The sequence below is a fragment of the Aminobacter sp. BE322 genome, assembly GCF_050433525.1.
GTDB lineage: Bacteria > Pseudomonadota > Alphaproteobacteria > Rhizobiales > Rhizobiaceae > Aminobacter.
Map to the genome: position 1 here is coordinate 167,980 of NZ_JBNPXB010000006.1, position 40,867 is coordinate 208,846.

36 protein-coding genes, 1 tRNA gene, 1 pseudogene and 1 riboswitch (1 of these 39 cut by a window edge) are annotated in these 40,867 nt (G+C 65.5%); of the genes and pseudogenes, 23 read left to right on the forward strand and 15 right to left on the reverse strand.

Features of this window, described 5'->3' with window-relative positions; all coding sequences use genetic code 11:
- The 5 genes from J2X50_RS11945 to gcvP all read left to right on the forward strand — a co-directional run.
- Positions 1-800: the 3' portion of a cytochrome b/b6 domain-containing protein gene (locus J2X50_RS11945; RefSeq protein ID WP_429095047.1), read on the forward strand. It extends 67 nt beyond the left edge of the window; only the last 800 of its 867 coding nucleotides appear in the window; its start codon lies beyond the left edge, outside the window; the stop codon is at positions 798-800.
- A 1-nt stretch (position 801) separates the two neighbouring features.
- A complete protein-coding gene (locus J2X50_RS11950) occupies positions 802-1,593 on the forward strand; it encodes a molybdopterin-binding protein (protein ID WP_429095049.1) in 792 nt (263 codons plus the stop codon).
- 129 nt (positions 1,594-1,722) lie between these two features.
- A riboswitch (glycine riboswitch) is annotated at positions 1,723-1,809 on the forward strand.
- Between the two features lie 149 nt (positions 1,810-1,958).
- Positions 1,959-3,059: a glycine cleavage system aminomethyltransferase GcvT gene (gene gcvT / locus J2X50_RS11955; protein WP_429095052.1), complete on the forward strand. Its 1,101-nt coding sequence runs from the start codon at positions 1,959-1,961 to the stop codon at positions 3,057-3,059.
- 5 nt (positions 3,060-3,064) lie between these two features.
- Positions 3,065-3,433, forward strand: coding sequence for a glycine cleavage system protein GcvH (gene gcvH, locus J2X50_RS11960; protein WP_429095053.1), 369 nt, complete (start codon positions 3,065-3,067; stop codon positions 3,431-3,433).
- A gap of 13 nt (positions 3,434-3,446) precedes the next feature.
- A complete protein-coding gene (gene gcvP / locus J2X50_RS11965) occupies positions 3,447-6,257 on the forward strand; it encodes an aminomethyl-transferring glycine dehydrogenase (protein ID WP_429095055.1) in 2,811 nt (936 codons plus the stop codon).
- A gap of 101 nt (positions 6,258-6,358) precedes the next feature.
- Here gcvP and J2X50_RS11970 read toward each other — a convergent pair whose 3' ends face one another.
- Positions 6,359-7,534, reverse strand: coding sequence for a diguanylate cyclase (locus J2X50_RS11970; protein ID WP_429095057.1), 1,176 nt, complete (start codon positions 7,532-7,534; stop codon positions 6,359-6,361).
- 257 nt (positions 7,535-7,791) lie between these two features.
- Between J2X50_RS11970 and parE the strand changes: the two genes are divergently transcribed.
- Positions 7,792-9,852, forward strand: coding sequence for a DNA topoisomerase IV subunit B (gene parE, locus J2X50_RS11975; RefSeq protein ID WP_429095131.1), 2,061 nt, complete (start codon positions 7,792-7,794; stop codon positions 9,850-9,852).
- A gap of 15 nt (positions 9,853-9,867) precedes the next feature.
- Here the strand turns inward: parE and J2X50_RS11980 are convergent, their stop codons facing one another.
- From J2X50_RS11980 to J2X50_RS11990, 3 genes are read right to left on the reverse strand one after another with little or no spacing between them, the layout of a single operon-like run.
- Entirely contained in the window at positions 9,868-10,350 is a 483-nt protein-coding gene (locus tag J2X50_RS11980; protein WP_429095060.1) for a hypothetical protein, read from the reverse strand.
- Positions 10,325-10,660 carry a nucleotidyltransferase domain-containing protein gene (locus J2X50_RS11985; RefSeq protein WP_340037391.1) on the reverse strand — a complete coding sequence of 112 codons (336 nt, stop codon included), beginning with the start codon at positions 10,658-10,660 and terminating at the stop codon, positions 10,325-10,327. The genes J2X50_RS11980 and J2X50_RS11985 overlap by 26 nt, the downstream gene beginning before the upstream one ends.
- 50 nt (positions 10,661-10,710) lie before the next feature.
- Entirely contained in the window at positions 10,711-11,832 is a 1,122-nt protein-coding gene (locus J2X50_RS11990; RefSeq protein ID WP_429095063.1) for a DUF2336 domain-containing protein, read from the reverse strand.
- Positions 11,833-11,978: 146 nt separating this feature from the next.
- Here J2X50_RS11990 and J2X50_RS11995 point away from each other — a divergent pair, with 146 nt between their 5' ends.
- Entirely contained in the window at positions 11,979-12,431 is a 453-nt protein-coding gene (locus tag J2X50_RS11995; RefSeq protein WP_429095064.1) for a MaoC family dehydratase, read from the forward strand.
- Positions 12,431-13,312 (forward strand): HpcH/HpaI aldolase/citrate lyase family protein, encoded by an 882-nt coding sequence (locus tag J2X50_RS12000; protein WP_429095066.1) that lies wholly within the window; start codon positions 12,431-12,433, stop codon positions 13,310-13,312. Before J2X50_RS11995 ends, J2X50_RS12000 begins: the two co-directional genes overlap by 1 nt.
- A 3-nt stretch (positions 13,313-13,315) precedes the next feature.
- On the opposite strand, the gene J2X50_RS12005 is transcribed toward J2X50_RS12000, so the two are convergent.
- Both J2X50_RS12005 and J2X50_RS12010 read right to left on the reverse strand, forming a co-directional pair.
- Positions 13,316-13,921: a flavin reductase family protein gene (locus J2X50_RS12005; protein WP_429095069.1), complete on the reverse strand. Its 606-nt coding sequence runs from the start codon at positions 13,919-13,921 to the stop codon at positions 13,316-13,318.
- A gap of 3 nt (positions 13,922-13,924) precedes the next feature.
- Positions 13,925-14,509 (reverse strand): nitroreductase family protein, encoded by a 585-nt coding sequence (locus J2X50_RS12010; protein WP_429095071.1) that lies wholly within the window; start codon positions 14,507-14,509, stop codon positions 13,925-13,927.
- Positions 14,510-14,644: 135 nt separating this feature from the next.
- On the opposite strand from J2X50_RS12010, the gene J2X50_RS12015 reads away from it, so the two are divergent.
- Positions 14,645-15,613, forward strand: coding sequence for a hypothetical protein (locus tag J2X50_RS12015; protein WP_429095134.1), 969 nt, complete (start codon positions 14,645-14,647; stop codon positions 15,611-15,613).
- Positions 15,614-16,097: 484 nt separating this feature from the next.
- The gene (locus J2X50_RS12020) at positions 16,098-19,787 is read left to right on the forward strand and encodes a putative Ig domain-containing protein (protein WP_429095073.1); all 3,690 of its coding nucleotides are present in this window, start codon (positions 16,098-16,100) and stop codon (positions 19,785-19,787) included.
- A gap of 176 nt (positions 19,788-19,963) precedes the next feature.
- On the opposite strand, the gene thrS is transcribed toward J2X50_RS12020, so the two are convergent.
- The 3 genes from thrS to J2X50_RS12035 form a co-directional block, all read right to left on the reverse strand.
- On the reverse strand, positions 19,964-21,940 hold the full coding sequence (gene thrS, locus J2X50_RS12025) for a threonine--tRNA ligase (RefSeq protein ID WP_429095075.1): 1,977 nt from the start codon (positions 21,938-21,940) through the stop codon (positions 19,964-19,966).
- 124 nt (positions 21,941-22,064) lie between these two features.
- Positions 22,065-22,424, reverse strand: coding sequence for a membrane protein insertion efficiency factor YidD (gene yidD, locus J2X50_RS12030; RefSeq protein WP_347966712.1), 360 nt, complete (start codon positions 22,422-22,424; stop codon positions 22,065-22,067).
- 98 nt (positions 22,425-22,522) lie between these two features.
- Positions 22,523-22,687 (reverse strand): hypothetical protein, encoded by a 165-nt coding sequence (locus tag J2X50_RS12035; protein WP_429095078.1) that lies wholly within the window; start codon positions 22,685-22,687, stop codon positions 22,523-22,525.
- Between the two features lie 93 nt (positions 22,688-22,780).
- Between J2X50_RS12035 and J2X50_RS12040 the strand changes: the two are divergent.
- Positions 22,781-23,695 (forward strand): annotated as a pseudogene (locus J2X50_RS12040) (LysR substrate-binding domain-containing protein).
- On the opposite strand, the gene J2X50_RS12045 reads toward J2X50_RS12040, so the two are convergent.
- Positions 23,692-24,138: an iron-sulfur cluster assembly scaffold protein gene (locus J2X50_RS12045; RefSeq protein WP_429095080.1), complete on the reverse strand. Its 447-nt coding sequence runs from the start codon at positions 24,136-24,138 to the stop codon at positions 23,692-23,694. The pseudogene J2X50_RS12040 and the gene J2X50_RS12045 sit on opposite strands and share 4 nt — an antisense overlap.
- 236 nt (positions 24,139-24,374) lie before the next feature.
- Here J2X50_RS12045 and folE point away from each other — a divergent pair, with 236 nt between their 5' ends.
- From folE to J2X50_RS12060, 3 genes are all read left to right on the forward strand, one after another.
- Entirely contained in the window at positions 24,375-25,016 is a 642-nt protein-coding gene (folE, locus tag J2X50_RS12050; RefSeq protein WP_429095081.1) for a GTP cyclohydrolase I FolE, read from the forward strand.
- 36 nt (positions 25,017-25,052) lie between these two features.
- On the forward strand, positions 25,053-25,511 hold the full coding sequence (gene hisI / locus J2X50_RS12055) for a phosphoribosyl-AMP cyclohydrolase (protein ID WP_429095084.1): 459 nt from the start codon (positions 25,053-25,055) through the stop codon (positions 25,509-25,511).
- 84 nt (positions 25,512-25,595) lie between these two features.
- Entirely contained in the window at positions 25,596-26,546 is a 951-nt protein-coding gene (locus J2X50_RS12060) for a patatin-like phospholipase family protein (protein ID WP_429095085.1), read from the forward strand.
- Here J2X50_RS12060 and recJ read toward each other — a convergent pair.
- The 5 genes from recJ to J2X50_RS12085 form a co-directional block, all read right to left on the reverse strand.
- Positions 26,543-28,333, reverse strand: coding sequence for a single-stranded-DNA-specific exonuclease RecJ (gene recJ, locus J2X50_RS12065; protein WP_429095087.1), 1,791 nt, complete (start codon positions 28,331-28,333; stop codon positions 26,543-26,545). The two genes, J2X50_RS12060 and recJ, sit on opposite strands and share 4 nt — an antisense overlap.
- A gap of 56 nt (positions 28,334-28,389) precedes the next feature.
- A complete protein-coding gene (gene glpX / locus J2X50_RS12070; protein WP_429095089.1) occupies positions 28,390-29,364 on the reverse strand; it encodes a class II fructose-bisphosphatase in 975 nt (324 codons plus the stop codon).
- Between the two features lie 189 nt (positions 29,365-29,553).
- Positions 29,554-30,867 (reverse strand): homoserine dehydrogenase, encoded by a 1,314-nt coding sequence (locus tag J2X50_RS12075; protein WP_340037408.1) that lies wholly within the window; start codon positions 30,865-30,867, stop codon positions 29,554-29,556.
- A gap of 50 nt (positions 30,868-30,917) precedes the next feature.
- A complete protein-coding gene (locus tag J2X50_RS12080) occupies positions 30,918-32,135 on the reverse strand; it encodes an LL-diaminopimelate aminotransferase (protein ID WP_429095092.1) in 1,218 nt (405 codons plus the stop codon).
- Positions 32,136-32,182: 47 nt separating this feature from the next.
- Entirely contained in the window at positions 32,183-32,572 is a 390-nt protein-coding gene (locus J2X50_RS12085; RefSeq protein ID WP_429095095.1) for a hypothetical protein, read from the reverse strand.
- Between the two features lie 99 nt (positions 32,573-32,671).
- On the opposite strand from J2X50_RS12085, the gene J2X50_RS12090 reads away from it, so the two are divergent.
- The 9 genes from J2X50_RS12090 (at position 32,672) to J2X50_RS12130 (ending at position 40,819) form a co-directional block, all read left to right on the forward strand.
- The gene (locus J2X50_RS12090) at positions 32,672-34,501 is read left to right on the forward strand and encodes a PHA/PHB synthase family protein (protein WP_429095098.1); all 1,830 of its coding nucleotides are present in this window, start codon (positions 32,672-32,674) and stop codon (positions 34,499-34,501) included.
- A gap of 402 nt (positions 34,502-34,903) precedes the next feature.
- Positions 34,904-35,917: a YcbK family protein gene (locus J2X50_RS12095; protein ID WP_429095101.1), complete on the forward strand. Its 1,014-nt coding sequence runs from the start codon at positions 34,904-34,906 to the stop codon at positions 35,915-35,917.
- A 78-nt stretch (positions 35,918-35,995) separates the two neighbouring features.
- A tRNA-Glu gene (locus J2X50_RS12100) sits at positions 35,996-36,070 on the forward strand.
- A gap of 261 nt (positions 36,071-36,331) precedes the next feature.
- Positions 36,332-36,553 carry an alkylphosphonate utilization protein gene (locus J2X50_RS12105; RefSeq protein ID WP_347966671.1) on the forward strand — a complete coding sequence of 74 codons (222 nt, stop codon included), beginning with the start codon at positions 36,332-36,334 and terminating at the stop codon, positions 36,551-36,553.
- Between the two features lie 63 nt (positions 36,554-36,616).
- Entirely contained in the window at positions 36,617-37,339 is a 723-nt protein-coding gene (locus J2X50_RS12110) for an SH3 domain-containing protein (protein ID WP_429095104.1), read from the forward strand.
- A gap of 143 nt (positions 37,340-37,482) precedes the next feature.
- On the forward strand, positions 37,483-38,310 hold the full coding sequence (gene map / locus J2X50_RS12115; protein WP_429095107.1) for a type I methionyl aminopeptidase: 828 nt from the start codon (positions 37,483-37,485) through the stop codon (positions 38,308-38,310).
- 37 nt (positions 38,311-38,347) lie between these two features.
- Positions 38,348-38,959 (forward strand): JAB domain-containing protein, encoded by a 612-nt coding sequence (locus tag J2X50_RS12120; protein ID WP_429095110.1) that lies wholly within the window; start codon positions 38,348-38,350, stop codon positions 38,957-38,959.
- 190 nt (positions 38,960-39,149) lie between these two features.
- On the forward strand, positions 39,150-40,391 hold the full coding sequence (locus J2X50_RS12125) for a tyrosine-type recombinase/integrase (protein WP_429095113.1): 1,242 nt from the start codon (positions 39,150-39,152) through the stop codon (positions 40,389-40,391).
- A gap of 101 nt (positions 40,392-40,492) precedes the next feature.
- A complete protein-coding gene (locus J2X50_RS12130) occupies positions 40,493-40,819 on the forward strand; it encodes a hypothetical protein (protein ID WP_429095115.1) in 327 nt (108 codons plus the stop codon).
- Positions 40,820-40,867: the final 48 nt, after the last annotated feature.

Below are 40,867 nucleotides of genomic sequence, written 5' to 3' on the forward strand. Positions count from 1 at the left end.
CGCGCTGGACGCGCGCCACCCACTGGGTCTGGGCCCTCAGTCTGTTCTTCCTGCTGCTCAGCGGCCTGCAGATATTCAACGCCCATCCGGCGCTCTACATCGGCCGGCAATCGGGCTTCCAGTTCGACAACAGCGTGCTGACCATCGGCTCCGACTATTATCAAGCCCAGCCAATCGGTTACGCGGAAATATTCGGACACAGATTCACCACCACGGGGGTGTTTGGGCTGTCCGGGCGCGAGGACAATCTGCGCGCCCGCGCCTTCCCGTCCTGGGCGACGATCCCGTCGGGCCAGGATCTAGCCACTGGCCGCGTCGTCCACTTCTTCTTCGCCTGGCTGCTGACGGCGACGCTTGCCGCCTGGCTCGCCGCCAGCCTGTGGAACGGCCACCTGCGCCGCGACCTCACCCCCACGAGCGACGATCTCAGGAGGCTGCCGCGGGACATTGCCGACCATGCCAGGCTGAAGTTCCACCATGGACGCGACTACAACACGCTGCAGAAGCTCGCCTATGGCGGCGTGCTGTTCGTCCTCCTGCCGCTGATGATCGTCACCGGGCTCGCCATGTCTCCGAGCATGAACGCCGCGGTGCCGTTCCTGACCGACATGCTGGGCGGCAGGCAGACCGCACGTACGATCCACTTTGCCACCATGCTGCTGCTGGTCGCCTTCTTCGTAGTCCACATGCTGATGATCCTGGCAGCCGGACCGATCAACGAGCTGCGTTCGATCGTCACCGGCTGGTACCGCGCCGACCCACCGAAACCCGAGGCCGACACCTCCGACAGGAGCGCCTGACATGCAAAATTTCCAGCTCGCCCGCCGACGCTTCCTGACCGCGGCATCGCTCGGCCTGTCCGGCCTTGCCCTTTCCGGCTGCGACGCCTTCGACTTCCTTCAGGATCGCGACGATCGCGTGCGCAACTTCCTCGAAGGCGCCAACGACCTCACCTACCGCGCGCAACGGCTGCTCGCGGGCCGCGACAGCCTGGCCCAGGAATATTCCGAGACCGACATCCGCCAGCCGCAGCGCCCGAACGGCGTCACCGCGCCCGACGACGAGACCTACAAGGCGCTGCTCGCCAACGACTTCGCCGACTGGCGGCTGGAAGTGACCGGCCTGGTCGAAAAGCCGCTGTCGCTGACCAGGTCACAACTGATGAACATGCCGGCGCGTACCCAGATCACCCGGCACGACTGCGTCGAGGGCTGGAGCTGCATCGCCAAATGGACCGGCGTGCCGCTTTCACTCGTGCTCGACGCGGCAGTCGTGAAGCCCGCCGCGCGCTACGTCGTCTTCCACTGCCTCGACACCATCGAGAACAGCCTCTCCGGCGAGGTCAAATATTACGGCTCGATCGACCTGATCGACGCCCGCCACCCGCAGACGATCCTGGCCTACGCGGTCAACGGCAAGCCGCTGCCCGTCGAGAACGGCGCACCGCTCAGGGCCAGGGTAGAACGCCAGCTCGGCTACAAGATGCCGAAATATCTCAAGGGCATCGAGCTGGTCGACAGCTTCGGCGCCATGGGCCTCGGCAAGGGCGGCTACTGGGAGGATCGCGGCTACGACTGGTATGGCGGCATCTGATTCGTCAGCGTGGACTACCCGAACGGGTGGACCATGCACCATTCGGTCAGGTGAATAAGCGCTGCGCGGACAGGTGACAAAGTGTCGGCGTTGGGATATTGACGACTCGTCTGGGGCCTTTGCGGGCTCCACCTGTTTGCGGGAGAGAGCAGCGAAAGCTGACGCCGAAGGGGAAATCGCCCGAAATCTCTCAGGCAAAAGAACCGTAAACGGGAAGGACACTCTGGAAAGTCGGGACCCTGGTCCCGCGCCGAAGGTGTAAGCGCTGCCGACAGAGTTCCGGGGCGCAAGTCTCTCAGGCTTCAGACAGAGGGGCACGGAATGGCTGCCACAAGCGGCTGGTAACGTGCGACTCTGGAGGAGCCATGACTGGTGACACGACACTTCATCTGCCACTCGAAGACCTGCATGCAGCAGCTGGCGCGCGTTTCGGCGCATTCGCCGGCTGGCACATGCCGCTGACCTATCCCGCCGGGGTGATGAAGGAGCATCTTCACACCCGCGAGCATGTCGGCCTGTTCGACATCTCCCACATGAAGCTGTTCCTGGTCACCGGACCGGGTGCCGCTGACCTTCTCAACCGCGCCTGCCCGCTCGACGCCCGCGCCCTGGAGTTCCGTCAGTCGAAGTACACCTTCTTCCTGACGGGGATGGCCGGCATCATCGACGACCTGATCATCACCCGGCTCGGCGACGAGCGCTTCATGGTGGTGGCGAACGCCGGCAATGCCGCGACCGACGAGGCGCATCTGCGGGCGCTGGCCGAGGACTACGACGCGAAGGTCGAGCCGCTCGACCGCGTGTTCCTGGCGATCCAGGGGCCGGAAGCGGCAGCCGTCCTGGCCAAGGCCGGCATCGCCACCGACGACCTGTTCTTCATGCAGGGCTTCGAGCCGCGCGCCGACTGGTTCATGAGCCGCTCGGGCTATACCGGCGAGGACGGTTTCGAGATCGGCCTGCCGGTGGCCGATGCCCGTGAACTCGTCGGCAAGCTGCTTGCCGACGAGCGTGCCATGTGGATCGGGCTCGCCGCGCGCGACAGCCTGCGCCTCGAGGCCGGGCTCTGCCTGCATGGCAACGACATCACCCCCGACAACGACCCGGCCAGCGCCGGCCTGATGTGGGCGATCCCCAAGGAATTGCGCGCCGAAGGCAAGTTCATCGGCCGCGCAGCACTGGCAAGGATCCTCGCCGAGGGCCCGGCGCAGAAGCGCGTCGGCCTGAAGCCGGAGGGCCGCCAGCCGGTGCGCTCCGGCGCCGAACTGTTCGACGCCGACGGCAAGCCCGCTGGTCGCGTCGCCTCGGGCGGCTTCGGCCCGTCGGCCGGCTTCCCGGTCGCCATGGGCTACGTCTCGGCCTCGCTGGCCAAGGCCGGCACCCGCCTCTTCGCCGACGTGCGCGGTACCAAGGTGCCCGTCGACGTCCACGCCCTTCCCTTCACGCAGCATCGCTACCGCAAAGGATAATTTCGATGACCAAGACCTATTTCACCGAAGACCACGAGTGGATCCGCGTCGAAGGCGATATCGCCACCGTCGGCATCACCGACTACGCCCAGGAACAGCTCGGAGACCTGGTGTTCGTCGAACTGCCGGAAGCCGGCCGCAAGCTCGCCAAGGGCGACGTGGCGGTGGTCGTCGAATCCGTCAAGGCCGCGTCGGACGTCTACGCTCCGGTCGACGGCGAGATCACCGAGGCCAACGGCGCGCTGTCGGGCGACCCGGCGCTCGTCAACAACTCGGCCACCGGCGAAGGCTGGCTCTGGAAGATGAAGCTGGCGAACGCTTCCCAGCTCGATGGCCTCATGGACGAGGCCGGCTACAAAGCCCATATCGGTTGACAGGATCACTGAGATGACCACTGCACCCTATCCCTTTTCGGCCCGCCACATCGGGCCCGGCGCGGCTGATGCCCGCGCCATGCTCGCCGCCATCGGCGTGCCGTCTGTGGAAACGCTGATCTCGCAGGCCGTGCCGAAGTCGATCCGGCTCGATCGGGCGCTCAACCTGCCGGCGCCGGCATCCGAGCATGAAGCGCTCGCCGAACTCGGCGAAAAGATGGGCCGCAACAAGGTGCTGAAGAGCTTCATCGGCGCCGGCTATCACGGCGTCAACGTGCCGCCGGTCATCCAGCGCAACCTGTTCGAGAACCCGGCCTGGTACACCGCCTACACGCCCTACCAGGCCGAAATCAGCCAGGGCCGCCTCGAACTGCTGTTCCACTTCCAGACGCTGGTCGCGGAACTCACCGGCCTGCCGGTGGCTTCCGCCTCGCTGCTCGACGAGGCAACCGCCGTGGCCGAGGCCGTCGGCATTGCGCTCCGCCACCACCGCGACAAGCGCAGCCGCGTCGCGCTCGCAGGCAAACCGCATCCGCAGACGCTCGACGTCGTGCGCACCCGCGCCGAGCCGCTGGGCACCGAGATCGACGGCGAGACCATCGACGACAACACTGCAGCGCTCATCGTTTCCTGGCCCGACACCAACGGCGTCTATGGCGACCACAAGGCGGCGATCGAAAAGGCCAAGGCCGTCGGCGCCATCGTCATCTTCGTCTCCGACCCGCTCGGCCTGACCGTAACCGACGCGCCCGCCAGCCTCGGCGCCGACATTGCCGTAGGCTCGATGCAGCGCTTCGGCGTGCCGATGGGCTTCGGCGGCCCACACGCCGCCTATTGCGCCGTCTCCGACAAGCTGACCCGCCTGATGCCGGGCCGCCTCGTCGGCCAGTCGGTCGACAGCAAGGGCCGTCCCGGCTACCGCTTGGCGCTGCAGACGCGCGAGCAGCACATCCGCCGCGACAAGGCGACGTCGAACATCTGCACGGCGCAGGCGCTGCTCGCCAACATGGCGGCGTCCTTCGCCATCTGGCACGGCCCGGCCGGCCTGCAGGCGATCGCCGAGCGCGTCCATGGTCTTGCCGCCCGCCTGGCCGAAGGCCTCAAGGCTGCCGGCGTGACCGTCTCCGGCACCCAGCGTTTCGATACCGTCACGGTGGAAGCCAAGGGCAAGGCCGAGGCACTTGCATCAGAGGCCGAGAAGATCGGCCGCCTGCTGCGGATCATCGACGCCGACCATGTGTCGGTCGCCTTCGACGAGACCTCGACCGAAGCCGACCTCGAGGCCGTTGCCACCTTGTTCGGCGCCAAGGCCCCGAAGGAGGCCAGGCGCGCCCTGCCCGGCAAGCCGCGCGGCAAGGATTTCCTGACCCAGCCGGTGTTCCATGAGAACCGCTCGGAAACGGAAATGATGCGCTTCCTGCGCCGGCTCGCCGACAAGGATCTCGCCCTCGACCGCGCCATGATCCCGCTCGGCTCCTGCACCATGAAGCTCAATGCCGCAGCCGAGATGATGCCGGTCAGCTGGCCGTCGGTCGCGAACCTGCATCCCTTCGCGCCGACCAGCCATTCGCTCGGCTATCGCGCGATGACCGACGACCTCGAGGCATGGCTGTGCGAGATCACCGGCTTTGACGCCGTCAGCCTGCAGCCGAACGCCGGCAGCCAGGGCGAATATGCCGGCCTCTTGGCCATCCGCCGCTACCACCGCTCGCGTGGCGAGACGCAGCGCAACATCTGCCTGATCCCGTCCTCTGCGCATGGCACCAATCCGGCAAGTGCGGCCATGGCCGGCATGGACGTGGTGGTCGTTCACTGCCTCGACGACGGCGACATCGACATCACCGATCTCAAGGTCAAGGCCGAGCAGCACGCCGACAAGCTAGCGGCGCTGATGTTCACCTACCCCTCGACGCACGGCGTGTTCGAGGAAGGCGCGCGCGACATCTGCGAAATCGTGCATGCGCATGGCGGTCAGGTCTATTTCGACGGCGCCAACCTGAACGCCATGGTCGGGCTCGCCCGGCCGGCCGACATCGGCGCCGACGTCTGCCACATGAACCTGCACAAGACCTTCTGCATCCCGCATGGCGGCGGCGGACCCGGCGTCGGGCCGATCGGCGTCAAGGCGCATCTCGCGCCCTTCGTGCCGGGCCATGTGGAAGCCGGCAGCGACCATGCGGTCTCGGCCGCTCCCTTCGGCAGCGCCTCGATCCTGCCGATCACCTGGATGTACATCCGGATGATGGGCGCGTCGGGCCTCAAGCAGGCCACCGAGCAGGCGATCCTCAACGCCAACTACATCGCCACCAGGCTCGAGGCGCACTATCCGGTGCTGTTCAAGGGCAGGAACGGCCGCGTGGCGCATGAGTGCATCCTCGACACCCGCGTGCTCAAGGAACGCGCCGGCATCACCGTCGAGGACGTCGCCAAGCGCCTGATCGACTACGGCTTCCATGCGCCGACCATGTCGTGGCCGGTCGCCGGCACGCTGATGGTCGAGCCGACCGAATCCGAGCCGAAGCGCGAGATCGACCGCTTCTGCGAGGCGATGGCGGCGATCGCGGCAGAGGCTGCCAAGGTCGAGAAGGGCGAATGGCCGAAGGACGACAATCCGCTGGTCAACGCCCCGCACACCGCAACCGAGACGCTTGCGGGCGAGTGGAAGCACCCCTACTCGCGCCTCGAGGCGGCCTATCCGGGCTGCGATCCCGACACCACGGCCAAGTACTGGTCGCCGGTGTCGCGCATCGACAACGTCGCCGGCGACCGCAACCTGGTCTGCTCGTGCCCGCCGCTGACGGAGTATCTCGGCGCCGCCGAGTAAACCTGACGGCAACCACCTTCATCGGCGGCGCACCCCACGGGCGCCGCCGATTTGCTTCAGGCTCGTTGGCAGCGAACGGGAGCCGCCAGCTTCCCCACAGTCTACGCAAAGAGCAGCTCGGGCTCGCGGAACCTCGCGTCGCCCACTGCTTCTGCGGTGGCAACCCGGTTCCGCCCTGCCCGCTTGGCGGCATAAAGTGCCGCGTCGGCGCCGATCAGCATCTGCTCGAGCGTCGCCGCGTGCTCGTCGCCGAAGCAGATGCCGACGCTGACCGTGCTGCGCAGCGGTCCGAGCTTGGTCACGACGATCTCGGCGCCAAAAGCGGCACCGATCGTGCACAGGATTTCATGCGCCTCGATGGGGGGTATGCCGGACATGACGACTGCAAACTCCTCGCCGCCCAACCGAAAGCCCTCGACGCCATCCCGGGCGTGTTTCCTGACCACGTCGGCGAAACGCTGCAGGACGGTGTCGCCGACAGCGTGACCGAACAGGTCGTTCGTCCGCTTGAAATGATCGAGGTCGAACATGGCGAGCGCCATCCCGGAACCGAAGTGCGTGTTGCCATGGAACATCGTCAGCGCCCGGCGGTTCAGCAGCCCGGTCAGCGGATCGGTCAAAGTCTGCGCCGTCAGCTGCCGCTGAGTGCGCAGATGATGCAGCGAGATGGTCAGCGCGCCGAGCGCGGTCATACAGGCGACCACGACTGCGGTGTTCAAGTCTTCGGCCCAATTCCTGGGAACGGTGCCCAGCGACCACTGCCCGTTGGCCACCAGAACCAAGGCGCAGAGCGCAAAGGAGATTGCCGCGCTGCCGGAAAGCATGGTGACAGCAGCCAGAATGCGCCGGTCATACTCGCCGGCCGCCCAGAACATGGAAGCGATCACCACCAGCAGCGCCGTGACGGTGGAATAGGCGAGCACGAAGCCCAGCCCATCGTAGCTTCCGGCCGTCACCGCCAAGATCAGCACGGTCACCACCAGCACGGGCGCTGCGGCCACCCTGTGCCAGCTACGATCGAGATACTGCGCCGTCGACCACAGGATGACGAAGAAGCCGGCCACCAGCAGTATCAGGGTCAATTGCCCGAGCCATGGCGTGGCGTTGCGGCCATATTGCCAAAATGCGATGACATGGAGGACGAGAAGTAGTATCCCCGCCGCCATCGTGACGATGAAACGGGCCTGGCGCGCGGTCAGCCAGATGGCAAGCAGCGTTCCGCTCAGACATGCGCCGGACAGGGCGGTCGCGAGCAAAAGGGAACCGAAGTCGAGCACGGGCGCCCCGCTTTCCTGCTTGTCCGATTGTTCGGGCAGCAGTTATCGGGCGTTTTGCCCTTGGGGCAACTGCATAAGGCTGCATCCATCATCGTCGCACAAGCGCGAGTTCGGATAGCGTTTACAAATCGTTGCGCTCGACGTGCCGGACGCGGCATATCGGGCGCGGTGCACGAACAGAACCGGAACTGTTGCCGGGCGGGCAAAACTGGCAAACTCGAACAAGTGATTCGCAGCGCGGAAAAACCGTATTGAGCATGGACGACAACAGCGACCTTTTCGGCAATCTCGACAAGCAGCCCGCCCGACCCGCCACCCGTCCTGCCGACCCGCTGGTCCAGGCCGCGGCCGTGGCCAAGCGTCCGGCGCCGGCAAAGGACGCCAGCGACAGCTACAGCGCTGCCGACATCGAGGTTCTGGAGGGGCTCGAGCCCGTCCGGCGCCGTCCGGGCATGTATATCGGCGGCACTGACGAGAAGGCGCTGCACCATCTCTTCGCCGAAGTCATCGACAACTCGATGGACGAGGCGGTCGCCGGCCATGCGACCTTCATCGACGTCGAACTCGACGCCGAAGGGTTCCTGACCGTCACCGACAACGGCCGCGGCATCCCCGTCGATCCGCACCCCAAGTTCAAGAACAAGTCGGCGCTCGAAGTCATCATGACGACGCTGCATGCCGGCGGCAAGTTCGACTCCAAGGTCTACGAGACCTCGGGCGGCCTGCATGGCGTCGGCGTGTCGGTGGTCAACGCGCTGTCCGATCAGCTCGAGGTCGAGGTGGCGCGCGGACGCCAGCTCTATCGCCAGCGCTTTTCACGCGGCATCCCCCAGGGCGGGCTCGAAAGCCTCGGCGACGTTCACAACCGGCGCGGCACCAAGGTCCGCTTCCATCCCGATCCCGACATCTTCGGCAAGGGCGCGCATTTCCTGCCGGCCCGCATCTACAGGATGGCGCGTTCCAAGGCCTATCTGTTCGGCGGCGTCGAAATCCGCTGGAGCTGCGATGCCTCGCTCATCAAGGAGAACGACGAAACGCCGGCCAAGGCCGTCTTCCACTTCCCCGGCGGGCTCGGCGACTATCTCAAGGCCTCGCTCGGCGACGAGATGCAGGTCACGCGCGAGATCTTCGCCGGCAAGAGTGAGAAGCAGGGCGGCCACGGTTCGCTCGAATGGGCCGTCACCTGGTTTGGCGGCGACGGCTTCATCAATTCCTACTGCAACACCATTCCGACCGGCGACGGCGGCACCCATGAGATGGGCTTCCGCAACGTGCTGACGCGCGGCTTGCGCGCCCATGCCGATCTCGTCGGCAACAAGCGCGCCTCGATCGTCACCTCAGAGGACGTGATGATCTCGGCCGCGGGCATGCTGTCGGTGTTCATCCGCGAGCCCGAATTCGTCGGCCAGACCAAGGACAAGCTGGCGACCGTCGAGGCCATGCGCATCGTCGAGACGGCGCTCCGCGATCCGTTCGACCATTGGCTGGCCGACAACCCGCAGGAAGCCTCCAAGCTCCTCGACTGGGTGATCGCGCGCGCCGACGAGCGCGTGCGGCGGCGCCAGGAAAAGGAAGTGTCGCGCAAGAGCGCCGTGCGCAAGCTGCGCCTGCCCGGCAAGCTCGCCGACTGCACCCAGAACGCCGCCGCGGGCGCCGAACTCTTCATCGTCGAGGGCGACTCGGCAGGTGGTTCGGCCAAGCAGGCGCGCGACCGCTCGATGCAGGCGATCCTGCCGCTGCGCGGCAAGATCCTCAACGTCGCCAGCGCCGGCAACGACAAGCTGGCGTCGAACCAGCTGATCGGCGACCTCATCCAGGCTCTCGGTTGCGGCACGCGGTCGAAGTACCGCGAAGAGGACCTTCGCTACGACCGCGTCATCATCATGACCGATGCCGACGTCGACGGCGCCCACATCGCCTCGCTGCTCATCACCTTCTTCTACCAGGAGATGCCGCAACTCGTCCGTGGCGGCCACCTCTACATGGCGGTTCCGCCGCTCTACTCCATCCGCCAGGGCGGCAAGGTCGCCTATGCCCGCAACGACGCCCACAAGGACGAGTTGCTGCGCACCGAGTTCAGCGGCCGCGGCAAGATCGAGATCGGGCGCTTCAAGGGCCTGGGCGAGATGATGGCCTCGCAGCTCAAGGAAACGACGATGGACCCGAAGAAGCGCACGCTGCTGCGCGTCGAGGTCATCGACGACGAGGAAGAGACCAAGGTTGCCGTCGACTCGCTGATGGGAACCAAACCGGAAGCCCGTTTCCGCTTCATCCAGGAACGTGCCGAGTTCGCCCAGTCGGAGGCGCTGGACATCTAGCGCCGGGCTTGCGCCTCAGGTTCGCCCCGCATTCCATTTCCGCATCGGCGGAACTGACTTTGCGGGTGAACCGTCGCTGTTCAATTCGACACCGAAGTGCGCGACTACGCGTTCCTGCAGCTGCGCCAAAGCGTCCAACGCTTGGTTCAGTCTTTCGACGCTCGGCGTCTTGGGTATCTGGCCGGATGGTGACGTGTAGCAAAATGTCGTGGCGTAGGCTTCCAGCCAGACCAGGCCGTTCAAGGCTTCTTTCTCCGGATGGTCGTCGGGGAACCTGCGGACCACCTTGTCCAGTTGATGTGCGTCATGCCTCTCGATGTGCAGGCCTTCGGAGGTCGCCAGCGACCTGACGATTTGCTCCAGGCACTGCTCGGCAAGATAGGCCGCATTTCGCGAGCCGCTCTGCACAAGGGTACGCGCGTCTGCCAGGCAGCCACTCGCCAGCCTCAGACCATTTGCGATGGTCTTGGCTTCAATCATCCAGGCGGCGACCATCACGCGCCAGCGCGTAGCCAAGTGTGTTGGGAGAGCCCCAGCTCGCCTCCAGATCGTCGGCGAGGGTGAATACAACGGTCGCCGGAATGCCGAACTCCCGCTGAATAGACCACCCTACCAAGGGGTCGAGCAGATTCTCATCGGCATCGTTGGGAAGTGCTACCAGTATGTCCCAATCGCTATCCTCGCGATTGTCCCCCCGTGCCCGGCTGCCGAACAGCCAAATGGACTCCGGCGAAAACCGCCCTCTGATGGCATCGACCAGGGGCTTTATTCCTTCCGGCGTATTCGTGGTTCGGGCCGCGTGGCGCATAAACAGAAGATAGAGCGGTTCCTATGCACGCACAATCCGGAAGGCCTTGGCTAGGCTGCGGCGATCGCCAGGGCGTGGCCGCGGGCGTTCTCGCGCAGGGCGTCGAGGTGGATGGACTTCACCAGCCCGGCCAGCTCGCCCTCGGCGGACTGGCCGCCAAGTTCCCTGAGCATCAGCCAGCTCACCTCCTGGGCACCGGCGACCCGGCGCCCGTTCGCCACTTCGCGCCAGACCTTCAGCGCCCGCAGGATGATGGCGTGGGTTGCATCGCCCAAACCCGCCGCCCGCAACAGCGCAGCCACTGCCAGGTCCTGGCCAGTCGCAAGCAGCGCCCTCACCCGATCCTGGTCGCGGCCGGTCAGCACCACGAGCGCCGCTCCGAAGAAATCCACCTTGCCGTGGGCAAGGACACGAATGAGGAAGCTCGTCGTCAGGTCGCCGCGCAGCCGCAGATGTTCGACCAGCGCGGCATGCTCTTCGGCACGCGTGGTCTCGACGATGCCAAGGGAAGCCCTGACGCAGGCCTCGCGCGTGACCCGTTCCGCGCGGGCTGCGCCGATCGACGCCATGACGAGCGGCGAGGCCTTCAGCGCCTCGCCCAGCCTGACCAGGAGCAGGTGGCGGCAATCGGAAGGCAGGCGCGGGTCGGCGACGAGCGCCTCGCGCAGCCGCGCGTCATGACCGTGACGCTCGGCAATCCGCCGGAAGCTCAGGGCCGCGATGTCGGCCCCATAATTGCCGACGAGGGTGGCGCAGGCTTCCGCCTCGCCAACTTCGGCCAGGGCCGCGGCGAGCGCCATGGACACCACCGGCCGGTCGGCGACGATCTTCTGAACGGCAACCGGGCCGGACGCCACGCGGTCGATCAGATCCGCATCGCTGAGCAAGGGCGAGCGCGCCAGCACGAGCGCCGCAACTTCCGGCTGGTCCGAGGCCAATGCGGCGATCACCTGGACCGGCGCATTCATGCTCATCGACATCGCCTCCGCCATGGCCTGTCGGACTTTTGGCGAAGGGTCGTCGAGCAGGAGGGTCAGGGCTGCCTCGGCGGCACAGCGGTCCTCGAAGGGCAGTTCGCGGGTGATGTAGGCCGTCGCGAGCGCTGCGGCCGCGGACGCGCGCTCACCCACTCTCGCAGTCTCGATCCACCTCAGGAAATGCGAGACAACCATCCGCCTTCGTCCCCGGAAAATTGCGCCAAACCCCATGAATTACTTTAGAAGGAAATGGTTTACGAACGGTTCACCATATCCGTTAACCCGCTTGCCCCCGTCGCGGCCAGCGCCTATCAACCTCGGACCACAGGAGGGAAATGCGGATGGCCGGGCTTCATCTCGAGGAATTCGTGGTCGGTCAGGTGATCCGCCATCAGCTCACCAAGTCGGTTACCGAGAGCGACAACATGCTGTTCTCGACAATGACGCTCAATCCCCAGCCATTGCACATCGATTTCGACTTCGCCGCCAAGAGCGAATGGGGCAAGCCGCTGGTCAATTCGCTGTTCACGCTCGGCCTGATGATCGGCATTTCGGTGCACGACACCACACTCGGCACCACCATCGGCAATCTCGGCATGACCGAGACGATCTTCCCGCACCCGGTCTTCCACGGCGACACGATCCGCGTCGAAACCGAGGTGCTGTCGGTGCGCGAATCGAAGTCGAAACCCGATCGCGGCATCGTCGAATTCGAGCATCGCGCCTATAATCAGGACGGTGCGCTGGTCGCCAAATGCCGGCGCCAGGCGATGATGTTGAAGAAGGCCGGCTGATGCGGTCGCTGCTGTTCGTCCCGGGAGATTCGGAAAAGAAGCTCGAACGCGGCTTCGCCTCCGGCGCCGACGTGGTCATCGTCGACCTGGAGGACTCGGTCGCCCAACAGAACAAGGCGCATGCCCGCGCGGTTGCCGCCGACTTCATCGCCGCCAGGCGCGACGCCACCAGTGCCTCGATCTACGTCCGCGTCAACGATCTCGCGACCGGGATGACCGACGACGACCTCAGGGCCATCATCCCTGTATCGCCCCACGGCATCATGCTGCCCAAGTCGAATTCCGGCGCCGACGTGCAGCACCTGTCGACCAAGCTCAGGGTTCACGAGGCCGAAAACGGCCTGCCCGACGGTGCGATCCGCATCATCCCGATCGTCACCGAAACCGCCGCAGGGGTGCTTTCGACTGGGACCTATGCGGGTGCGAGCGCCCGCCTTGCCGGCCTGACCTGGGGCGCCGAGGACCTGTCGGCGGCGATCGGCGCGCGCGCGGCGCGCGACGACGCCGGCCGCTACACGGATGTCTTCCGGCTCGCGCGCACGATGACCATCCTTGGGGCCGCGGCGGCCGACACGGCGGCCATCGACACCGTCTTCGTCAACTTCCGGGATCTCGACGGCCTCAGGGTCGAATGCATCGAAGCCGAACGCGACGGCTTCACCGCCAAGATGGCGATCCACCCGTACCAGGTTGCCGTCATCAACGAGGCCTTCACGCCGACGGCCGATGCGGCCGCCCATGCGGCGGCGGTGGTCGCCGCCTTCGAGGCAGCGGGCAACCCCGGTGTGGTCGGCATCGACGGCAAGATGTACGACCGCCCGCATCTCAGGCTGGCGCAGCGGCTGCTCGAACGGGCGAAGGTGGCCGGGGTGAAGCCGTAGGCGCTACTCTTCCCAGCGCGGGCGGCGCATGGAGAAGACCGCGTCCACCGTCGAATAGTCCATGTAGCCGAGCCGCGCGACGTTGCCGGCCTTGACCGTGTCGAACAGCCCTTCCTTGAGGAAGGCCTCGTCGATATGGATGCCGACCACCTCGCCGATGACCACGAAGGCGCCGATCTCCTGGCCGTCCAGCGCCCTCGGCCGGAACATCTCCGTTACCTTGCATTCCAGCGCCGCCGGCGCTTCGGCGACGCGCGGCGCAGCGACGAGTCGCGACGGCGCGGGCGTCAGGCCGGCATAGGCGAACTCGCTCGTGCCGCGCGGCGCGTTGACCGAACTGCGGTTCATCTTCTCGGCCAGGTCGCGCCCGACGATGTTGGCGACGAATTCCCGCGTCTCGCCGGCAAAGGTCGCGCTGTCCTTCTCGCCTTCCGACGAGAACCACACCAACGGCGGCTTTCCCGACAATGCGTTGAAGAACGAATAGGGCGCCAGGTTGAGCGCCCCGTTCCTGCCCACCGTCGAGATCCAGCCGATCGGCCGCGGCGACACCAGCGCCTTGAACGGATCATGCGGCAGCCCATGGCCCTTCGACGGTTCGTAATACACCCGCTAGCCCTCCCACGGGCCGGAATAGTCGGAATAGAGCCTGCTCACTTCGGGGCGCGGACGCTCCGGCGCCGAGCCATCATACGAGCCGATGTGGATGAAACCCACCACGCGTTCGTGCGGCGCGAGCCCGAGCAGCGCGCGTCCTTCTTCGTTATCGGAGTACCAGTTGGTGATCATGTTGGTGCCGTAGCCCAGCGCGTTGGCGGCGGTGATCAAGTTCATCGCAGCCATGCCGCCCGACAGGAACATTTCCCACTGCGGGATCTTCGGGTTCTCCTTCGGGCTCGAGACCACGCCGATGACCAGCGGCGCACGCGAAAAGCGAGCGAGTTCCTGGTTGCGGCGGCCTTCCGGCAGCGGCCCTTCGCGTTTCTCGGCAAGGGTTGCGAGCTTCTTGCCGATCTCGATGCGGACATCGCCGCGATAGAGGATGAACCGCCAGGGCTCGAGGCGCCCGTGGTCGGGCACGCGGGTCGCCGCGCGCAGCATCGTCTCGATCTCGGCGTCGGAGGGCGCCGGCTCGCGCAACTCGGGGATCGGCGCGGAGTTGCGGGTCAGCAAAAAGTCGAGGATCGGCGATGTCACGGCGCGGGTACTCCTGAAGATTTCGGGCTGAAGCGCCGTCCGGAATGGCGGCCGCTCTGGCGGCGGCGCGTCGTCGAAGATTCCATGCGCCGGATCAGCCTTGAAATTGCCACCGCCTTGGGCTTCAAACAAGGGATGTTCCGGGGACGCTTCCGATTTTTCGCGCCGATTCTGGGTGCCGCACTGTTCAGCGTGCAGGCGCCGGCCGGATTTGCGCAGGAAGGCACAGGAATCCTCGACAAGCTGAGCATGCCCGGGATTTCGAACTTCGCGCAGCCGCGCGGCGACGAGCCGCCGGCGACTGCTGCTCTCGGCGAGATCACACTCGCCGCCCAGCTGACCGGCGAAGGCGCCGACATCAGCCGTGGCCTGGTCTGGCGCGTGTTCCGGCCCGAGGCCGGCCCCGACGGCAAGCTGCCGCTGGTGGCCTCAGCCCAAGGCGGCACAAGCAGCTTCCAGCTGCCGCCCGGCAGCTATCTCGTCCACGCGTCCTACGGCCGCGCCGGGGCAACGAAGCGCATCACGGTGGGCAAGGAAGGCAAGCGCGAGAGCCTCGTTCTCGATGCCGGCGGCTTGAAGCTCGACGCCGTTCTGTCCGGCGGCGTGCGCATTCCGCCGGCCAAGCTGAAATTCTCGATCTACGAGGGCGAAGAGGGTGCGGACGGCGAACGTTCGCTCATCATTCCCGACGTTGCGCCGAATACGGTCGTCCGGCTCAATTCGGGTACCTACCACGTCGTCTCCACCTACGGAAACGTCAACGCCGTCATCCGCTCGGACATCAAGGTCGAAGCCGGGAAGCTGACGGAGGCGACGGTCGAGCATCGCGCCGCCGAAGTGACGCTCAAGCTGGTGCGCGACGCCGGCGGCGAAGCCATCGCCGACACCTCGTGGTCGATCCTGAACGAATCGGGCGATCCGTTGCGCGAGACCGTGGGCGCCTTTGCTTCCTTGGTGCTTTCCGAGGGCAGCTACACCATCATCGCCAAGAACCGCGACCGCATCTACCAGCGCGACTTCACCGTCGTCGCCGGCCGCAACCAGGACGTCGAGGTCGTCGCCTCCGAAGCCGCGGCGATCGACCCCAACGAGGGCGCCGACTGAGCATCGGCCGCCCGCTCGGATATCTGCGGTGACCGCCTGCGCGACATGGCACCGGGGCTCGCGGATTCGCGATTCTTGCGTGAACGCAGAAGGCGCAAGTGTCTGATTTTCGACAACGAGTCCACGGCAAGACCGCAGACATACCACGCAAGAACCATCTCGCCTCACGGGCAAATCTCTATTCTGCTCGTCAAGCAATTTCTTCGCCGCTTACTTAGCGGTCAAAATTCACGCCTGACCACATAAAGCTTTGGCAATTATATTTTATTTTGTTGACTCCTGACATACTCTGTATTTCCATCTCACAATCACAAATACTTTTTGCTTTTGAAAATTTCAAATTCGGGCGGGGGATTACCGAATGTCCAGAGGGAATGGAGCGCTGCGCCCGCTCCTTGCATTGCTTGCGTGCATCCTTACCTGGGCAGCAATGGCAACGTCCGCAGCTGCGGCGACCTTCCCCTGCTCCATCGGTCCGAGCGATATGGCCGGGCTTACCTTCGTGAACCCGGCCGGCAACTCCTCCGATCCCAGCTCATTTGCCCTTGGCGGGGTTCTGACGACGGCGAACATCTCGGCAACGACCGGCGACTGCAACAACCTGCCCAATGGGAGCATACGGCCGGTAGCCGGCAATCCGGCTTCCGCGGCCCTGGACTTCATCGTCGCGAATGCAACCACGCAAGGGGGCTGGCTGGTCCGCACTGCCAGCGATGAGGTGCGATACCTCCCGCCATCATCCGCCTTCTCCGGGACCGACACCTTCCAAATCGACAATAACAATCTCGGGCGTGTCATCAACGTCACGGTAAGCGTGCTGTCGCTGGTGGATACGACCCCGCCGCCGGCGCCGGTGATCGCGAGCCCCGCGAACGGCGATGTGCTCGGCAATTCGGCCCCGACGATCAGCGGCACCGCCGAAGCCAGTGCGACGGTGACCGTCTACCTCGACGGAAGCTCCGTCGCGACGCTCAGCGCCAGCAGCTTCGGATTCTGGTCGTTCACGTCGCCCCTCTCCGAGGGCGCGCACAGCGTCTATGCCACCGCGACGGACGCCTCGAACAACACGTCGCCCAATTCGACCACCGTCAACTTCACGGTCGATACGACGCCACCGCCGGCGCCGATCGTCACGGCGCCGGCCAACGGCAGCACGACGAGCAATACGACACCCACGATCAGCGGCAGCGCCGAAGCCAATGCCACGGTTGATATCGTCATCGACGGCGCGTCCGCTGGCGCGACGAGCTCGGACGGATCAGGCAACTGGAGCTTCACGCCCAGTTCCGCACTCGCCGATGGTATGCACAGCGTTCGAGCAACCGCGACCGATGCGGCGGGCAACACCTCCGTCAGTTCCAACACCAATAGCTTCACGATCCTGTCTTTGCCGACCGTGACTGACAGCAGCGCGACGGTCGCACATAGTTCATCGAACAACGCGATGTCGCTGGCGCTCGGCGGCGGCGCTGCGACCAGCGTCATCGTGGTGACATCGCCCGCGCACGGTACCGCGACTGCCGCGGGCACGAGTATCCACTATACACCCACCGCGGGTTATGCGGGTCCCGACAGCCTTACCTATCGCGCCTCCAACGGCGCGGGCGATTCGGCGGTGGCCACGGTGACGATCACCGTCAGCCCGCCAACGATCTCGCTATCGCCGACGACGCTGACCGCGCCGTTGCTCGGCAGCCCGTATAGCGCAGCGATTGCCGCAAGTGGCGGTAGCTTACCCTATAGCTATTCGATCACAGGGGAGGTGCCCGAAGGCCTCACGCTGGCGAGCAACGGGACGCTTTCGGGAACGCCGACCGCGCCGGGCACCTTCAACTTCACCATTACCGGGACCGACAGTTCGACGGGCACCGACGCACCTTTCTCCGCAAGCCGCGCCTACAGCTTCACCATCGCTGCGCCAACCTTGACGCTCAGCCCTGCGGCGGGCGCACTGCCGGGTGCGACAGCCGGTAGCGCCTATTCGCAGACGATCAGCTTAGGCGGCGGCGTTGCGCCCTTTGGCTATGCGGTCACCGCGGGTGCATTGCCCACCGGGCTGACGCTCAACGGATCGACCGGCATCCTGTCGGGCACGCCGACCGCAGCGGGCACCTTCAATTTCACCGTGACCGCAACCGACGGCCTCAGCTTTACAGTCGCGAACGCCTATTCGCTTACGGTCGCGACACCCACGCTGGCGATCAACGGGGCGCTGCCCGACGGCGCAATCGCGGTGGCCTACAGCCAGACGCTGACCGCGAGCGGGGGCGTTGCGCCCTATAGCTTCACACTCTATTCGGGATCGCTCCCCGCTGGGCTCAGCCTGCCCCCGGGCGGCGTCCTTTCGGGAACGCCGACACAAAGCGGCAGCTTCAACCTGACGATCCGCGCGACCGACAGCAGCGGCGGTAGCGGGCCTGCCTTTGTCGACCGCAGCTTCACGCTGGTGATCGGCGCACCGACGATTTCGCCGGAGCCGACGACGCTTCCCGCGATGAGCTACGGCGTGCCGGTATCGGCCTCGGTGACCGCCAGCGGCGGCACCGCTCCCTACAGCTACAGGGTCAGCGCCGGCGCATTGCCCGCCGGGCTTACGCTTGCTGGCGACGGCACGCTGTCGGGCACACCGACGGTAGCGGGCAATTTCTCCTTCACGGTAGAAGCGACCGACAGTTCGACGGGCACCGGCGCCCCTTTCTCCGGGAGCCGCACATACAGTGTCACGGTCGGAGCGCCCAGAGTGACCTTCGTGATCGAAAGCTCTGGCGACGGCGCATTCGCCTTCACCTCTGTGGAGCCGTCGCTCAATTTCGTCGTCAACGCGACCGGCGGCGGCGGCACATCGGGGCAGCTCGCGGTCCCGCCCGGAAGCCATTCGATATCATTCACCGCGCCGGCAGGATCCGAAATCGCATCGGCCGCCTGCAACAGTCCCGGCTCCTCGCTCGACAGCGCCAGCCGGTCGGGCACGGTCGTGGTCCAGGCCGGAGACGAGATCGTCTGCACCATCGTCGCCGGCGACATACGCCCCACGACGGAGCTCATCGGAGCCTTCTTGGAAGCGCGCGCCAACCTGATCGTCGCAAACCAACCGGATTCTGCCCGGCGGCTCGAGCGGCTGACGGGTAGCTATTCGAGCTCCGCCGGCATCGCCGGCTTCGGCTTGACCGTTCCCGGGCAACTGCCGATCGCCATGCGCTTCACCGGCGATCAAGCGTCCTTCGCCTACAGCCTGGGCCGGGCGCAGGCCGAACCCGCGGCCGGGTCAGAAAATACTGCGCCGGATGATACCTCAGGCGGCGTCCCGCCTATCCCATATGCGGATCAAGCCACCAGCGGCAGCGACAACCGACCGCCATTCGGCGCGCCGGGCGTCGACGCCGTGGACGAAGTCGCCGCCGAGCCCCTCGCGACACCGTTCGACCTATGGATCGAGGGGAAGCTCGCCCGCTTCAATGCCCCGGGCGGCGATGGCCGTTTCGGCATAGTACACGGCGGCGCGGACTATCTCGTCGGACCGGGTGTTCTCGTCGGACTCGGCGTCCAGCTCGACTGGACAGAGATGGAGGGCAATGGGGACGCGACGATCGAGGGAACCGGCTACCTGGCCGGCCCATACCTCACGGCGAGGCTGACTGACGGACTATTCTTGGACGCACGGGCGGCATGGGGGCAATCCTCCAACACCGCCTCGCCGCTGGGTACCTATTCCGATCAGCTCGACGGAACACGCTGGCTGGTCTCGGCGGCATTGATCGGTCAGTACGACATCGACCGCTGGCGCATCGCGCCTACGGCTCGCCTCACCTACTTCGAGGAGAAGACCGACGCCTACACCGACGGCCTCGGCCTGCCGATACCGGAGGTCGAGATCGCGACAGGCACGTTCGAGTTCGGGCCGAGGATCAGCTACCAGACGGAACTCGACAACGGCACGGCCTTCCAGCCGTTCGTCTCGCTCGAAGGTGTGTGGACGTTCGAGCAGAAGAACACCGGCACCTCGGCCACGTCGTCGCCCGGACTTGCTGACACCGGCCTGCGCGGCCGGAGCGAGGTCGGCTTCTCCCTGTCAGGTGGCGCCGGCTCCGTTTCGGCCTCGGCTTTCTACGATGGGCTCGGCGACAACGACTTCGAGTCGTGGGGCGGAAAATTGCGGTTCAACAAGACGTTCTGACCGTAGCCGTCGCCTGGACGCACAACGTCTGCAGGTGGCTCGCTCCGCAACCGGCACTCATGGAAACGTGTCGGCGGCAGGCAGACTGAAGCACGCAATCGGCCTTCTGCGCCTTCTTCTTGAACCCAAGCAAAAAGGGGCGGCATCACTGCCGCCCCTTTTTCACCCTTGTGCGCTCAGCCCTGCGCGGCGCGGCGCCGGTCCGGCGTCCTCGCCTCGTCGCGCAGCGATGCGATCGCCTCGTCTAGGCCCATCGACACCTGGTCGCGCGATCCGAGACGGCGGACGTTGACGGTCGCCTCCTCCGCCTCGCGCTTGCCGCAGACGAGGATCACCGGAACCTTGGCCAGCGAATGCTCGCGGACCTTGTAGTTGATCTTCTCGTTGCGCAGGTCGGCCTCGGCCGAAAGGCCGGCGGCCTTCAGCTTGGCCACAACCTCGCGGGCGTAGTCGTCGGCGTCCGACGTGATCGTCGCCACCACCACCTGCTGCGGCGCGAACCACAGCGGGAAATGGCCCGAATAGTTCTCGATCAGGATGCCGAGGAAACGCTCCATCGAGCCGCAGATGGCGCGGTGGATCATCACCGGCTGCTTCTTCTCGGAATCCGAGCCGATGTAGAAGGCGCCGAAGCGCTCCGGCAGGTTGAAGTCGACCTGGGTCGTGCCGCACTGCCATTCGCGGCCGATGGCATCCTTCAGGACATACTCGAACTTGGGACCGTAGAAGGCGCCCTCGCCCGGATTGATCGACGTCTTGATCTTGCCGCCCGACTGCGCCTCGATGGTCTTGAGCACGTTGCTCATGATCTCCTCGGCGTGATCCCAGGCCTCATCCGAACCCACTCGCTTGTCCGGCCGCGTCGACAGCTTCACCGAAATCTCGTCGAAGCCGAAGTCGGCATAGGTCGTCAGGATCAGGTCGTTGATGCGCAGGCACTCCGCGGCGAGTTGCTCCTCGGTGCAGAAGATGTGCGCGTCGTCCTGGGTGAAGCCGCGCACGCGCATCAGCCCGTGCAGCGCGCCCGACGGCTCGTAGCGGTGCACGTTGCCGAATTCGGCAAGCTTCACCGGGAGATCGCGGTACGACTTCAGGCCGTGCTTGAAGATCTGCACGTGGCCCGGGCAGTTCATCGGCTTGAGCGCGAAGACGCGGTCGTCGTCGGTGCCGTCGCCGGCGACCGTGACCTTGAACATGGCGTCGCGATACCAGCCCCAGTGGCCCGAGGTCTCCCACAGGCTCTTGTCGAGCACCTGCGGAGCGTTGACCTCCTGGTAGCCCTGCGTGTCGAGCCTGCGGCGCATGTAGCCGACGAGGTTCTGGAACATCTTCCAGCCCTTGGCGTGCCAGAACACGACACCCGGGCCCTCTTCCTGGAAGTGGAACAGGTCCATCTCGCGGCCGAGCTTGCGGTGGTCGCGCTTCTCGGCCTCCTCCAGCATGTGGAGATAGCCGTCGAGCTGCGCCTGGTCGGCCCAGGCCGTGCCATAGATGCGCGTCAGCATCGGGTTGTTGGCATCGCCGCGCCAATAGGCGCCGGCAACCTTCATCAGCTTGAAGGCGCCGCCGATCTGGCCGGTAGAGGCCATGTGCGGACCGCGGCAAAGGTCGAACCATTCGCCCTGGGCGTAGATCTTGAGGTCCTGGTCCTCGGGGATCGCGTCGATAAGCTCGAGCTTGTAGGCCTCGCCCTTGTCGCGGAACACCTGCTTGGCCTTGTCGCGCGACCAGACCTCCTTGGTGAAGGGCCTGTTGCGCGCGATGATCTCCCGCATCTTCTTTTCGATAGCGGGGAAATCCTCGGGCGTGAACGGCTCGTTGCGGGCGAAGTCGTAGTAGAAGCCGTTGTCGATGACGGGGCCGATGGTGACCTGGGTTCCCGGCCACAGCTCCTGCACGGCTTCCGCCAGCACGTGCGCCGCATCGTGGCGGATGAGCTCGAGCGCGCGCTGGTCGTCGCGGGTGACGATCTCGACCTTGCCGGACTTGCCGAGCGGGTCGGAGAGATCGCGCAGGGTGCCGTCGATGGCATAGGCCACGGCCTTCTTGGCGAGCGACTTCGAGATCGACTCGGCCAGGCCGGCACCGGTCATCGCCGCGTCGTATTCGCGGACGGAACCATCGGGAAATGTCAGGGAAACGGAATTCAGCAAAATATCTCTCCTATCCAGTCCCGCAAACGAGCGCGGGTGGTGAAAATGCCGGAGGCGTCCGGCGACGCGATCTTTTAGGGGGAGATTTTTGCGCCGTAAAGCGCTTCGGTGCGGCGAAATCAGCCTATCGCGGCGATTTGCCGATGTGCCAGTAGCGCCATGGCGCGAACCAGCGATAGCGGCCGGCCAGCTGTTCAGGGACGCGATCGATGCCGTGGGTGCCCCACGGGCCGCAGCGCAGTACGCGGAACAGGCCCATCCAGCCGCCCGCCCACAGGCCGTGACGTGCGATGGCCTCATGGGCATATTCCGAGCAGGTGGGCATGTGCCGGCAGGAATTGCCGATGAAGCCGGACAGCGTCAGCTGGTAGAGGCGGACCAGCGACGTGCCGAGCACGCGCCCCGGCGTCCTGCGCCAGGGCCCGGGCCAGTTGCGGCCCCGCGCGGCCAGTCTTGCACGGCTATGGTCGTGGCCGTGGCTCATCGCCCGCGCCGCTCCGGATCGTTCATCCATCATAGATGTCAATTCCGACATGCAGACGCAATGTTCGACGCATATGACCGCGCCGCTGCGGCGCCGTGTCACGCAAGCCAGCTAAGTTTCGCCGGTCGGTGGGGGCACCGATGCTGCGGGGCCTCGAGTTGTCGCCGATCGGCGCTGCAGCGCCCTCTGGCGCTGGCGGAATGGTCGGCCTGGAACGTCGCGATACGGAACAGGTCCGCATAGGCATCGAAGAGCGTCGGCATGGTCCTGCCTCCTTTCCGGCAGGATTTGACCGCCTCTAGCCGTTCGCTTCAAACGAGTATAACGTCCGGGTTGGATAACTTGAGATTATGCAAATGAAGCGCGGACGCCTTCCCCTGACGGCGCTGAGAAGCTTCGAGGCGGCCGGCCGGCACCTCAGTTTCAGCCGCGCCGCCGAAGAGCTCTTCGTCACCCAGGCCGCCGTCAGCCGGCAGATCCGCGAGCTCGAGGCATTCCTCAACCAGCCGTTGTTCATCCGTCACCATCGCCGTGTCGAACTGACGGATGCGGGTCACAAGCTGCTGCGCCAGCTGGTCAAGAGCTTCGACGACATCGACCAGAGGCTCGGCGAGTTGATCACGCGGCCGGAACAGGCCGTGGTCACCGTCAGCGCCGAACCGTCGCTCGGCGCAAGTTGGCTTGTGCCGCGCCTGAACCGGTTTCGCGACCTGCGACCGGGCATCGACGTCTCGCTCGACGTCGACCCGCGCCTCGTCGAATTCCGCAGCGGCCAGGCGGAACTCGCATTGCGCTTCAGCGCGCGGGATACGTCGTAGCCGCGCAGCGACGCCGAACATCTCGGCCCGGTCATCGATTCCCCGGTCCTGTCGCCTTCCTTGCTCAAATCCGGCCCGCCGCTCGACAGCCCGGCCGACCTTGGCCGCTACACGCTGCTGCACGAAGAGAACCGGCAAGGCTGGGCGCGCTGGTTCGAGGCGGCGGGTGTCGGGCGGGACGTGGTGCCCGATCGCGGCCCCATGCTCGCCGACGCCGCGCTGGCCAAGCAGGCCGCGGTGCTGGGACACGGCGTGGCGCTGGGCGATCTGCTGCTGGTGCGGGACGAACTGGCTTCGGGCGCGCTGGTCAAGCCGTTCGAGACGAATGTCGTCTGCGGTGCCTACTGGCTCGTCGCCAAGGATCTCGGCAAGCTGTCCGAACCGGCGCAGGCCTTCGCCGACTGGATCCGGTCGGAGTTCCTAGAAAGCCGACGCTACCTGGAGACTTACTAGGCGGCCGCCTCGGCCTGCTTGCGCTCGATCTGGCCGATGGCGTCGACGACCGCCTCGAATGTCAGCATGGTCGAGGTATGCCGCGCCTTGTAGTCGCGAACCGGCTCGAGATACTTCAGGTCGGCGAAGCGGCCTTCCGGCGGCGCGCCGTTCTCCTTGAGCATGCGCAGCATGGCATCGCGTACCTCGCGCAGCTCGCCGGCGGTGGCGCCGACCACATGCTCGGCCATGATCGACGAGGACGCCTGCCCGAGCGCGCAGGCCTTCACCACATGGGCGAAGTCGGTGACGACGCCGTCCCGCATCGACAGATCGATGGTCACGGTCGAGCCGCAGAGCTTGGAATGGGCCGTGGCCGTCGCGTCGGGATGCTCCAGCCGGCCGAGCCGGCCGATATTGCCGGCGAAGCCAAGGATTTTCGTGTTGTAGATATCGTCGATCAACTTTTTTCACTCTGAATGCGTGTTACGACCATCTCTTGTCGCTGTCGCATCTTTCAATCGTGGTGTCCGCCCATATATAATGGCGGTGCTCGCCTCCCGGCAAGGCGGCCGAAGAGGCATCGGGAGACAGGGCGAAATGCGCAGCTTTGGGTACGGCACCATCCCGGTTGTTCCTGAAGTGGCTGTGTCCGTTCAACTCGTCCCTGCTCCGACAGGGACTACTGGAGACGCCTGAGATGGATGCCGTGATCAAGAAGCTGATGCCGCAATCAGCTTACATGGAAAAGCCTGCGACCGACCGGCCGACCGAAGCGGAGGTCGAGGCGGCGGTCAAGGTGCTGTTGCGCTGGACGGGCGACAACCCCGCGCGCGAGGGCCTGATCGACACGCCCAAGCGTGTCACCAAGGCCTTCCGCGAGATGTTCAACGGCTACGACATGTGCCCGGCGGACGAGCTCGGGCGCACCTTCGAGGAAGTGGCCGGCTACGACGACCTCGTCATCGTCCGCGACATCAAGTTCCATTCGCATTGCGAGCACCACATGGTGCCGATCATCGGCAAGGCGCATGTCGGCTACCTGCCGGACGGCAAGGTGGTCGGCCTGTCCAAGATCGCCCGCGTCGTCGACATCTTCGCCCACCGCCTGCAGACGCAGGAAGCGATGACTGCGCAGATTGCCGGTGTCATCCAGGACGTGCTAAATCCGCGCGGCGTTGCCGTGATGATCGAGGCCGAGCATATGTGCATGGCCATGCGCGGCATCCGCAAGCAGGGTTCGACCACCCTGACCTCCACCTTCACCGGCGTTTTCCGGGACAGCCCCGAAGAACAGGTCCGGTTCGTGACAATGGTGCGAGCCGGCGGCAACGGCATCTGACCCGTTCGCCGGTTCCCGAACTTTCAGGATCCGGCGATGGCCGCTTTGACATTCCCGCAGGCTTCCAGCGACAAGCGCGCGCTCGAGGAGGGTGAAGCCTTCACCCCCCGCTTCGACGCCAACGGCCTCGTCACCGCGGTGGTGACCGACGCCGGCGACGGCATGCTGCTCATGGTCGCCCACATGAACGCCGAGGCGCTGGCCCTCACCGTGGAAACCGGCATCGCCCACTACTGGTCGCGTTCGCGCAACGCGCTCTGGAAGAAGGGCGAGACCTCCGGCAACTTCCAGCACGTGGTGGAGATGCGCACCGACTGCGACCAGGATGCGATCTGGCTGCGCGTAAATGTGACCGGCCACGATGCAACTTGTCACACCGGCCGGCGTTCCTGCTTCTATCGGACGGTGGGGCAACAGAACGGCGTCGCAACCCTCAGTGGAGACGGCAGCGCCCCCCTGTTCAACGCGGAAGACATCTATCGCAAGAAATCGTGAACCGGCCGCCGATCCGGCGGCACAAAGATTCACGATTTTAATACGGGCCGGGTGTAATCTGCTCATGGGACAAGGGAGATTGCGATGCTCGAATGGGCATCATTCTACGCGCGCCACAACGTCCGGGAAGCCAATGGCTTTTCATCCGGGACCGGCAGCAACGATCCAGTAAAACCGAAGGACACCGGCGTGGCCCTCGCGCTTGGCGGCGGCGCCGCCCGCGGCTGGGCGCATATCGGCGTGCTCAGGGCGCTCGACGAGGCCGGCGTCCGCATCGACATGATCGCCGGCACCTCGATCGGCGCGCTGGTCGGCGGCTGCTATCTCGCCGGCAAGCTCGACCAGCTCGAGGAATTCGCCCGCAGCCTGACCAAGCGCCGCATCTTCGGCCTGTTCGACCTGCAGCTCGTCGGCAACGGCCTGTTCGGCGGCATGAAGCTCGATGCCCGCATGCAGCAGCACATGAACGGCCTGACCTTCCAGGACCTGCCCAAGCCGTTCGTCTGCGTCGCCGCGGAAATCCGCACCGGCCACGAGATCTGGCTGTCGAGCGGCTCGCTCATCAAGGCGATCCGGGCCTCCTATGCGCTTCCCGGCGTGTTCGAGCCGGTCACCTGCAACGGCCGCACCCTGGTCGACGGCGCGCTGGTCAATCCGGTCCCCGTCTCGGTCTGCCGCGCGCATGAGCAGCCGCTCGTGGTGGCCGTCAACCTGCACTACGACCTCTTCGGCCGCGCTGCCGTGGTCAAGCACAGCGCCGGCGAAATGGCTGAGGGCCCGTCGAGCGACTATGCCAGCGAACGCGAGGCAAGGCTCGGCATCACCGGCGTGATGGTCGAAGCCTTCAACATCATCCAGGACCGCATTTCGCGCGCCCGCCTCGCCGGCGACCCGCCGGACCTGTCGCTGCAGCCGAAGCTCGGTCACATCGGCCTGTCCGATTTCCACCGCGCCGACGAGGCCATCCGCATCGGCTACGAAGCGACGAAGGCCCAGATGGCCGAGATCGTCAGGCTGCAGGCGGTGCTGACTTAAGGACCGGCCTGCGCCGCGTCCATGATCCGCAACTGCACGGTGCGATTGCCATTCCAATGATTGACTGCCAGCGAGCCGGCGACATGGATCGTCCTGCCGGCGTTCCTGGCCAGAAAATCGCCTAGCGGCGTTTCGGCGGAGCGGAACGCCATGCCCTGGATGCGCCCGCCGCTCTCCGACCTCAGATCGGCCCTGAGATGCCCCGTGCCGATGACACGGACATCGGCAAGCTTGTGACGCGGCAGCACGAAAACGGGCGCCACGTGCCCTGCCCCGAACGGCCCGGCCTTCTCCAGGGCGTCGATCAGCGCCAGCGTCGCCCCCTCCGCCGCAAGCGCGCCGTCGATCAAAAGGCTCTCCTCGTCCTGCAGGCGGAATACGTCGGCCGCGGCACGCATTTCAAAGAAGGCGCGCAACTCGCCGAGCTTCTCCTTCTGGACCGTGATGCCGGCCGCCATGGCATGGCCACCGCCCTTGACCAGCAGGCCGGCCTCGACCGCCTCGCGCACCAGCTTGCCGAGGTCGAAACCGGAGACTGAACGGCCGGAGCCGGTGCCGACGCCGGAACCGTTGAAGGCGACGGCGAACACCGGACGCCGGGCGTGGTCCTTCAGCCTCGAAGCCAGAAGCCCGACGATGCCGGGATGCCAGCTGGTATTGGCGGTGACCAGGACGGCCGGCCCCGGCCCGGCGCCGATCTCGGCGTCGGCCTCGGCGCGCGCCTGGGCCAGCATCTCGGTTTCCATCGCCTGCCGCTCCTGGTTCAGGCGGTCGAGCGTCTCCGCGATCGAGCCGGCCTCGACCGGATCGTCGGTCGCCAAAAGCCTGCTGCCGAGCGCGGCATCGCCGATGCGCCCGCCGGCATTGATGCGCGGGCCGAGCAGGAAGGACAGGTGGAAGGCGTTGAGCGGCTCGCCGATGCGGGCGACGCGGGCAAGTGCGGTCAGCCCGGGATTGTTCTGCTGCCGCATCGCCTGCAGCCCCTTGACCACGAAGGCGCGGTTGACGCCGACGAGCGGCACCACGTCGGCGACCGTCGCGAGTGCCGTGAGGTCGAGCAGCTTGAGCAGATCCGGACGCGGGGCATCGGGCAGTTTCTCGCGCAACACCTTGGCGGTGTGCACCAGCGCGAGAAAAGTCACGCCGGCGGCGCAGAGGTGGCCTTGCCCGGAAAGATCGTCGTCGCGGTTCGGATTGACCACGGCTACCGCATTCGGCAATGGCCCGCCGACCTGGTGGTGGTCGAGCACGACGACGTCGGCGCCGGCCTCGTTGGCCGCATCGATTGAGGCCGCGCTGTTGGTGCCGCAGTCGACGGTGACGATCAGGCTCGCACCGCGCCCCACCAGCTCGCGCATGGCATCGGGGTTCGGCCCGTAGCCCTCGAAAATCCGGTCGGGGATGTAGATCTCGGACTGGATGCCGAAATGGCCGAGGAAGCGCTTCATCAGCGCCGACGAGCAGGCGCCGTCGACGTCGTAGTCGCCGAAGATGGCAACCCTCTCGCCGCGGATGACGGCCTTAGCGATCCGCTCCGCCGCCTTGTCCATGTCGGTCAGCGACGCCGGATCGGGCAACAGATCGCGAATCGTCGGATCGAGGAAGCGCTCGGCATCCTCGGGCAGCACGCCCCGGCCGGCCAGCACCCGCGCCACGATGTCGGGAACGCCGTGCCCTTGCGCGATCGCGAGCGCCATCATGTCCTGGCGTTCGGTCAGCCGGTGCTGCCATGAGACACCGGTGGCCGAACGCCTCACGCCAAGGAAATTACGCTTTTCAGTCGCCATTCAGTGCTGGTCCACCCGCCTCGGGCCGACCATAGGCGACCGCAGCGGGCGCGTAATCAGAATTTTTCGATATCCTGGTGACGCGCCTTGATCTCGCGCACCGTCTTGGACGACGAGCGCAGCACGATGGTGTGCGTGGTGATCGCATCGCGGCCGAACTTGACGCCGGCAAGCAGGTTGCCGTCGGTCACGCCGGTTGCGGCGAACAGCACGTCGCCGCGCGCCATTTCCTCGATACGGTAGACCTTCTTGGGATCGGCAATGCCCATCTTGGCGGCGCGTTCGACCTTCTCGGGCGTGTCGAGGATGAGGCGGCCCTGCATCTGGCCGCCGGTGCAGCGCAGTGCCGCTGCAGCCAGCACGCCCTCGGGCGCGCCGCCGGTGCCGAGATAGATGTCGATGCCCGTCTCTTCCGGATCGGTGGTGTGGATCACGCCGGCGACGTCGCCGTCGCCGATCAGGCGGATGGCAGCACCCGTCGTACGCACCGCGTCGATGAGCTTGGCATGGCGCGGGCGGTCGAGGATGCAGGCGGTGATTTCGGACACCGGCACGCCCTTGGCCTTGGCCAGGCTGGCGATGTTTTCCGCCGGCGAGGCGTCGATGTCGATCACGCCGTCCGGATAGCCCGGGCCGACCGCGATCTTGTCCATGTAGACGTCGGGCGCAAACAGCAGGCTGCCCTTTTCGGCGATGGCGATGACGGCCAGCGCGTTGGGCAGGTTCTTGGCGCAGATGGTGGTGCCTTCCAGCGGGTCGAGCGCGATGTCGACCTCGGGGCCGCCGGCGCCGACTTCCTCGCCGATATAGAGCATCGGCGCCTCGTCGCGCTCGCCCTCGCCGATCACCACGGTGCCGTTGATGGCGAGACGGTTGAGCTCCTGGCGCATGGCGTCGACGGCAACCTGGTCGGCCGCCTTCTCGTCGCCGCGTCCGCGCAGCCTTGCTGCAGCCACAGCAGCGCGCTCGGTCACGCGCACGAGTTCCATGGTGAGGATCCGGTCGAGACCGGCAACAACGCTTTTCGCCATATCAGGGTCCTGCAGTCGATGAATTCGGAGTGCCCGAACCGGGCCGGCCCTTATTGTCAAACACTTGTGACAACGGCAAGACCTCTCGCCCCCTTAATCGAAAGCGAAACAATATCAATCGATTGAATGGGAATGCTGGCACACGGCCAGGCCGGCGAGCCGCGTCGCCGGCACTTCTCCCGTGCGAGCCTAGCCAGCGCGCTCGATGCGGATGACCTGCGGCTTGTCGGTCAGGTGGCCATCCTTGGTGACGCCGTCGACAGCCTTGCGTACGGCAGCTTCCGTCGTCTCGTGGGTGACCAGGATCACCGTCTTCTGGCCGGCTCCGTCCTTGCCGTCGGCGTGCTGGACGATCGATTCCAGCGAGATGTCGCTATCGGCCATGCGCTTGGCGATGGCCGCGAACACGCCAATGCGGTCGTGGACGGTCAGGCGGATGAAATAGCCGCCGGCATGGCTGCGCATCTGCGCCTTCTTGTAGGGCTTCAGTTCCTTGGCCGGACGGCCGAAGACCGGTCCATGCTGGAAACCGGGACGGCTTTTGGCGATGTCGGCGATGTCGCCGACGACGGCCGAGGCCGTGGCGTTGCCGCCGGCGCCGGGGCCGGAAAGCAGCAGTTCGCCCAGAATGTCGGTCTCGATGGCGACCGCGTTGGTGACGCCATGCACCTGCGCGATCACCGACGCCGTCGGCACCATGGTCGGGTGGACGCGCTGCTCGATACCCGTTTCGGTGCGCTGGGCGACGCCGAGCAGCTTGATGCGGTAACCGAGCTCGCCCGCCGCACGGATGTCGGCCTGGGTGATGTTCGAGATGCCCTCGAGATAGATGTCGTCGGCGGCGATCCTGGTGCCGAAGGCGAGACTGGTGAGGATCGCCAGCTTGTGGGCGGTGTCGTTGCCCTCGATGTCGAAGGTCGGATCGGCCTCGGCATAACCCAGGCGCTGCGCGTCCTTGAGGCAGGCCTCGAAGGTCAGTCCCTCGGCTTCCATGCGCGTCAGGATATAGTTGCAGGTGCCGTTGAGGATGCCGAACACGCGGGAAACCGTGTTGCCGGCCATGGCCTCGCGCATGGTCTTGATGACCGGGATGCCGCCGGCGACCGCCGCTTCGTAGTTGAGCAGAACGCCCTTCTTCTCGGCGATGTCGGCAAGTGCCACGCCGTGCTTGGCGAGCAGCGCCTTGTTGGCAGTCACCACGTGGCGGCCGGCGTCGAGCGCGGCGCGCACGCAGGAGCGGGCCGCGCCCTCGTCGCCGCCGATCAGTTCGACGAAGACGTCGATGTCGGCCTTCTCGGCCAGTTCGATCGGATCGTCGAACCACTGCGCGCCGCCGAGGTCGACACCGCGGTCGCGCGAGCGGTCGCGGGCCGAAACGGCGGTGACGACGATGTCGCGGCCGCACTGGCGGGTGAGTTCCGCCGCCTTGTCGCGCAGCACGCGCGCCACCGAAGCACCGACCGTGCCGAGACCGGCAATTCCAATACGCAATGCTTCAGCCATGGTCGGCGGCGCCTCTTCACTCGGTAGTTCTGGATTGGCCTGCGGCGCGCTCAGCGATGGGCTGCGAGCGGCACCACATTGTTGGGATGCTTGGCGGTCGTCGACAGGAAGCGCTTGATGTTGCGGGCCGCCTGCCGGATGCGGTGCTCGTTCTCGACCAGCGCAAGACGCACGAAGTCGTCGCCGTGCTCGCCGAAGCCGACGCCGGGGGCGACCGCCACGTCGGCGTGCTCGATCAGGAGCTTCGAGAATTCGAGCGAACCGAGATGCCTGAACTGCTCGGGGATCGGTGCCCAGGCGAACATCGTCGCAGCCGGCGCAGGTATCTCCCAGCCAGCGCGCGCGAAGGAATCGACCATCACGTCGCGGCGCTTGTGATAGACCTCGCGCACCTCGGCGATGTCGGAACCGTCGCCGTTGAGCGCTGCGGTCGCCGCCACCTGGATTGGCGTGAAGGCGCCATAGTCGAGATAGGACTTCACCCGCGTCAACGCGGCAATCAGGCGCTCGTTGCCGACGGCAAAGCCCATGCGCCAGCCCGGCATCGAGAAGGTCTTCGACATCGAGGTGAACTCGACGGTGACGTCGATGGCGCCAGGCACCTCGAGCACCGAAGGCGGCGGATTGCCGTCGAAATAGATTTCCGAATAGGCGAGGTCCGACAGGATGATGATGTCGTTCTTCTTGGCGAAGGCGACGACGTCCTTGTAGAAGTCGAGGCTCGCCACATGCGCCGTCGGATTGGACGGATAGTTGAGGATCAGCGCCAGCGGCTTGGGGATCGAGTGGCGCACGCCGCGCTCGAGCGCCGGGATGAAGCCGTCATCGGGCTTCGCCTGAAGCGAGCGGATGACACCGCCCGACATGATGAAGCCGAAGGCGTGGATCGGATAGGTCGGATCGGGGCAAAGCACCACGTCGCCGGGCGCGGTGATCGCCTGCGCCATGTTGGCGAAGCCTTCCTTGGAGCCGAGCGTGGCGACGACCTGGGTGTCGGGGTTCAGCTTCACGCCGAAGCGGCGGGCATAGTAGCTCGCCTGGGCGCGGCGCAGGCCGGGAATGCCGCGCGACGACGAATAGCGGTGGGTGCGCGGATCGCGGACCACCTCGCACAGCTTGTCAACGATTGCCTGCGGCGTCGGCAGGTCGGGATTGCCCATACCGAGGTCGATGATGTCGGCGCCGCGCGAACGGGCGCTGGCCTTCAGACGATTGACCTGCTCGAAGACATAGGGCGGAAGGCGGCGGACCTTGTGAAATTCTTCCATGTCAGTTCCAGGCAAACGGGGGCTGCGCGATGCGTGCGCGTATATACTCAATTGCAGGCGGGGTCGATAGGGTCGCACTTGCCTTCGATGGCCTTGAGCGTGTCGGCGCCGTGCTTCCGCGCAAGCGTGGTCATCGCAGCGGAATCGGACGATGCGCCGCCCGCGCCGCCGCCCTGGCGCCGCTGCGCCGCCTGCAGACTGGCCATCTTGGCGGCCTTCTGGTCGTCGGTGAACTGGGGTGCGGCCACCTGGGGGGCAATGTTGAGGTTGGGATAGGTGCCGGTGTCCTGCGCCCCGCGTCCGCCGGCCTGGGCGGTCGCATCATTGGCGGTGCTCGTGCTGGCGCAGCCGCTGGCCATGAGCGGCGTCGCGACGAGCGCCGCGGCGAGCGTCACGCGGGCGCCTAAAAAAACATGCCGACCAACACGATATGTCATAATGTTTCCCTGACAGGCGCGATAGAGCGCGTTGGACCCGGTAAGACGTCGCATGATAGTATGTCAATAAAAGGCCCTTTGGGAGGACCTGCGAGGACCATGGCGAAGGCAGACGATTCGGACAAGCCGAGCGGCGATTCCCCCTCCTCCATCGAGCAATATCTGGTCAAGGACCCCGAGCGTTTCGCTCTCAACATCGCCCGCATGATCGAGCAGGCTGGCAAGGCGGCCTCGGCCTGGGTCGAACCGCGCGAGAAGGGCGAGTTGCGCGACACGGTGGCCGAGCCGATGACCGACATGGTCAAGACCTTCTCCAGGCTCACCGAATACTGGCTGTCGGACCCCGCGCGCGCGCTGGAGGCGCAGACGCGCCTGTTTGCCGGCTATCTCGAGGTGTGGGGCAACTCGGTCCAGCGCATGTCCGGCGAACAGGTCGAGGACGCGATCAAGCCCGAGCGGGCCGACAAGCGCTTCCTCGATCCGGAATGGGGCCGCAACGCCTTCTTCGATTTTCTCAAGCAGGCCTATCTGGTGACCACGCGCTGGGCCGGCGACCTCGTCGAGCATGCCGACGGGCTGGACGAGCACACGCGCCACAAGGCCGGCTTCTACGTCAAGCAGGTCACCAACGCGATTTCGCCCTCCAATTTCATCCTGACCAATCCGGAACTGTTCCGCGAGACAGTCGCCAGCAACGGCGAGAACCTCGTGCGCGGCATGAAGATGTTCGCCGAGGACATCGCGGCCGGCAAGGGCGACCTGAAGCTCAGGCAGGCCGACTATTCCGGCTTCGAGATCGGCAGGAACGTCGCCATGACGCCCGGCAAGGTGGTCGGGCGCAGCGACGTCGCCGAGATCATCCAGTACGCGCCAACCACGGACAAGGTCCTGAAGCGGCCGCTGCTGATCTGCCCGCCATGGATCAACAAGTTCTACATCCTCGACCTCAACCCGCAGAAGTCCTTCATCCGCTGGGCCGTGGAACAAGGCCATACGGTCTTCGTCATCTCCTGGATCAACCCCGACCAGCGCCACGGGCTGAAGGACTGGGAGGCCTATATCCGCGAGGGCCTGCAATACGGCCTCGACATGGTCGAGCAGGCGACCGGCGAACGTGAAGTCAATGCGATCGGCTACTGCGTCGGCGGCACGCTGCTGGCCGCGGCGCTGGCGCTGCTCGCGCAGGAAGGCGACCACCGCATCCGCTCGGCCACCTTCTTCACCACCCAGGTCGACTTCACCTATGCCGGCGACCTCAAGGTGTTCGTCGACGAGGACCAGATCGCCGCCCTTGAGCGCGCCATGAAGGGCAAGGGTTATCTCGACGGCACCAAGATGGCGACGGCCTTCAACATGCTGAGGTCGGGCGACCTCATCTGGCCCTATGTCGTCAACAACTACATGCGCGGCAAGGAGCCGCTGCCGTTCGACCTGCTGTACTGGAACGCGGATTCGACGCGGATGGCCGCGGCCAACCACTCCTTCTATCTGCGCAACTGCTACCTCGACAACAACCTGTCGCAAGGCAGGATGGAACTGGCCGGGCGCACGGTCTCGCTCGCCGACATCACCATCCCCGTCTACAATCTCGCCGCGCGCGAGGACCACATCGCCCCTGCCCGCTCGGTCTTCCTCGGCTGCAAGTATTTCGGCGGCGACGTCGACTATGTGGTCGGCGGCTCCGGCCACATCGCCGGCGTCATCAATCCGCCCGCCGCCAACAAATATCAGTTCTGGAGCAGCGGCAAGCCGACCGGCGACTTCGACGACTGGCTGGGCCACGCGACCGAGACGGCGGGATCGTGGTGGCCGCACTGGCAGCGCTGGATCGAGGCCAAGGACGACAAGCGCGTTCCGGCGCGCAAGCCCGGCGCAAGCGGACGGGTGCTAGAAGATGCCCCCGGCACCTATGTCAAGGTTCGAGTGTAACTCCTTGAAATCTGCGGTGAGTTGACGCCGATCCACAAGGTGGGCGAAATCATGGCAATCATGATCTCGCCGCATTTGGCGCCTAGCCCGAAACTGGGGGACCACAGCCAGATGATCGGGTAGCGTTTCTCGTCCAGAAGCGCGGTTGCGTAGACGTTGGATTTTCATCGCCAAGCGTATTCTTTGGCTGCATTGCATTGAGAGGGGACCGGCTTGACGTCAGGACGACTGCGACCAGCGGACTGGAGGTACGGCGTTGCGCTGACCGTCCTGGTTTCGCTTGCCGCCGCCTCGTGCACTTCCACGGGCGAGCCGAATCTCGAACTGGCGAATGCTTCGTCCGCGACTACCGGAACGGCTGATGCAGCCGGCACGACCGAAGCTGCAGGATCGCCAGCTGCCGTGACCACGCAGGCGGACACCAATCTCGCGATGAGTACCGAAGGCGGCACGGCGCTGCCCGACCAGGTCGGCTACGTTCCCGTCAACAAGCCGGGCACCGAATCGGCGGCGGCAAGCGCCCTGGAAAAGGCCGAGCAGCCGCAGCAAGCCGCCGCCGCGACCGAAGTGGAGCAGCCCAAGACGACGGAAGCGGCGCAGGTGGCGGAAGCCACTGCTGAAAAGCCCTCGGCCCAGCAGGACAACGGCCTGGCGGCTGTAGGCACCACGCCCGAGCCACAGCAACCAAAGAAAAAGGGCTTCCTCGCGTCGCTGTTCAGCTCTTCGCCCGCAAAGTCTGCCCCGGCGAAGGAAGAAGAGACAAAGCCGCTCATAGCGACCACTCCCGCCGCGGCACCGGCCGCCGCGCCGAAGGCGCCCGAGGAAAAGGCCAAGCCGATCATCACCCTCGCCTCCACGAAGGCCAATTCGAAGCAGGTGGCGATGGCCTCGCTCGGCGGCTCGTCGGGCGGCGATTCGGACTGGGCGCTGCCGGGCGTCCGCACCACCGACCTGTTCGAAATCAAGCGCAAGTCGGGTATCAACGACGACAGCGACGTGGACCTGAACGAAGGCGACGACGGGTCGTATCAGGTGGCCTCCGCGGCTGGCCTGGCGCGCCTGGCGCCGAACGGGCTGCTCAAGCAGAACGACAATGTCGATGTCAGCTGCCTCAAGCCATCGCTGGTGCGCGTGCTCAAGGCCGTCGAGCAGCGGTTCGGCACCAAGATGATCGTCACCTCCGGCTTCCGCGATCCGGATCGCAACCGCCGGGTGGGCGGCGCCAAGAAATCTCTGCACATGGCCTGCGCGGCCGCCGACATCCAGGTGCCCGGCGTGGGCAAATGGGAACTCGCCACCTTCCTCCGCTCGATGCCCAACCGCGGTGGCGTCGGCACCTATTGCAGCACCAATTCGGTCCACGTCGACGTCGGCCCGGAGCGCGACTGGAACTGGCGCTGCGGCCGCAGGGGATAAGACGAAAAATTTCGCGGCGCAGCAAAAAGACGGGTTGCCTGCCGCGAACATCCCAACTATACACCGCCTCACCTGAGCGCGCCCATCGTCTAGCGGTTAGGACACCGCCCTTTCACGGCGGTAACAGGGGTTCGATTCCCCTTGGGCGTACCAGGTTTTCCAGGCAAAAATCATTCTACTTGGCTGCGCATGCGTTCGGCAAAGCATTGCGCGTTTGTCGTGCAGCGACGCCTCGGCACCCTCGCAAGCCGGTTCGGCTCAGCACCCCCAGCGCACGTCGCTCAAGCACCGAACAGACCGCGATCTTCAGTCCTTGCACCGCAAATGCGGGCCTGTTTCCACCGGCCCCACTTTACGCCGCGCTTGCGAGGACATAGTCCAAGCCTCTCCACTCCAGCCACGGAAGGACACATCATGGCCGAAGACATCGTCAAGGACAGCAACGGTACCCAACTCAATGACGGGGATTCAGTCACGCTGATCAAGGACCTGAAGGTCAAGGGCACCTCCGAGACCATCAAGCGCGGCACCCTGGTCAAGAACATCCGCCTGACCGGCAATGCCGGCGAGATCGAGTGCAACACCAAGCAGGTCAAGGGTCTCGTCCTGAAGACCGAGTTCCTCAAGAAGGCCTAGCGCCCTGCCCATGCGGTCATCTGCGTCAACGCGGCTTTAAGCTCTGAAGTCCAGACTCGCCGCATGTCTGGATTCGCCCTTCCAAAACTGAGATGGCTCCTGCTCGGCGCGATGGCGGCGGGCGGCTGGGCGATGACGCAGGAAGTACCCAGCAAGTCGGGGTTCGGCGAGCGCCCCGCCAGGACGACGAGCCGAACCCGGACCGAATCTGCGCCGCGCAAGGAAGTGCTGCGCCCGCAGGCAAGCGTCGGCGCGCAGACCAACCCCGGCGTCGCGCGGCCGAAGGCGGATGTCGAGCCGCCTGACGTCAAGAACCAGCCAAAGGCCGCACAACAGAAGCTTGCAGCAGCTCCGCGGCCAGGCTCCGACCGGATTGCCTTGAAGCCTGCGCCAGCCCCCAGGGCGTCTGAGCCTGATACACCGATCCGTCCCCCGGCCGAGATCAAGACCGCTTCCATCCAGAAGGCGCCGCCGACGCCCGCCCCGCGTCCGCAGATGCCGGCGCCGCGTCCATCGGTGGAGAGCAAGCCCGGCAAGAGCGTCGAGCCCGGTATGCTGTTCACCAGCACGCGCATTTATCTCCGCCAGCGGCCGGAGATCGCCGCGCCCGTCCTCTACCCGATCAAGCAGGGCGAAGGCGTCAGGATCTTCGCCCGCGACGGCAACTGGGCGCTGGTGATGGCCGCGGGCCGTCGCGGCTGGGTTCACATCGAAAGCCTGAGATCGGCCGATCCCAACGCCCCGCGCCCGGAGCAACCGCTCTTCCAGCCCGCCAAGGGCGGCTGACCGCCGCCTTTTTGGGCGGCCGGGCGGCGCAAAAGCGCGCGCCATCGCCTTTGCGGGTTGAAACCGGACGCGTCCGGTGCCAAATCTGCGGCGATGCCTCGCATGCCCTTTGCGAGCACTCCGAACTCGTCCGGCAGAAGTCCATGGTCAGCTATCTCGACGCCGAAACGGCGCCCCTCAGGAATACGGGCCAGATCCGGCTCTACGGAGCCGATGCCTTCGAAGGCATGCGCAAGGCCTGCCAACTCACGGCACGATGCCTCGACGAACTGGCCGACCGCGTCGCACCGGGCGTGACGACCGAAGCGATCGACCGCTTCGTCTTCGAGTTCGGTATGGACCACGGCGCGGTGCCCGCCACGCTCAACTATCGCGGCTATACGAAATCCTGCTGCACCTCGATCAACCATGTCGTCTGCCACGGCATCCCCGACAACAAGCCGCTGCGCGAAGGCGACGTCGTCAATATCGACGTCACCTACATCCTCGACGGCTGGCACGGCGATTCGAGCCGCATGTACCCGGTGGGAACGATCAAGCGCGCCGCCGAACGCCTGCTCGAAGTGACGCACGAGTGCCTGATGCGTGGCATCGCGGCCGTGCGGCCGGGGGCGCGGACGGGTGCGATCGGAGCTGCCATCCAGACCTTTGCCGAGGCCGAGCGCTGCTCGGTGGTGCGCGATTTCTGCGGCCACGGTGTCGGCGCGCTGTTCCACGACGCGCCGAACATCCTGCACTACGGCAACGTCAACGAAGGCGTGGAGATGCGCGAGGGCATGATCTTCACGATCGAGCCCATGATCAACCTCGGCCGCCCGCATGTGAAGGTGCTTTCCGACGGCTGGACCGCAGTCACCCGCGACCGTTCGCTTTCGGCGCAGTACGAGCATACCGTAGGCGTCACGGCCGACGGCTGCGAGATCTTCACGCTGTCGCCCAAGGGGCTCGACCGCCCGGGCCTGCCCGCATAAGATCGCCCGGCCGGCTACGGACCGGCGGGGGCGGCGGATGGACGGCAACGAGCACGACGAGCGCGGGTTCTTCGGCGAGCAGTCCGTGCCGCCGGTCAAAAGCGGTCCTGCCCCCGAAAAGCCTCACTATCTCGGCCACCGCGAACGGCTGCGCGAGCGTTTCGTGGCATCCGGAGACACGCTCGCCGACTACGAGCTGCTCGAGCTGCTGCTGTTCAGGCTGATCCCGCGCGCCGACACCAAGCCGGTGGCAAAGGCCCTGCTTGCGCGCTTCGGCACGCTGGCGGAGGTGCTCGGCGCCCCGGCGAGCCTGCTCCAGGAGGTCAAGGGAGTTGGCGCGTCCGTGGCGCTCGACCTCAAGGTCATCGCGACGGCGGCGAAGCGCATGGCGCGCGGCGAGATCAGCGGCCGCGAGGTGCTGTCGTCCTGGGCCCAGGTTCTGGACTATTGTCGCGCCTCGATGGCCTTCGAGGAGCGCGAGCAGTTCCGCATCCTGTTCCTCGACAAGAAGAACGCCCTGATCGCCGACGAGGTGCAGCAGACCGGCACGGTCGACCACACGCCGGTGTATCCGCGCGAGGTCATCAAGCGGGCGCTGGAACTGTCGGCGACGGCCATCATCCTCGTTCACAACCACCCCACTCACTGATCTAGATCACGAACAATCCCGCTTAATCACGTTGAAACACTAAAGATTTAGGCGATTTTGAGCGTTGCGTAGTGGGGGCGGTTATGGCAAATTGGGGGCTGTAAAAGGGGTAGAAAACGGCTTCCCGATCCCAGCTAACGATCCCCGTTTCTCCCTGACCGATCCCAGTTGCGGAACAGGAGGAAACGCCATGCCCGCCCTGACCGACACCTCGATCCGACACGCTCTGAAACGGGTCGAGATGAGCCAGAAACAAGAGAACCTCGCCGATGGCGAAGGGCGCGGCACCGGTCGCCTCATTCTCGTCCTCAAGCCCATGCCCAAGCGCGTCACTGCCGACTGGATGGCCCAGCAGTGGCGAGACGGCAAGCGCACCAAGAAGAAGATCGGCTCCTATCCATCCATGTCGCTCGCGCAGGCGCGCGAGATCTTCAAGCGCGATTTTGCCGATGTGATCCAGAAGGGCCGGAGCATCAAGATCGCCACCGATACCCGCCCCGGCACTGTCGCCGATCTGTTCGAGGGCTACGTCGCCGCGCTCAAGGAAGCCGGGAAGCCATCCTGGAAGGAAACCGAAAAGGGTCTGAACAAGGTCGCCGACACGCTCGGGCGCAACCGTCTCGCCCGCGAGATCGAGGCCGAGGAAATCATCGAGCTGATCCGGCCGATCTACGAGCGCGGCGCCAAGTCGATGGCCGACCATGTGCGCTCCTATCTCCATGCCGCCTTTAGCTGGGGCATGAAGTCCGACAACGATTATCGGCAGCAATCCCCTCGCCGGTTCCGCATTCCCTTCAATCCGGCAGCGGGCATTCCGACCGAGCCGAAGGTAAAAGGCACCCGCTGGCTCGACGAGGACGAGTTCGTCCGGCTTTATCGCTGGCTCGAATGCCCTGACACGCCGGTCCATCCCTCCTATCCGCGCGCAGTGCAGCTCATCATGCTGACCGGCCAGCGCGTCGACGAGATCGCGCGCCTGCATGTTGATCAATGGGATGCCAAGGAGCGGATCATCGACTGGTCCAAGACCAAGAACGATCAGCCCCACGCCGTTCCAGTGCCCTTGCTCGCTGCCGAACTGATTGAATCGATCAAGCCCAACGAGTATGGCTGGTTCTTCCCCTCGGCCAAAGATCCATCGAAACCTGTCAGCCACGGTACGCTCTACAGCTTTGTCTGGCGTCAGCGGCACCGCGGCGTCATCCCCTATGCGACGAACCGGGATCTGCGGCGCACCTTCAAGACGCTGGCTGGCAAAGCGGGCGTCCCGAAGCAAATCCGCGACCGGTTACAAAACCACGCCTTGCAGGACGTCAGTTCCAAGCACTACGACCGCTGGAACTACATGGCCGAGAAGCGGGCCGGGATGGCAAAATGGGACAAGTTCGTCCGCGCGATGCTTGCGAAGAAGCGCCTGAAGGCGGCCGCTTGACCTTCCGACCGCCCAAGCCCCCCAGCGCGAAGGTGAAAGCTCCCTCCCACACCCGTTGGGAGAATCGTTCATAAGCCGTGGCCCGAGCGGGTTAACGGCTATTGTTCGTCAAAGATGCGGTTTTAGCAGCAATTCGCGTTGACGAAACGCTCAACTCTCGCAACAGCTTACGAATCGGTGCACAATTATTCCGCCATCAATGGGGGGCGATTATGGAAGAAAAGCGATCTTATCTTCTTGAGGGGGCAAGAACTATCGAGATGGCATCCATTGCTTCGGACTATAGCGTTGCGGAACAGTTGAATATTGCGCAACAGGACGGTGAGGCGCGTCCTGTCGTCACGCTGGACTGGTTCGCAAGCACGGGTTCGAAGACAGCTCAGAGGCTGTTTGGAAAATCGGATTTGAGGGATTCCCGCCGGGCGTGAAACGTGATTCAGGGCGCGGATGTGGACCGAATCGAGCCGTTGCCGGAT

Bases quoted from the DNA above. Each gene is read 5' to 3' on its own strand.
- gcvP (WP_429095055.1), top strand. From the start codon at position 3,447: ATGACCACTGCACCCTATCCCTTTTCGGCCCGCCACATCGGGCCCGGC.
- yidD (WP_347966712.1), bottom strand. From the start codon at position 22,424: ATGAGCCACGGCCACGACCATAGCCGTGCAAGACTGGCCGCGCGGGGC.
- J2X50_RS11985 (WP_340037391.1), bottom strand. From the start codon at position 10,660: ATGCGCCACGCGGCCCGAACCACGAATACGCCGGAAGGAATAAAGCCC.
- folE (WP_429095081.1), top strand. From the start codon at position 24,375: ATGGATGCCGTGATCAAGAAGCTGATGCCGCAATCAGCTTACATGGAA.
- hisI (WP_429095084.1), top strand. From the start codon at position 25,053: ATGGCCGCTTTGACATTCCCGCAGGCTTCCAGCGACAAGCGCGCGCTC.
- J2X50_RS12000 (WP_429095066.1), top strand. From the start codon at position 12,431: ATGCGGTCGCTGCTGTTCGTCCCGGGAGATTCGGAAAAGAAGCTCGAA.
- J2X50_RS12060 (WP_429095085.1), top strand. From the start codon at position 25,596: ATGCTCGAATGGGCATCATTCTACGCGCGCCACAACGTCCGGGAAGCC.
- J2X50_RS12015 (WP_429095134.1), top strand. From the start codon at position 14,645: ATGTTCCGGGGACGCTTCCGATTTTTCGCGCCGATTCTGGGTGCCGCA.
- J2X50_RS12085 (WP_429095095.1), bottom strand. From the start codon at position 32,572: ATGACATATCGTGTTGGTCGGCATGTTTTTTTAGGCGCCCGCGTGACG.
- J2X50_RS12120 (WP_429095110.1), top strand. From the start codon at position 38,348: ATGGACGGCAACGAGCACGACGAGCGCGGGTTCTTCGGCGAGCAGTCC.
- gcvT (WP_429095052.1), top strand. From the start codon at position 1,959: ATGACTGGTGACACGACACTTCATCTGCCACTCGAAGACCTGCATGCA.
- J2X50_RS12125 (WP_429095113.1), top strand. From the start codon at position 39,150: ATGCCCGCCCTGACCGACACCTCGATCCGACACGCTCTGAAACGGGTC.
- map (WP_429095107.1), top strand. From the start codon at position 37,483: ATGGTCAGCTATCTCGACGCCGAAACGGCGCCCCTCAGGAATACGGGC.
- J2X50_RS12105 (WP_347966671.1), top strand. From the start codon at position 36,332: ATGGCCGAAGACATCGTCAAGGACAGCAACGGTACCCAACTCAATGAC.
- J2X50_RS11990 (WP_429095063.1), bottom strand. From the start codon at position 11,832: ATGGTTGTCTCGCATTTCCTGAGGTGGATCGAGACTGCGAGAGTGGGT.
- glpX (WP_429095089.1), bottom strand. From the start codon at position 29,364: ATGGCGAAAAGCGTTGTTGCCGGTCTCGACCGGATCCTCACCATGGAA.
- J2X50_RS12090 (WP_429095098.1), top strand. From the start codon at position 32,672: ATGGCGAAGGCAGACGATTCGGACAAGCCGAGCGGCGATTCCCCCTCC.
- J2X50_RS12020 (WP_429095073.1), top strand. From the start codon at position 16,098: ATGGCCGGGCTTACCTTCGTGAACCCGGCCGGCAACTCCTCCGATCCC.
- J2X50_RS11995 (WP_429095064.1), top strand. From the start codon at position 11,979: ATGGCCGGGCTTCATCTCGAGGAATTCGTGGTCGGTCAGGTGATCCGC.
- parE (WP_429095131.1), top strand. From the start codon at position 7,792: ATGGACGACAACAGCGACCTTTTCGGCAATCTCGACAAGCAGCCCGCC.
- gcvH (WP_429095053.1), top strand. From the start codon at position 3,065: ATGACCAAGACCTATTTCACCGAAGACCACGAGTGGATCCGCGTCGAA.
- recJ (WP_429095087.1), bottom strand. From the start codon at position 28,333: ATGGCGACTGAAAAGCGTAATTTCCTTGGCGTGAGGCGTTCGGCCACC.
- J2X50_RS11950 (WP_429095049.1), top strand. From the start codon at position 802: ATGCAAAATTTCCAGCTCGCCCGCCGACGCTTCCTGACCGCGGCATCG.
- J2X50_RS12035 (WP_429095078.1), bottom strand. From the start codon at position 22,687: ATGCCGACGCTCTTCGATGCCTATGCGGACCTGTTCCGTATCGCGACG.
- J2X50_RS12110 (WP_429095104.1), top strand. From the start codon at position 36,617: ATGTCTGGATTCGCCCTTCCAAAACTGAGATGGCTCCTGCTCGGCGCG.
- J2X50_RS12075 (WP_340037408.1), bottom strand. From the start codon at position 30,867: ATGGCTGAAGCATTGCGTATTGGAATTGCCGGTCTCGGCACGGTCGGT.
- J2X50_RS12080 (WP_429095092.1), bottom strand. From the start codon at position 32,135: ATGGAAGAATTTCACAAGGTCCGCCGCCTTCCGCCCTATGTCTTCGAG.